Origin of the sequence: Streptomyces rubellomurinus (genome assembly GCF_000961885.1) — a bacterium.
Lineage (GTDB): Bacteria > Actinomycetota > Actinomycetes > Streptomycetales > Streptomycetaceae > Kitasatospora > Kitasatospora rubellomurina.
Window position 1 is genome coordinate 1 of the sequence record NZ_JZKH01000020.1, and the last position, 56,199, is coordinate 56,199.

A 56,199-nucleotide genomic window follows, 5' to 3' on the forward strand; every position below is an offset into this window, starting at 1 on the left:
GCAACGCCACCGTGCCGCGCATCTCGCTGATCCTGCGCAAGGCCTACGGCGGCGCCTACATCGTGATGGACTCCCGCTCCATCGGCGCCGACCTGTCCTTCGCCTGGCCGACCAACGAGATCGCCGTGATGGGCGCCGAGGGCGCCGCCAACGTGGTGTTCCGCCGCGAGATCGCCGCCTCGGACACCCCCGAGACGACCCGTGCGCAGCTGGTCAAGGAGTACACGGCCGAGCTGATGCACCCGTACTACGCGGCCGAGCGCGGCCTCGTGGACGACGTCATCGACCCGGCCGACACCCGCCGGGTGCTGATCGACGCGGTCGCCATGCTGAGCGCCAAGCACGCGCTGCTGCCGGCCCGCAAGCACGGCAACCCGCCGCTGTGACCGGCGGCCGGGGCCGCGCGGCGCCGCCCCCGCTGAAGGTCCTGCGGGGCGCCCCCTCGCCGGAGGAACTCGCCGCGCTGACCGGCGTGCTGGCCGCCCTCGCCGCCCGCGGGGGCGGCCGGGCCGCCGTGCCGGACGCCGGCCGCACGGCGGCGTGGCAGCGGGTGCGCGCCGAGGAGATCAGACCGGGTTCGTGGATGGCGCCGAGCTGATAGCCGACCCGGGCTCACCGGGCAAGAGGACAGCGGCCGCTTGTCATGGCAGCTTCCTGAAACGTGACTTGTGACGCCCGTCAGGAATCTGTTACGAACGACGGCGATGGCGAGATCGCCGCTCGATTGTGATAAAGCTGCGCCCGGAGGGAGGCTGCTGGTGCTGCAGGTGGTGTTCCGGATCCTGGGCGCTCTGGACGTCCGGGCGAACGGAACCCCCGTGCCCGTGGCGGGGGCTCGTCAGCGCACCATCCTCTCGATGCTGCTGCTCTTCGCGAACCGGGTGGTCTCGGTCGACGCGCTGGCCGACGCGGTGTGGCACGGCAACCCGCCGAACACCTTCGTCAACCAGATCGCGATCTGCGTCTCCGGCTTGCGCAAGACCTTCAAGGCGGCGGTCGGCCGGGACGACCTGATCGTCACCATGCACCCCGGCTACATGCTGTTCGTCGGCGAACACCGCATCGACGCCGTCGAGTTCGAGGAGTGCACGGCCCGGGCCCGGGAGGCCGCCCGGGTCGGCGACGCCGCCGGGGCGGTCGCCCTCCTGGAGACGGCCCTCGGGATGTGGCGCGGCCCCGCCCTGGAGGGCGTCGCCGGCGAACGGGTCGAGGCCGGGGCCGCCCGGCTCGCCGAACTGCGCCTGGACGCCTACGAGGAGCTGACCGCGCTGCGCCTGGAGCTGGGCCAGCACCGGGAACTGGTCGGCGAGCTGTCGGCCTTCATCCGGGAGAACGGGCTGCGCGAGCAGGCCCGCGCCCACCTGATGCTCGCCCAGTACCGCTGCGGGCGGCGGGCCGAGGCGCTGGAGACCTTCCGGGAGGGCCGCCGACTGCTGATCGAGGAGCTCGGCATCGAACCCGGCCCGGCGCTGCGGGAGCTGCACGAGGCGGTGCTGGCCGACTCGCCCCGCCTCGGCCCGCCCGGCGAGCCGGCGGCGGCCCCGCCCCCGCCCCCGCCGCGCGTTCCCGCCCAGCTGCCCTCCGACGTCGCCGCGTTCACCGGCCACGAGGACGAACTCTCCTTCCTGGACCGGCTGCTGGACGGGCGCGACGGCCACGACGCCGTCCCGGTCGGTCTGCTCACCGGCCTCGGCGGGGTCGGCAAGACGGCGCTGGCCGTGCACTGCGCCCACCGGGTCGCCGCCCGCTTCCCGGACGGCCAGCTCTTCGCCGACCTGCGCGGCTACCACCAGAGCGACCAGCCCGCCGCACCGGGCGTGGTGCTGGAGCGCTTCCTGCTCGCCCTCGGGGTGCCCGCCGAGCGGATCCCCGCCGACCTGGCCGACCGCGGCGCGCTGTTCCGCAGCGTGCTGGGCGGGCGCCGGGTGCTGGTGGTGCTCGACAACGCCCGCTCCTTCGCCCAGGTCCGCCAGCTGCTGCCGGGCAGCGGCCGCTGCGGCGTCCTGATCACCAGCCGCGCGCCGATGGGCGGCCTGGCCGGCGACTACGACTTCGTCCACCTCCCGCTCGACACGCTGCGGCCCGACGAGGCCGTCACCCTGCTCGACCGGGTGGTCGGCGACGGCCGGATCGCGGCCGAGCCGGGCGAGGCCGCCCGGCTCGCCGAGCTGTGCGACCGGCTGCCGCTCGCCCTGCGGATCGCGGCCGCCCGACTCGCCGCCAGGCCGCACTGGCCGGTGCGCACCCTGGTGGCCCGGCTGGAGGACCGGCAGCGCCGGCTCGACGAACTCGGCCCGGACGAGTGCGGGGTGCGGGCCGCCCTCCGGCTCAGCTACCGCGACCTGCCCGAGCGGGCCGCCCGGATGTACCGGCTGCTCGGCCTGCTGAACGTGCCCGACTTCGCCGCCTGGGCCGGCGCCGCGCTGCTCGACACCGGGGTGTTAGAGGCCGAGGACCTGATCGAGGAGCTGGTCGACGCCCAGCTCCTCGACGTGCTTCCGGGCTCCGTCGCCGGCCGGGTCCGCTACCGCTTCAAGGGCCTGCTGCGGCTGTTCGCCCACGAGTGCGCCGAGGAGCGGGTGGGCGAGGCCGAGCGCCGCGCGAGCCTGCGCCGCGCCTTCGGCGGCTGGCTGTCCCTGGCCGGGGAGGCGCACCGACGCCTCCACGGCGGCGACCAGGCCGTGGTCGAAGGCCCCGACCACCGGCACCACCTGCCCGAGCAGCTGGTCGCCGACCTGCTGGCCGACCCGGTGGGCTGGTTCGAGGCCGAGCGCGCCGCGATCGTCGGCGCCGTCGAGCAGGCCGCCCGCTCCGGCGAGGCCGCCCTCGCCTGGGACCTGGCGATGACCGGCGCCGCCCTCGACCGCGAGCGCGAACACCCGCTGGAGCGCCGTCTGTACGGCGAACGCCTCCCAGCCGCCGCGTTGCGCACCGGCGACGAGCTCGCGGAGACCGCGGCGCCGCACGCGCTCGGCACGCTGGAGATCGTCCAGTGGCGCTACCACGAGGAGGAGACCGAGCGCCTGGACGTCGCCCTGCGGCTGTTCGAGCACTGCGGCCGGGCCCTGGTGCGGCACAACCAGGCGATGCACCCGCGGTCGTACGACGTGCCGAGCGCCCGCGGCGGCCGCCGGCTGGCCCTGGACGGCGCCGGCCCGGCGGGCGACCGCCTGGCGGCCACCCGCTCGGTGCCGGGCCGGTTCCTGGTCGCCCGGGCCGGGCTGGCGATGGCCTGTGTGACGGCGCTGAGCGGCGACCGGTTGGCCGCCGCCGGCTGCCTGACCGAGGCGGAACGGCTGTTCGAGGAGGTCGGCGCGTCCTTCTGGAGCGCCAAGGCGAGACGGCTGGACGAACTCCTGCGCGGCGCCGAGACGGTGAGCGCCGAAGCGCTGTGGCGGTTGCTCGAACTATGAGGCCGGCCGTCCGCCGACCCGTCACCGCGACCCGCCGGGGCCGCGGTGACGGCGAGGGAACCGTGCGGGCCGATCTGGGCCTCTTTCATTTCAGTTTCGCCGAGGGCGAGTTGGATCCAGCGCAGCGAAATCAGGCCGACATCGCAGGGAAAACCCTGATCGGTAACGTCGGCGTCATCTGGGCGACAAGGTCCGGGTGCGGCCCCGCTCGTCGAGGCCGCCACACCCGGGGTGGGGGTGTCACATGGAGTTCCGGATCCTCGGTCCGGTGGACGTCGTGGACGACGGCCGGGCGATACCGCTCGACGGCGCGAAGCAGCGGACCGTGCTCGCGGCCCTGCTGCTCGCCGGCGGCCGGCTGATGCCGGACGACCGGCTCAGCGCGCTGCTGTGGGGCTGGGAGCCGCCCGCGACCCGCAACGCCCAGCTGTACACCTACGTGTCCCGGCTGCGCGGCCGGCTCGGCCCGCAGGTCGCCCTGGTCCGCAAGGCCCCGGGCTACCGGCTGGACCTCGGCCCGGCCACCCTCGACCTGCACGCGTTCGAGCGCACCGCCGAGGAGGGCCACGCGGAGCTGGCCGCCGGTCGCCACGACCGCGCCGCCGTGCTGCTGCGCACCGCGCTCTCGCACTGGCGCGGCACCCCGCTCGCCGGCACCACCGAGCACCTGGCCGACCGCGAGGCGCCCCGGCTGGAGGAGCTGCGGCTGGCCGCCCTGGAACACCGGGTCGAGGCCGACCTCGAACTCGGCCGGCACGACGAGCTGGTGCCCGAACTCCTGCGGCTGGTGGCCGAGTTCCCGGTGCGCGAGCGGCTGCGGGGCCAGCTGATGACGGCCCTGCACCGCTGCGGGCGGCAGGCCGACGCCCTCGGCGTGTACGACCACGGGCGGCTGCTGCTGGCCGAGGACCTGGGCGTGGACCCGGGCGCCGGCCTGCAGGCGATCCACCGGGCGATCCTGCGCGACGAACTGCCCGGCCCGGCGGCCGCGCAGCCGCCGGCGGTCGTCACCCCGGCCCCGCCGGACCCGGCCGCGCCGGCCTCCGTCTGGACGGCGCTGCGCCCCGCGATGCTGCCCGCCGACACCCCGGACTTCACCGGCCGGGCCGACGAACTCGCCGTGCTGGCGGCTCGGTTGCGAGTGCCCGCCGAGCGGGTCGAGGGCCTGCCGCGCCCGGCGGCCCCGGTCACCGTGGTGACCGGCCCGGCCGGGACGGGCAAGTCGGCGCTCGTCGTCCGGGCGGCCCGGCTGGCCCGGGCGGAGTTCCCGGACGGCCAGCTGTACGCCGACCTGCGCGGCCGCGACGAACGGCCCAAGAGCCCGGCGGACGTGCTGGGTTGGCTGCTGCGGGCGCTCGGCGCGGACGGCCGGGAGATCCCGGACGGCCTGGACGAGCGGGCGCAGCTGTTCCGCAGCCGGCTGGCCGGCCGCCGGATGCTGCTGGTCCTGGACGACGCGGCCGACGACGGGCAGGTCCGTCCGCTGCTGCCGGGCGCGGAGCGATGTCGCACGGTGGTCACCTCGCGCGATCCGCTGGCCGGTTTGGAGGGCAGCCGGGCACTGACGCTCGGTTCGCTGGACTTCCCCGACGCCTACCAGCTGCTGTCGGCCGTCACCGGCCCGGACCGGGTGTCCACCGACCCGGCGTCGGCGGCCCGGATCGTCGAGCTGTGCGACCGGCTGCCGCTGGCGCTGCGGATCTGCGCGGCCCGGCTGGCCGCCCACCCGCACTGGACGCCCGCCACGCTCGCGGACCGGCTGACCCCGGTCGAGCGGCGGCTGGACGAACTGCGGCTCGGCGCGCTGGACGTGCGGCAGAGCCTGGTCCCGAGCCACCGCGGGCTGGCCCCGGCCGCCCGGTCCGCGCTGCGCCGGCTCGCGCTGGCGGAGGCCGCGTCGTTCACCGCGCGGGAGGCGGCGCTGCTGCTGGAGGCCGGGGAGGAGGCGGCCGAGGAGGTGTTGGAGGCGCTGGCCGAGGCGCGCCTGCTGACCGTGGCGGAGGAGCCGAGGCCGCGGTTCCGGTTCGCCCCGCTGGTCCGGCTGTTCGCCCGGGAGGCCGCCGAAGCCGTGGAGGCCGCCGAGGCCGGTGGAACCGCGGGAGCCGATGGGGCGGAGGGGGCCGACGGGCCGGCGGCCGTCCGGGCCGCGGGCGCGGTGGGCGCGGTCGCCACCGCGGCGGAGGCGCGGGTCAGGGCCTACGCGCTCTGAGGAGCGCCCGGCCGCGGCCGGGCGCCGTGGTGGTGCGCACCCCCTCGGGGCCCGGTCCGTGACCCGGCCGCCGAGGGGGCCCTCCGATCAGCCGCAGCCGCCGGCGTGGCCGCCGTCCAGGCTGCGCAGCGCGCTGAGCTCACCCGGATCGTTCTGCTCCAGCCACTCTCGGAACTCCAGCTCCAGGCTGTCCATGGCTTCCACGGTGCCGTCCTGCTCCGTCGGCCGCAGGCAGCTCGGGGCGGTGTTCTGGTTCATCTCGACCTCCCGGCTCGGATTGCGCAACGGTGTTCCCCGTCCGCCTCGCGAGCGTCCGTCCGAGCGCTATGAAATTCATATATTTCGACGTCAGGGCGGCGCCACCGATATAGGCACGGCTATAGCCCCGCTATAGGTCCGTCCCGCACGATGAGTGGGGCATCGGCGTCGGCGGACAAGGGGAGCACAGATGCATGCCCGTATTTCGAGCGTGGTCGTCCTCGGCGGCGGCCCGGCCGGCTGGATGACCGCGGCCTACCTCCGCAAGGCCCTGCAGGGCACCGTGTCGGTGACCGTCCTGGAGGAACCGGAGACGGCCGGCGACGCCGGCATCGAGGCCGCCCTGCCGACCCTCCAGCGCTCGTTCTTCCACACCCTCGGCATCGCCGAGGACGAGTGGATGCGGGAGTCCGAGGCGACCTTCGGCACGGCCGTGCGGTTCGTCAACTGGCGCACCCCCGGCCCGGGCGACCCGGCCCCGCGCGCCCTGCCGGAGGGCGGCACCGACGCCTTCTACCACTCGTACGGCCTGCTGCCCGAGCACGACGAGATCCCGCTGTCGCACTACTGGTACCACCGCCGCCACCACGGCGGGGCCACCGAGCCCTTCGACTACGCCTGCTTCCGCGAACCGCCGCTGCTGGACGCCCGGCGCTCCCCCCGCTGGATGGACGGGCGGCCCGCGACCCGCTACGGCTGGCACCTCGACCGGGCGAGCTTCACCGACTTCCTGCGCCGCCACGCCACCCTGCGGCTGGGCGCGCAGCGGGTGCCGGGCACCCTGGCCCGGGTCGAGCTGGACGCCAACGGCTTCCTGGAGACGCTGTACACCACGGCCGGCGAGGCCCTGAGCGGAGACCTCTTCGTCGACTGTTCCGGCCCCCGCTCCCGGCTGCTGCGCCAGGTGATGGCCGAGCCGTACCTCGACCTCGGCGACCAGCTGCTCTGCGACCGCGCGGTGACGGTGCGCCTGCCGCACGACGACTACGCCCACGGCATCGAGCCGTACAGCACGGCGGTCGCGATGCCGGCCGGCTGGGCCGGGAAGGTCCCGCTGCTCGGCCGGTTCGAGTCCAGCTACGTCTACGCCAGCGCCTTCGTGGACGCCGGGTCGGCCACCGAGCAGCTCTGCCGCCTCTGGGGGGTCGACCCGGCCCAGGCCGAGGTCGGCGAGACGGCCTTCCGGGCCGGCCGCACCCGCCGCGCCTGGGTGCGCAACTGCGTGGGCATCGGCGCCAGCGCCGGCCTGCTGGAGCCGCTGGAGCCGACCGCGCTGCACTTCATCGCCGGCGCGCTGCGCCAACTGGTGCGCCACTTCCCGGCGGACGCCTTCCACCCGGCCGTGCTGGACGGCTTCAACCGGGAGGTGGCCACCGAGTTCGACGAGTCCCGGGACTTCGTCCAGGCCCACTTCGCCTGCTCCCGGCGCACCGACACCCCGTTCTGGCGCGCCCACCGCGACGTCGTCCTCCCGGACAGCCTGCGGGCCAAGACCGTCGCCTACCGGGCCGGCCTGCCGTTCGGCGCCCCGCAGGCCGAGGGGCGGCCGCACCACGGCGGCGCCCCCGAGCCGGGCCGGCTCTGGTCGGCCGCCAGCTACTGCGCCGTGCTCGCCGGGCTCGGCCTGGAGCCGGACGCGCCGCTGCCGGTGCTGGCCCACCGGCCGGAGTCGGTGCGCGGCGCCGAACCGCTCTTCGAGCGGATCAAGCGCCAGCAGCAGAACCTGGTCGAGACCCTGCCGGACGCCCACGACTACCTGCGCCACCTGCACGGCCGTTCGGTGGCCGACCACCCGCAGTCCGCGCTGCGCCCGGGCGCGTGAGGCGGCGCGGGCCCTACTCCTCGCGCAGGTCGAGCACGGTGATCCGGGCGGCGTCCGCGGGCCGCCCGGTCAGCCGCGCCGCCAGGATCCGCGGCAGGTCGGCCTCCCCCGAGTACCCGGGCAGCACCGCGACCCGGGCCCGCCGCACCCCGGCCTCGCCCCGTACCGCGTACACCACCAGGTAGCCGGTCCACTCCGGCGGTGGCTCCTGCTCCGTCACGGACATCGACCTCCACGGTCCATTGTCGGACGGCCGCCCGCCCGCCGGCCGATCAGGCCGGCGACCCGGTGGCCGATCCGGGCGAACCCGGGCACAGTGGGACTCTCGGGGCGTTGTCGGTGACCGGCGCTTTCCCAGGAGCGGCCCCATGCAGACCACCTGGAAGGGGACGATCAGCTTCGGGCTGGTCAGCATCCCCGTCCACCTCTACTCCGCGACCCAGGAGCACGACGTCCCGCTGCATCAGGTGCACGCCAAGGACGGCGGGCGGGTGCGGATGAAGCGGTACTGCGAGCGGGAGGAGACGGAGATCCCGTACGCGGAGATCGCCAAGGGCTACGAGTCGCCGGACGGCCGCACCGTCACCCTCACCGACGAGGACCTGGCCGACCTGCCGCTGCCCAGCAAGAAGGTCATCGACGTGCTGGCCTTCGTGGAGGAGCGCGAGATCGACCCGCTGATGTTCTCCAAGGCCTACTACGTGGGCGTGGCCGACAAGGCCGCCGCCAAGCCGTACGCCCTGCTGCGCGACGCCCTGGTCGAGTCCGGGCGGATCGCCGTCACCAAGATCGCGCTGCGCACCCGGGAGTCCCCGGCCGTGCTGCGGGTGCACGAGGGCACGCTGGTGCTGCAGACCTGCATCTGGCCGGACGAGGTGCGCCCGGCGGCCGGCATCGCCCCGGAGGAGGACGTCGAGGTCCGGCCGCAGGAGCTGAAGATGGCGCGCTCGCTGATGGACACGCTGTCCGAGGACTTCGACCTCTCCCAGCTGCACGACGACTACCAGGAGGCGCTGCAGCAGGTCGTCAGCGCCCGGCTGGAGGGCGTCGAGCTGCCGCACGAGGAGGAGGCCGGCGAGGCGCCCGACAACGTGATCGACCTGATGGAGGCGCTGCGCAGCAGCCTCCGGCAGGCCAAGGGCGGGCGGACCGGCGCGGCCGCCGAGCCGGAGCCCGAGCCCGCCCCCGCGAAGAAGGCCACGGCCGCGAAGAAGACCGCGAGCGCGAAGAAGACGACGGCCGCGAAGAAGACCGCGGCCGCGAAGCGGACGACGACCGCGAAGAAGGCCACGACCAGGAAGTCCACGGCCCCGCGCAAGGCCTCCTGACCCGCGCGGAAACGCCGTTCCCCCGACCCCCGGAGGCGATCCCGATGGACCTGCTGACCTACAAGGAACTCGACACCGGCCCCGAGGCGCCCGCGCACCGGAGCCCCGCGCAGCGCGCCTGGCACTGGCTGCTCAGCCTCAGTCCCACCGTCGTGACCCTCATGCTCGCGCTCTCGATCGGCCTGGCCATGGTCGCCGTCCAGGTGGACTGGGATCCGATGATCGGCCTGATGGCCTTCTTCTGGTTCCTGACGTTCCTCGCCCTGGTCGGCGTGGTCGCCCGCTGGGCGACGACGCCCGGCCGGGGCAGGCACCGGATGGCGGCGTCCTGACCCCGGCCCGGCCGGCCGCGCACGGGCGTCCGGGAGGGCTCAGCCGATCCACACCGTGGTGACGTTGCAGAACTCCCGGATGCCGTGCCCGGACAGCTCCCGGCCGAACCCGGAGCGCTTGACCCCGCCGAACGGCAGCGCCGGGTGCGAGGCGGTCATCCCGTTGAAGAACACCCCGCCGGCCTGGACGTCGCGCACGAAGCGCTCCTGCTCGGCCCCGTCCGTGGTCCAGACGTTGGAACTGAGCCCGAACGGCGTGTCGTTGGCGAGCGCCACGGCCTCGTCCAGGTCGGCGACCCGGTAGACGGTGGCGACCGGCCCGAAGGTCTCCTCCTGGTGGATCCGCATCGCCGGGGTGATGCCGGTGAGCACGGTCGGCTCGAAGAACCAGCCGTCGTCCCAGCCGGTCGGCCGGCCGCCGCCGCACTCCACCCGGGCGCCGTGCGTGCGGGCGTCCTCGACCAGTTCCTCCAGGTCGTCCCGGCCCTGCCGGCTGGCCAGCGGGCCGATGTCGGTCGCCTCGTCCATCGGGTCGCCGATCCGCAGCGCCCGCATCGCCTCGGTGAACGCGCCGACGAACGCGTCGTAGACGTCGGTGTGCACGATGAACCGCTTGGCGGCGATGCAGGACTGGCCGTTGTTCTGCGTCCGGGCCGTGACGGCCGTGCGCACCGCCGCGGCCACGTCGGCGCTCGGCAGCACCACGAACGGGTCGCTGCCGCCCAGTTCCAGCACCGCCTTCTTGACCTCGTCGGCCGCGGTGGCGGCGACCGCCCGGCCGGCCGGCTCGCTGCCGGTGAGGGTGACGGCGGCGACCCGGCGGTCCCGGATCACGCCCTCGACGGCGCCGGAGCCGATCAGCAGGGTCTGGAAGCAGCCCTCCGGGAAGCCGGCCCGGCGGAACAGGTCCTCGATCGCCAGCGCGGTGCGCGGCACGTTGGAGGCGTGCTTGAGCAGGCCGACGTTGCCCGCCATCAGGGCCGGCGCGGCGAACCGGATCACCTGCCAGAACGGGAAGTTCCACGGCATCACGGCCAGCACCGGCCCGATCGGACGGTAGCGGACGTAGGCCCGCGAGGCTCCGGTGTCGGCGACGTCGGCGGCGGCCGGGTGCTCGTCGGCGAGCAGGTCCTCGGCGTGGTCGGCGTACCAGCGCATCGCCTTGGCGCACTTGGCGGCCTCGGCGCGGGCGGCGGCGAGCGGCTTGCCCATCTCCTCGGTCATGGTGCGGGCGAGCGCCTCGCGGTCCTGGTCGAGCAGGTCGGCGGCGCGGTGCAGCAGTTCGGCGCGGGCGGCGAACGGGGTGGTGCGCCAGCCGTGGAAGGCGGCCTCGGCACGGGCCAGGCGCTGCTCGGTGCCGGCGGCGTCGAGCGGTTCGAAGGTCTGCAGGATCTCGCCGGTCGCGGGGTTGACGCTGGCGATGGGCATGCGGGGCTCCCGTGGGCTGAGGGCTGAGGGCTGAGGGCTGAGGGCTGAGGGCTGAGGGCTGAGGGGCGGCGGTGCTGCCCTCACACCCTCCCCGACGCCCCGCGTCCGGGCACGCCCATGCGGCCCGGCGTGTCCCGCCCGGCCGCCCGCGCCCGCCTGCTACTCGGGCAGCGACTCGGCCCGCGCCGCCGCCTCGCGCGCCCGCGCCCCGGCCCTGGTCCGCCCGGCCGTGACCAGCCGGCCCGGGAACCGGTGCAGGTACTCGGCCTCCAGCTGCCCGGTGCGCAGGGTGTGCCGCTTCAGCGCCTCCTCGGAGCCGTACAGGAAGGTCTCGTGCCGCGTGCGGTGCAGCTGCTCCAGCTCGTGCAGGAGGACGTCGTTGCCCAGCGCGTGCGGGGAGACGCCCTCGGGCCGGATGTGCGGGTCGTCGACGTGCCGCATCTCGGGTACCTCCTCGGCTCGGGCCCCCTCCACCTTGGTACACCCGGACGGGCCCGGGCGCTCGGACAAGAAGAGTTGTACAAGGGATTTCGTACAAGAGCTCTTGTGGATATCCTCGCGGCATGACCGGAACCCCGCACCAGGACCACGGCACCCGGGAGATCTCCGACTCCCGGGTCCTCGCCGCCCTCACCCACCCGCTGCGCCGCCGCCTGGTCGACCTCCTCAAGGTGGACGGCCCGGCCACCGTCGGGCAGCTCGCCGAGCGCACCGAGCAGGCGGTCGGCAACGTCAGTCACCACCTGAAGGTGCTCGCCGAGAGCGGGCTGATCGTCGAGGCGCCCGAGCTCGCCCGCGACCGCCGGGAGCGCTGGTGGCGGCTGGCCGACCGGCAACTCTCCTGGGCCCGGGCCGACTTCGACGGCGACCCGGTCGCCGAGGCGGTCGCCGACGCGGCCGGCTCGATCATGCTGGAGCGCCAGGTCGAGCTGGTCCGCGAGTGGGCCGCGCGGCGCAGCGGTTACCCGGCCGACTGGCAGGACGGCTGCGCCATGGCCTCGCAGAGCTGGCTGCGGCTCACCCCGGAGGAGGCCCGGCAGTTCGCCGCCGACCTGCACGGGGTGATCCAGCGCTGGGCCGACCGCCCGGTGCCCGAGGACGGCCGCGAGCGCGAGACCGTCCTGGCCTTCGCCCACAGCGTCCCGGCGCGGCCGTGAGCGCCACCCTCCGGGCGACTCCGGCCGGTTCGCGCTGGGGCCTGTTCGCCGCGCGCGACTTCCGGCTGCTGTGGGCGGGCGAGACCGTCAGCAAGCTCGGCAGCAGCATCACCTCGATCGCGCTGCCGCTGGTCGCGGTGCTGAGCCTGGACGCCGGGCCGCTCGCGGTCGGCGTGCTGACCGGCGCGGTCTGGCTGCCCTGGCTGTTCTTCGGCCTGCCCGCCGGGGTGTGGATCGGCCGGGTGCCCCGGCGGGCCGTGCTGATCGCCTGCAACCTGGTCTCGGCGGCGCTGTTCGCGAGCGTCCCGCTGGCCGCCCTGTGCGGGGTGCTCACCCTGGCCCAGCTGCTGGCCGTCGCCTTCCTGACCGGCACGGCGGCGGTCTTCTTCGACGCCGCCTTCCACGCCTACCTGCCCGAACTCGTCCCGGCCGAGGACCTGGTCGAGGGCAACGCCAAGCTGGAGGGCAGCGCCTCGGCGGCCCAGGTCGCCGGGCGCGGCCTGGCCGGCCTGACCGTCCAACTGCTCGGCGCGACGGCCGGGTTGCTCCTCGACGCGGTCAGCTTCCTGATCGCGGCCGGCACCCTGCTGCGGATCAGGACGCAGCCGGCCGCGCCGCCCGCCGCGCCCGGGCCGGGCAGCCTGCGCCGCGAGGTCCGCGAGGGCCTGGCCTTCCTGCTGCGCGACCCCTACCTGCGCTCCTTCACGCTCTACGGCGCGGCCGCGAACTTCGCCCTCACCGGCTACCAGTCGATCGTGGTGCCCTTCCTGGTCCGGGACGCCGGGATCGCCCCCGGCTGGGTCGGCGGCCTCGCCGCGGCCGGCTCGGTCGGCGGCGTCCTCGGCGCGCTCGCGGCCCGGCCGCTCTGCCGGCGCCTGGGCACCGCGCGCGGGGTGCGGACCGTGCTGCTCGCCGCCTCGCCGTTCGGCCTGCTGATGCCGCTGGCCGGTCCCGGCCCGCGGGCCGCGCCCTACGTGCTCGGCCTGTTCGTGGTGATCGCCGCCGTGGTGCTGGTCAACATCGTGCTCGGCAGCTTCCGGCAGACCTACACCCCGCCCGCGCTGCTCGGCCGGGTGACGGCCAGCGCGATGTTCGCGAGCTACACCACGATCCCGCTCGGCGCCCTGACCGGCGGCGCGCTGGGCGACACCCTCGGCCCGCGCGCCACGATGTGGGTGATGACCGGCCTGCTCACGCTCTGCGGGGCGCTGCCGCTGCTCTCCCCGCTGCGCACCCTGCGCGAGCTGCCCGGCCGCGCCGCCGGGACGCCCCGGACCCTAGGATGAATCCCCCCGCACCATCAGATTCCGCCCCCGACAGCTCGGACAGATCGCAGATGCCGCTTCCCAAGGCCGAACTCCACCTGCACATCGAAGGCACTCTGGAGCCCGAACTCGCCTTCGCCCTCGCCGCCCGCAACGGCGTCGAGCTGCCCCACGCCGACACCGAGGCGCTGCGCGCTGCGTACTCCTTCAGCGACCTGCAGTCCTTCCTGGACCTGTACTACGCGCTGATGGCCGTGCTGCGCACCGAGCAGGACTTCGCCGACCTCGCCGACGCCTACCTCGCCCGGGCCGCCGAGCAGGGCGTGCGGCACGCGGAGATCTTCTTCGACCCGCAGGCGCACACCGCCCGCGGCGTGCCGCTCGGCACCGTCGTGGACGGGCTGGGCGCCGCGCTGGCGCGCAGCGAGGAGCGCTACGGCATCAGCACCCGGCTGATCATGTGCTTCCTGCGGGACGAGTCCGCCGAGTCCGCGCTGGAGACCTTCGAGGCCGCCCGCCCGTACTTCGACCGGATCACCGGCATCGGCCTGGACTCGGCCGAGGTCGGCAACCCGCCCGCGAAGTTCCGCGAGGTCTACCGCCGCGCCGCCGAGGCCGGCCTGCGCCGGGTCGCCCACGCGGGCGAGGAGGGCCCGGCCTCGTACATCACCGAGGCGCTGGACGTGCTCGGCGTCGAGCGGATCGACCACGGCCTGCGCTGCCTGGAGGACGGCGAGCTCGTCGCCCGCCTCGTCCGCGAGCAGATCCCGCTGACCCTGTGCCCGCTGTCCAACGTGCGCCTGCGCTGCGTCGACACCCTCGCCGACCACCCGCTGCGCGAGATGCTGGACGCCGGGCTGCTGGTGACCGTCAACTCCGACGACCCGTCGTACTTCGGCGGCTACGTCGAGGACAACTTCCGCGCCGTCCGGGCGGCCCTGGCCCTCGACCAGGAGACGCTGCGCCGACTGGCCGCGAACTCCTTCCGCGCCTCCTTCCTCGACGACCGGCGCCGGGCCGAACTCCTCGCCGAGGTCGCGGAGTTCAGGTTCGAGCCGAGCGAGGACTGACGGGAGCCGGCGGGCCGTCACCCGTCCAGCGGTGACGGCCCGCTGCGCGCGTAGTGCAGCAGGGTGACGCCGTTGGTGAAGCGGTGGGTGCCGGTCAGGGTGAGCGGGACGGGCTGCTCGGTGGGGCGGAACAGCAGGGTGCCGCGGCCGAGGATCACCGGTGCGACGTAGAGCCGGATCTCGTCGATCAGGTCCTGGGCGAGGAAGGACGCGGCCAGCTCGCCGCCACTGAGGGCGAGGTCCCCGCCCGGGCCGCGGGTGAGGGCGGCGACCGTCCGGGGGGTGACCTCGCGGACGACGGTGGTGTTCCAGTCGGCGTGGTGGAGCGTGCGGGAGAAGACGGTCTTCGGCATCGCACGCCAGATGTCCGCGAACTCCAGCATCGGGGCGGTGGCGGCCGGGTCGCGGTCGGCCGTGGGCCAGTAGGCGGCCATCAGCTCGTGGGTCCGTCGGCCGGAGACGAAACCACCCATTCGGGCGAGTTCCCGGTTGAAGTGCAGGTGCAACTCGTCGTCGACGTGCTGCCAGCCGAGGTCGTGGTCCGGGCCCTCGAAGTAGCCGTCCAGGGAGACGTTGGAGAAGAGGACGATCCTGCGTCGCATGACGACCTCACGGGGAGGAGGGTCCGCCGCCCGCCCTCGGGGCGGGACGGGCGGCGGACGGGAATCAGATCAGGGTGCTCCAGTAGTACCAGAACCGGTTGAGCACCAGCAGCGCGATCACCGCGTACCAGAGCGCCGGGACGGCCCCGTGGTAGCGGGCCGCCTCCCGGACCACCGGCCGCAGCCGGCGGCCGACCGGGATCACGCCGGAGCGCAGGTTGTGCAGCGTGGTGTACCAGAACAGCGGGATCATCGCCGCCCACACCACCAGGCAGTACGGGCAGAGCGCGCCGATCCGGTAGAGCGCCTGGTACATCAGCCAGCTCACGAAGCCGATCCCGAACACCGTCCCGGCCTGCAGGCCCAGCCAGAACCAGCGCCGGTACGCCGCGCCGGCCAGCAGCCCGGCGCCGACCGCGATCACCACGCCGAAACCGACCAGGCCCAGCAGCGAGTTGGGGAAGCCGAAGGCCTCGGCCTGGTCGCTGCGCATGACCGAGCCGCAGCTGATGATCGGGTTGATGTTGCAACTGGGGACGTACGACGGGTCCTTGAGCAGCCGCAGCTTGTCCAGGGTGAGGACGGCCGAGGCGAACAGGCCGAGCGCGCCGCCGATCAGCAGCAGCCAGGCGAACGGGCGGCTCGCGCCGTACGTCCGGGCGGCGGGCGCGGGGGCGGCCGTCATCCGCCGACCTGCTGCTTGACCATCGCGGTGAACTGCTCGGGCGACACGGCGTTGCCGCCGGTGAGGACGTCCAGCTTCTTCCCGTCCAGCTCGACGGTCGGGGTGCCGGTGACGTCGCTCTTGTTGAACTCCTCGTTCACCGTGGCCGCCCACGGCTTGTAGGTGCCCTCCTGGACGGCCTTCACGAAGGCGTCCGTCTTCAGGCCGGGCACCTTGCCCGCCAGGTCCAGGAGGTGGTTGACGTCGCCGAAGGCGTCGCTGCGTTCGTCCGGCTGGTTGGCGTAGAGCACGTCGTGGAAGGCCTTGAACTTGTCCACGCCCTCGTTCAGCGCGGCCCCGGCCGCCGCCAGCGCGGTGCGCGAGCCCTTGCCGCCGAGGTTGTTGTCCAGGAACGTCGCCAGGTGGTACTCGATCTTGTACGTGCCGTCGTCGGCGAGCTGCTGGATCGCCTTGCCGGTGGTGGTCTCCAGCTTCTCGCAGAACGGGCAGCGGAAGTCCTCGTACACCGTGAGGGTGTGCGGGGCGTCGGCCTTTCCGTAGGTGATCACGGTGCCGTCGGTGCCGGTGGCGTTGGCGGGGACCACCAGCGGGCCCGTGGCGGCGGCGCCGGACCCGGAGCCGGCGGAGCCGCCGACCGCGACGGCCACCCCGGCCGCGAGGGCCAGCACGGCGGCCGAGGCGACGCCGACCACCACCCGGCGGCGGACGCGCTCGGATCGGTCGGCCTGCTCCCGGGCGAGGCGCATGCGCTCGGTGGCGGAGGTCTGCTTGGCGGTCTTGCGGGTGTTGCTCATGGGGTGTCGTCCTGTGCTCTCGAAAGGTGCGGTCGCGCGGCGGGGCGCGCGGATGAGAGGAACGACCGCCGACGGCGTGCCGTCAGGCGGCCGGGACGAACACCGGCGGACCGCGCCGCACGGCCGGACGGACGACGACGTCCTCGGCGGGGACCAGCACCCGGCTGGCGCGCGGGAACGGCACCCGGGCCACCGGACGGTCCGGGACGGGCGCGGCGAGCAGCCGCAGCCAGCGGGCGGCGGCCGGCAGGTGCCGGTGCAGGAACGCGCCCAGCGTCCGGACGGCCCGGGCGAGCCCGGCCAGCGCCGCGTCCGCGCGGCGCAGCGCGTAGGCGCCGGCCAGGGCGAGCCCGGTGTGCAGCAGCAGGAGCAGCAGGACGCCGGCCTGCGCGGGGAGGCCGTGGCCCGCCGGGAGGTGGTCCAGCAGGAACCCGCCGAGCGAGCCGCCGCCGCACAGCAGCGGCTGGAGGCCGTGGCCGGCCCCCGGCGGCAGCGAGGGACAGCTGGCCTGCGCGTAGTCGAACAGCGCGCCCGCGCCCAGCTCCAGCGGCAGGAACACCGCCGCGACGGCCGGGTAGCCGCGCTCCCGGCCGGCCAGGGCGAACGCCGCCGCGAAGACGGCGAGCGCGGCCGGGCCCATCGTGCCGAGCGGCAGCGTCCGCCCCGTGACCAGCACCTGGCCGAGCCCGGCGAGCAGCACGAGCAGCGCGGCGAAGACCGCCGCGCGCAGCGTCCTGGTGACCGGGCCGATGTCCATGGCAGTCGAGTCTGCCACAGGTTGAAACCGAAACTGTCGGCCGAGCGGCCCGCTGTGAAGAGCCTCACCACCGGCGCTGAGCTGGGCTTATCCGCTGCTTACGGGTGCGGCCGCGGCGGCGCTGCGGCAGACTGGGCGCATGCCGGAGCTGCCCGAGGTCGAGGCGCTGAGCGCCTTCCTGTCCGAACGGCTGACCGGGCGCGTGATCGCCCGGGTGCAGCCGGTGGCGATCAGCGCGCTGAAGACGTACGACCCGCCGGTGACCGCCCTGGAGGGGCGCACCGTCGGCCCGGTGACCAGGCGCGGCAAGTTCCTGGACATCGAGGCCGGCGGGCTGCATCTGGTGGTGCACCTGGCCCGGGCCGGCTGGCTGCGCTGGAAGGACGCCCTGCCCGCCGAGCCGCCGCGCCCGAGCCCGCGCAACCCGCTGGCGCTGCGGCTGCGCCTGGCGGGGGAGGAGGGCGCCGGCTTCGACCTCACCGAGGCGGGGACGAAGAAGGGCCTCGCGGTCTACGTGGTGCACGACCCGGCCGAGGTGCCCGGGGTGGCCCGGCTGGGCCCGGACCCGCTGGACCCGGCCCTCACCCTGGAGGCCTTCACCGCCCTGCTCTCGGGCGAGCGGCGCCGGATCAAGGGCGTGCTGCGGGACCAGAGTGTGCTGGCGGGGGTGGGCAACGCCTACTCCGACGAGGTGCTGCACGCGGCCCGGATGTCGCCGTACAAGACGGCCGGGAGCCTGACGGCGGAGGAGACGGCACGGCTGTACGCGGCGATCGGCAGCACGCTGCGCGAGGCGGTGGAGCGCTCGCGCGGGCTGGCGGCGGGGGAGCTGAAGGCGGAGAAGAAGATCGGCCTGCGGGTGCACGGCCGCACCGGGCAGCCCTGCCCGGTCTGCGGGGACACCGTGCGGGAGGTGTCCTTCGCGGACTCCTCGCTGCAGTACTGCCCGACCTGCCAGACCGGCGGCAAGCCGCTCGCGGACCGGCGGATGTCGCGGCTGCTGAAGTGATCCCCGGCGGCCCGGGCCGCGCCGCCGGGGAGCGGCTTCACCGTTTGATCGCGACGCCGCCCCAGTAGTAGGCGGCCCTCGGGTCGGCCGGCGGCTCGCCGTCCGGGCGCCATGCCAGAACCGGGGTCAGGCCCGGCTCGACCAGCTCCCAGCCGTCGAAGAAGCGCAGCACCTCGTCGTGGCCGCGCGGCACCAGCGTCATCCCGCCGGCCCGGGCGGCCGCGGCGACCCTGCCGACCGCCTCCGGGTCGAAGTCCTGGGTGGGCGTGGTGAGCGCCAGGCAGCTGCCGGCCGGCAGGGCGTCGCGCAGCGCGGCGACCCGCCCCCACGGGTCGTCCTCGTCGGCGATCAGCATCAGCACGGCGATCATCAGCAGGCCGACCGGCCGGGTGAGGTCCAGGGTGGAGGTGAGCGCCGGGTCGGCGAACAGCTTCTCGGGTTCGCGCAGGTCGGCGTGGATGTAGGTGGTGCGGCTGCCCGGGGTGGAGACCATCAGGGCGCGGGCGTGGGCGAGCACGATCGGGTCGTTGTCGACGTAGACCACCCGGGTGCCGGGGCTGACCGACTCGGCGATCTCGTGGGTGTTCGGCGAGGTGGGGATGCCGGTGCCGAGGTCGAGGAACTGGCGGATGCCGTGCTCGCGGGCGAGGTGGCGCACGGCCCGGCCCTGGAAGGCGCGGTTGGCCTTGGCCATCTCCCGGACGCTCGGCACGGCCTCCTCGATGGCCTCGGCCATCGCGCGGTCCGGCGGGAAGTTGGTCTTGCCGCCGAGCCAGTGGTCGTAGACGCGGGCCGAGTGCGGGGTGCTGGTGTCGACGCCGTAGCGCTCCCACTCGCTCGGTTCGACGGTGTCCTCGTCCTGCGGGGCCCGGTGGGGGAGTTCCTGACCTGTCGTCATGGCCGCGTCCTCTGATGGCTCATCATCACGCTGGGGAGCACAGCGTAGCGGGGCCGTGTGGGGGCGGTGGTTTCCGGTCGGCGAAGCCTCGGCGGGGATCCGGTGGTTGGTCCGTCGGAGTGGTGATCGGGTCTGTCGGGGTCACCGCCGGTCAGGGGCGGTGACGACCGGGGGAAGCATCAAGAATGCTGTCTGATCGTCAGATTACTTCGCGAAGATTGCTGCTGGTCGCGGCCGGGATGTCGCTGCTCGGCGCGGCCACCGGCTGCCGGAACCCCTTCGGCGGTGGCGACGGCGCCGCCGCCTCGCCCAGCCCGGAGGCCGCGGCGGCGGGTGCGGTCGGGGCCGCGCCGGTCGGCTCGCCCTCGCAGTGGGCCGGGCCGTCCGGCTCGCCCCCGGGCTCGCCGGGCGCGACCCCCTCCCCGGCGCCGCCGTCCGCGTCCGCGGCACCGTCCCCCTCGGCCGCGCCCTCCGTGGAGCCCGTCCACAAGGCGCTCAGCGCGGCGGAGAGCAAGCCGGTGTACGAGCTGGACGCGGAGCGCCGGGTGGTGGCGCTGACCCTGGACGACGGCCCGGATCCCCGGCACACCCCGACCGTGCTGGCGCTGCTGCAGCAGTACGGCATCCGGGCGACCTTCTTCCTGATCGGCGAGAACGCCGTCGAACACCCGGCCCTGGTGCGGGAGATCGCCGACCACGGCCACCACATCGCCAACCACACCTGGACCCACCCGGACCTGCGGCAGCTGTCCGAGGGCAAGGTGCGGGACGAGCTGGAGCGCACCTCCGACCTGCTGCACCGCACCACCGGGCGGCTGCCCACCTGGTTCCGGGCGCCCGGCGGCGACTGGTCCCCGGTGTCGCTCAAGGTGGCCGCCGACCTCGGGCTGCGGAACATGGGCTGGTCGGTGGACCCGCGCGACTGGGCCCGGCCGGGCACCTCGGTGATCACCGACCGGATCCTCAAGGACGTCCGCCCCGGCGCGATCGTGCTCAACCACGACGGCGGCGGGGACCGCTCGCAGACGGTGGCGGCGCTGAAGGCGTACCTGCCGGTGCTGGTCGACTCGGGGTACTACTTCACGGCGCCGCCGAACTGAGGGCGCCGAACCGGGAGGGGCGCCGGGGTGGAGGGTAGCGGCTTTGAAGTTCAAACCACCCGAAAGAGTGGATTGGGAGAACCGTTTCTGCGGATTTTGGGCCTCTAGGGTGATCTCGCACCAATTCCCCAGGTACCACCGGGTACCACCTGAAAGGCCCTCACCCATGCGTCTCCGCAACGCCGTTCTCGCTGCCACCAGCGCCGTCGCCCTCGTCCTCGCCGTCCCCGTCCAGGCCAACGCGGCCACCGGGGACTTCCTCTACAAGGTCGGCCCGGGCGTCCCGGCCGGGATCGCCGACCCGGAGAGCCGCCACTGCATCAACCTCTTCGGGGCCACCGAGGATGACCCGGCCTTCGCGCCGGAGAACTTCACCAACTCCACGGCCACGGTCTTCCTCGACTTCGACTGCGGCGGCGACGTCTTCTACGTGATGAACCCCGGCAAGCGGCTCGGCGACCGGCTGAAGCTGCGCTCGGTGGTCTTCTCCTGAGCCCCCGCCCGGGCCCCGCACCGCCGTCGGCTGGGGCGGTGCGGGGCCGTGGCGTAGCGTGACAGCGAGGGGGGTGCCGTCCCGAGCGGAGGAGGAGTGATGTCCGTACGGGAGCTGGACACGGAGAAGCAGGAGGCCTTCGCCGGCCACGTGGTGGAGGTGCTCAACGACGCGTGCGTGGGGCTGATGGCCAGCATCGGCCACCAGACCGGGCTCTTCGACCGGATGGCCGGGCTCGCCCCCTCGACCGCCGGGGAGATCGCCCGCGCCGCCGGGTTGAACGAGCGCTACGTGCGCGAGTGGCTGGGCTGCATGGTGGTCGCCGGGTTCGTCGAGTACGACCCGGAGCGGGGCACCTACACGCTGCCGCCCGAGCACGCGGCGTCACTGACCCGGGCGGCCGGGCCGGAGAACATGGCGGCGATGATGCCGTTCCTCGCCATGATGGGCGAGGTCGAGCAGGAGCTGCTCGGCCACTTCCGCACCGGCGGCGGGATGCCGTACTCGGCCTACCCGCGCTTCCAGCGGCTGCAGGCCGAGGAGACCGCCCGGGTGTACGACCTGGCGCTGGTGGACGCGATCGTGCCGCTGGTGCCCGGCCTGACCGAGCGGTTGCGGGCCGGGGCCGACGCGCTGGACGTCGGCACCGGGCAGGGGCACGCCGTCACCGTCCTCGCGAAGGCGTTCCCGGAGAGCCGGTTCACCGGCATCGACATCTCCGCCGAGGGCATCGCCGCCGCCCGCGAGTCCGCGGCCGGACTCGGCCTGCGCAACGCCCGGTTCGAGGTCGCCGACTCCGCCGAGCTGACCGGGACGTACGACCTGGTCACCGCCTTCGACGTGATCCACGACCTGGCCCGCCCGACCCGCACGCTGGCCGCGATCGCCGGCGCGCTGCGGCCGGACGGCGTCTTCCTGATGGGCGACGTCGCCGCCAGCAGCAGGCTGGAGGAGAACGTCGATCACCCGCTGGCGCCCGCGCTCTACACCTTCTCGACCTTCTACTGCATGACGGTCTCGCTCGGCGAGGGCGGGGAGGGCCTGGGGACGGTCTGGGGCGAGCAGACGGCCCGCCGGATGCTGGCCGAGGCCGGGTTCGGCTCGGTCGACGTGGAGCAGGTCGAGGGGGACGTGCGGAACCTGTACGACGTGGCGCGGCCGGACGGCGCCGCCGGGCGCTGAGGCTTCCGGGGGCTGAGCTCGGGGTGGCCCGGGCCGGGCGGGCGGCGTACGTTCGAACTGTCCGGCCCGGTCGCCGGCGCCCCGCCGTGCCCGTCATCGGGCGCCGCCGCCCGGGCAGAGCCGAAGGAGGGCCTGGGATGACCGGCAACGGCTACGCGCACCCCGAGGCGCTGGTGAGCACCGAGTGGCTGGCCCGCCACCTGGACGACGGGACGATCCGGGTCGTCGAGGTGGACGAGGACACCACGGCCTACGACCGGGACCACATCCCCGGCGCGGTCGGCTGGGACTGGAACACCGACCTGCACAGCCGGGTCGGCCGCGACTACGCGGACCGCGACGGCGTCCAGCACCTGCTGCGGGCGGCCGGGGTGGAGGAGGACACCACCGTCGTGCTGTACGGGGGGAACAACAACTGGTTCGCCGCGTACGGCTACTGGCTGCTGCGGCTGCGCGGCTTCGGGCCGGTGCGGCTGCTGGACGGCGGGCGCAAGAAGTGGGAGCTGGAGGGGCGGGAGCTCACCCAGGAGGTGATGGACTACCAGCACACCTCCTACCGGCTGACCGGGCCGGAGCGCCCGGAGCTGCGGGCGATGCGCGACGAGGTGCTGGCCAAGGCGGAGGTGTTCGCCAAGCCCGGCGCCGACTCGGTGCTGGTGGACGTCCGCTCGCCGGCCGAGTTCCGGGGCGAGCTGATCGCCCCGCCGCACCTGCCCCAGGAGCAGGCCCAGGTGCCCGGGCACATCCCCGGCGCGATCAACGTCCCCTGGTCGCAGGCGGCCCGGGACGACGGCTCGTTCCGCCCGGCCGAGGAACTGCGGGCGCTGTACGGGGGCAAGGGCGTCGAGCCGGAGCGCGAGGTGATCGCGTACTGCCGGATCGGCGAGCGCTCGGCGCACACCTGGTTCGCGCTGACCGAGCTGCTCGGCTACCCGCACGTCAAGAACTACGACGGCTCGTGGACGGAGTACGGCTCGCTGGTGCGGGCGCCGGTGGCGCTGGGGGCCTGAGCCGGGGGCGGGCCCGAGCCGGCGGCCTGAGCGGTCGGAGTGACGTGAACCGGTGGGTGGGGCCGGTGACGGTCGTGCGGCGTCGCGATTTCGGCCTGTTTCTTATCATGAACATCTCACAATAAGGGAGTGGTTCGGGGTTCACCGGGACATGGATCGATCCAACATCGCTCCATCCCCTCGTTCCGGTGATCCTGGAGGACCACGTTGCGCAAGAGACTGATCGTCTCCGCCGCCGCCGGCGCCCTGAGCCTGCTGCTGGCCGTCCCCGCCTCGGCCGCCGACTTCCAACCCGGCGCCGCCGGGGCCGGCGACCCGTACTACCCGACCTACGGCAACGGCGGCTACCGCGTCTCCCACTACGACATCCGGCTGAAGTACCAGCCCGCCACCGACGAGCTGGAGGGCACCACCACCATCCTCGCCACGGCGACCCAGGACCTCTCCCGCTTCAACCTCGACTTCGGGCTCAACGTCTCCGAGGTCCGGGTCAACGGACGGCCCGCCACCTTCGCCACCAGCGGCGAGCAGGAGCTGGAGATCACCCCCGCCCGGCCGCTGCCCAAGGGCGCCCAGGCCACCGTCGTGGTCCGCTACAAGGGCGTGCCGTCGACCGTGAAGAAGTACGGCTTCACCGCCTGGCTGCGCACCCCGGACGGCGCGGTGGCGGCCGGCGAGCCCGAGTCGGCCTGGTGGTGGTTCCCGAGCAACGACCACCCGAGCGACAAGGCCACCTTCGACGTCTCGGTGCTGGTGCCGGACGGCAACCAGGTGATCAGCAACGGCGTGCTGACCGGCACCAGCTCCCAGGCCGGCTGGACCCGCTACACCTGGCGCGAGAACAAGCCGCAGGCCACCTACCTGGCCACGCTCGCGGTCGGCAAGTTCGACATCACCACCGACACCACGCCGAGCGGGCTGCCGGTCTACAACGCGTACAGCAAGGACCTCGGCGACAACGCCGACGCGGCCAAGGCCAGCGTCGAGCGCACCGGCGAGCTGGTCGACTGGCTGAGCGGCATCTTCGGCGCCTACCCGTTCAGCTCGGTCGGCGGCTACGTCCCCAACGTCCCCACCGGCTTCGCCCTGGAGACCCAGACCCGGGTCTTCTACAGCCCCCGGCAGTTCGCCAGGGGCGCCAACACCTCGGTGGTCGTGCACGAGCTCGCCCACCAGTGGTACGGCGACAGCGTCTCGCTCTCCCGCTGGAGCGACATCTGGCTGAACGAGGGCTTCGCCCGGTACGCGCAGTTCCTCTGGTCCGAGCACGAGGACGAGGGCACGGCGCAGCAGCTCGCCGACTACGTCTACGCCTCGCACCCGGCCGACGACCCGTTCTGGACCGTCAAGCCGGGCGACCCGGGCGCGGACAAGCAGTTCGACGGCGCCGTGTACGACCGCGGCGCGGTGGCCATCCAGGCGCTGCGCAACAAGGTCGGGGACGACAAGTTCTTCCAGATCCTCAAGGGCTGGCCGACCGAGCGCAAGTACGGCAACGCGACCATCCCGGAGTTCCAGGCGTACGCGGAGAAGGTGTCCGGGCAGAAGCTCGGCGACCTGTTCACCACCTGGCTGTTCACCGCGTCCAAGCCGGCCGTCGGGCCGGTGGCCGCGGGTGCGCCGGCGGCCTCGCTGGCGCCCGGGGCGAAGGCGCTCGTGGAGCCGAAGTCGTGGAAGAAGATCCAGGAGAGCAACTCGGTGCACGAGGCGCACTGACCCCCGAGGCGCGCTGATCCCCGAGTCGCACTGACCTCGGAGTCGCACTGGCCCGAGGGATCGACGGCCCGGCCGCCCGCGCGTGCTCCCCGAGCGCGCGGGCGGCCGGGCCGTCCGTCGTTCAGGCGTTCCGGCGGCGGTCCTCGGCGAGGATCAACTCCTCGACGCCGTACAGGAACCGGGCCATCTCCGGGCGCGGGAGCACGGCCGGGTCGGCCGTCATCGCGAGGCTCAGCGCCGCGGCGGAGTGCCGCACGTCCAGGGCGTAGCTGAGGCCGGGGCGCGGCTCGAACTCGACCGGCCAGGTGAGGGTGGTCGGCCCGCCCGCCGGCTCGCCCTCCGGGTCCGGGCCGTCTGCCGGGAGCACGGTGCGGATGTCGTTGAAGACGCAGGACCGGTCGGCGAGCGGGACGCCTTCGGCCGTCAGCCGTTCGATCTCGGCGGCGAGCGCGAGCCCGTCGTAGTAGGCGTGCCGGTAGGCGCCGAGCGCGGCGGCGTGGGTGCGGCGCACCAGATCGCCGAACTCGGCGGTGGCGTCCGGGAGGTGGAGCAGCGCCTGGCCCGCGACGGCGCTCACCGCGTCGGCCAGGTCGGGCAGGAAGCGGTTGTTGACCACGACGCTCAGCACCGCGTCGGGCGTGCCGGCCGCGCGGGCCGTCAGCGCGGCCGTCGCCGCCAGCAGCACCGAGGAGGAGCTGGCCCGGTGCGCGGCGGCGACCCGTTCGACGGCGCCGGGCAGGGCGGGGGAGCGCAGCACGGCGTTCGGGAACGGCTCGGCGGCGCCCGTCGCGTGCTCGGCCCCGGGGAAGAGCCGGGCGGGGCCGGAGCGGAGCTTGCGCAGGAACTGCGCACGGGCGGCGGCGTCCCGCTTCCGGCCCCGCTCCGAGGCCTGGAACCCGGCCTCCTCCAGCGGCTGCCGGGCCGGGCTGCGGCCCGCGGCGAGCTCGGCGGCCGGGGTGCCCAGGCAGAGCGCGGTGAGGTCGGCGACCAGGCGGTTCAGCCCCGCGCCGTCGACCGCCGTGTGGGAGAGCACCAGGGTGATGTGCCGGGCCAGCCCGCCGCTCTCCACCACGCCGACCCGGATCGGCCACTCGGTGGCGGTGTCGAAGGTGCGGGCCGCGAGCTCCCGGTGCAGCCGCTCGCCGGCCCCGGCCGGGTCGGCGCCCGCCGGGCAGTGCTCCACCTCCAGGGTCAACGCCCCGGCCGGGTCGACGACTTGGCGCAGCGGAAGGTCAGCTTCGGCGGTGGCCGGAAGTCGGGTGGGCAGCAGCCGGGTGTGCAGCGAGTCGTGCAGGTGGAGGAGCCGGCCGAGGGCGTCGAGCAGGACGGGCAGCGGCAGCCCGGGGTCGAGCGGCGCGGCGGTGGCGAGGTTGTAGCGCGGCGCGTCGGCCGGGTCGAGGCGGCGGACGGTGTCCCAGAAGGCCCGTTGGCCCCAGGTGGCCGGGCCGGATCCGGCGCGGCCGGACGAGAAGGGGATCTCCAGCAGTTGGCGGTTCGTCACCGGTGGCTCTCCAATGCGGCGGTGGCGGTGGGGTGTTGATGCGTCGTGCCGGTGCGTGGGGAGCGCGGGTGCTGCGGGAGTTGCGGCGCGTGGTGCTGCGGAGAGTGTGGCGCACCGGCGGCGCGGGAGTCGAGGGGTGAAAGCGGGGGCGAAATCGGGGGTTCCGTAAGTCTCTCGACATGAAGTATCTTGACGTCGAGATTGACGTTCGAGGAACAAGCCGGAAGAGCAAGCAGGGGGAACGGCCATGCGGGACAACGGGCTGATCGCACAGCTGAGGAGGCCGCCGGGCGGGCGGGACGCGCGCATGATGCTGTTCGCGCAGGGTGTCGACCGGACCGGCACCGGCGTCTGGGCGGCGGCCTCGGTGCTCTACTTCACCTTCGTCTGCGGGCTCGACGAGAAGCAGCTCGGCCTGCTGCTCGGCGTGGCGGCGGTGGCCGGGATCGCCGGATCGCCGCTGGCCGGGCGGGCCGCCGAGCGCTTCCCGGTGCGCGGCCTGCTCATCGCCAGCCACCTGCTGCGCCTGGGCACGATGGGCCTGATGCTGGTCGTCCACGACTTCGTCGCCCTGCTGCTCGTGGTCGCCGTCACCTGCCTCGCCGAGCGCTCCGCCAAGACCCTGGAGATGCTGTTCGCCACCCGCGTCGCGGGCGAGCAGCGCGGCACCTACCAGGCGCTGTTCCGCAGCATCGCCAACGCCGGCTACGGGCTCGGCGCCGGGATCGCGGCGATCGGCCTCGCGTTCGGCACCACCACCGCCTACCAGGTGCTGATCCTCGGCAACGCGCTCTCGTACGTGCTCGCCGCCGAACTCGTGCGGCGCACCCGGGAGCCGGCCGGGCGCGGCCTGGTCGTGGCGGCCCCGGCCGGTGCCGAGGAGGAGCCGGTCAGGGCGGGCCGCAGCCCCTGGCGCGACCGCGGCTACCTGCTGTTCGTGCTGATGGACATGCCGCTGAGCCTGGACGACTCGGTCCTCAACGTCGGCCTGCCGGTCTGGCTGGTCCACCACACCCAGGCGCCGCACGCCGTCGTCCCGGTCTTCCTGGTGCTCAACACGGTGCTCGTCGTCGCGCTCCAACTGCGCGTCTCCGCCTGGGCGGACGGCCCGCGCGGGGCCGTCCGGGCGGTCCGCTGGTACGGCTTCACCGTCCTCGCGAGCTGCCTGCTGATCGCGCTCGCCACCGGCGCCGGGCCCTGGACGGCCTCGCTCACGCTGCTGGCCGCGGGGACGTTGGTCACCCTGGCCGAGCTGATGCGCTCGGTGACCTCCTGGGAGCTGGCCGTCAGCCTCGCCCCGGCGGGGGCCGGCGCCTCCTACCTGGGCGTGGCCGGGATGTCCCAGTCGGTGCAGAAGGCGGCCGGGCCGCTGCTGCTGACGGGCGTGGTGATGGCCGCCGGCCCGGTCGGCTGGCTGGCCCTCGGCGGCGCGGCGAGCGGCCTCGGGCTGCTCCAGCGCCGGGCCAGCCTCCGCCGGCTCGCCGCCCTGGACGCGGCGGCCGGACGGGCCGCCGCCCAGCCGGCCGGCGTGCCGGTCGCCGGGTAGGGGGAGCGGGGTAGGGGGTGCGCCGCCGGTGCGCGGGCTCAGGCGCGGTCGGCCGGGCCCGGCACCAGCGGCGCCATGACGTGTTGGCCCGGGTTGAAGCCGTTGTCGTCCTCGTTGTCGTCGTCCGAGTTCACCGACGCGGTGACCGAGCCCGTCGTCCAGGAGACCAGGCCGAGCAGCAGGAAGACGACGAGTAGGCCGCGCCCGGCGCCGCTCAGGACCAGCGGACGGGTCGCCGACGCCGGGCCCTGCGGCTCGCTGCCCGGCTCCTCGCCGAACAGGCGCTTCGGGTAGGCCGAGGACAGCATCACCAGGTAGGCGGTGAAGCGCAGCCGGTAGCGCAGGATCGCCGCCGTCGCCTCGAACAGCGGCCGCGGCATCCGGCCGAGCACCAGCACCACCAGCCAGCTGACGAACGCCACCATCCACCACCCCGCGTTCAGCAGGCCCTGCACGATCGCGGCCGGGATCACTAGGACGATGCGGAACAGGACGGCCAGCCGGTTCAGCTCCCCGGGCCGCAGCTCGACCCGCACCGGGTACTCGGGGGCCTCGAAGCGGAACGGCGGGTAGCGGTCCACGGTGAGCATCAGGTACGCCGTCACCCTGGTCTCGTACGGCACGTACCCGCCCAGGTAGTCCGCCACCAGGCCGGGCAGCCGGCCGAGCAGCAGGGCGCCGAACCAGCCGACGACGGTGACGAAGAACGCCACCACCGACAGCACCCACACCACCACGGCCTGGGGGATCACCAGCAGCATGCGCAGCAGCACCGTCCAGCGGTTCTGCGGGCCGGGCTCCGGCATGTCCAGCACCGGGAGCCACTCACGGCTGACGGGGGCGGGGGGAGCCTGCCACATCCGGGCCTCCACGGTCTGGGGACGACTCGACGACTCGACGACTCGACGGCGCGACGACTGGACGACGACGCCCGGCGGCCGGTGGTCGGGCGCGGCCGGGTGCCCTCCGAAGATCGCAGCACCGGGCCGGGCCCGCGCGCCGTGCTGCGCCGGACGGGTCACCCGTCCGATGGCCCGTCACCCCTGCGATCCGGCGTCGCCCGGGTTCCCCGGCCGGCCGTGAGAATGATCACGCCAACCCGGGGCTGTCCGGTCGCCGTGCCATCGCATCTATCCGTTCGAGGGGGATTGTCTGCCCACGAGCGGAACGGAGACCGGACTGTGCGTGCCGACCAAGGCGGCGGGGCCGAGGACGAGAAGGAGCGCCGGCGCCGGCGCCCGCTGCGGTGGATCGACTACCCGCGCAGAGGCCGGCGCGGGGTTCGCCGCTGGCTCCCGTCCTGGCGCCAGCTGCTCCTGGCGGTCGGGCTCGGGGCGACGGCGCTGACGGGGTGGCTGGCCTGGTTCTACGCGACCACCGAGGTCCCGGACGACCTGAACGCCTTCGCCACCCAGCAGAACAACGTGTACTTCTGGGCGGACGGCACCGAGATGGCGCGGGTCGGCCAGGTCAACCGGCAGGAGGTGCCGCTCGGCCAGGTGCCGGAGCCGGTGCAGTGGGCGGTGCTCGCCGCCGAGAACGAGACCTTCTACTCGGACCCGGGCATATCGTTCTCCGGCATGGGCCGCGCCGTCTACCAGATGGCCGTGGGCGGCGACACCCAGGGCGGCTCGACCATCACCCAGCAGTACGTCAAGAACATCTACCTGAACCAGCGGCAGACCATGTCGCGCAAGCTCAGCGAGATGGTCATCGCGATGAAGCTCGACGAGCGGATGAGCAAGCAGGACATCCTGGCCGGCTACCTGAACACCAGCTGGTTCGGCCGCGGCAGCTACGGCATCGAGCGGGCCGCGGCGGCGTACTACGGCAAGGATGTCTCGGAGCTCAACCCGAGCGAAGGCGCCTTCCTGGCCGCCCTGTTGAAGGGCGCCGGGCAGTTCGACCCGGCGCTGGGCCCGGAGAACCGCGAGCGGGCCGAGGACCGGTGGTCCTGGATCCTCGACCGGATGGTGAAGACCGGCAGGCTCTCCGCCGCCGAGCGCGCCACGTACACGGTGTTCCCCGAGCCCGGGCCGCAGCCGAAGTCGGCGGGGCTGAGCGGCCAGGTCGGGTACCTGGTGGACATGGCCAGGAACTACGTGGAGAGCCACAGCGACATCACCGCGGCCCAGTTCGACCTCGGCGGCTACCAGGTCTTCACCACCTTCGAGAAGCCGAAGGTCACCGCCCTGGCCGCCGCGGTGCAGGACGCCACCAAGGGGGTCGACCCCGACCACCGGGAGGCCGACAAGCTGCTGCGGGTCGGCGCCGCCTCCGTCGCCCTCGACGGCAGGATCGTCGCGCTCTACGGCGGCCCCGACTACCTCAAGCAGGGCTTCGACAACGCCAACACCTCGACCGTGCCGCTCGGTTCGGCCTTCACCCCGCTGGTGTACGCCGCCGGGCTCGGCCAGGGCGTCCAGCGCCGGCGCGGCGGCGACCGGACGCCGGTCCAGCCCACCACCACCTACGACGGCGACAACGGCGTCAACGTGATGACCCCGGAGGGGCCGTACTGGGGGCGGGACGGGAAGATCGTGAAGACCGCCAACGAGGGCAAGCGGGACTGGGGCCGGATCTCCCTGCGCGGCGCAATCGAGCAGTCCGTCAACGGGCCGATGATGCAGCTCGCCATGGACGTCGGCCTGGACCAGGTGCGCAGGACCGCCGCGGACCTCGGCCTGGCCCCCGCCAGCATGGGCGAACTGGTGCCGGCCTTCGGCACCGGCAACTCCACGCCGAGCGCGATCCGGGCCGCCGACGCCTACACCGCCTTCGCCGCGGGCGGCCGCCGCACGGACCCGTACTCGGTGCTCAGGATCACCCGCAACGGCGCGCCGGTCGACCTGCGGCTGCCGACCGCCGTCCAGGCGCTGACCCCCGGGGTCGCCGCGGACGTGGACGCGGCGCTCAAGGGCGCGGTGCGCGCCGGGAGCGCAAGCTCGGTGGCCGAGGCCGGCCCGGACCTGGCCGCGAAGCCCGGCACCACGCCGGACCGCCGGGCGGGCTGGATGGTCGGCTACGACGGGCAGCAGTCCACGGCGGTCACGGTCTTCCGGGCGGACCTGAAGGACATGAAGCTGCTCCCGCTGGAGGGGGTGGGCGGCGCGGCCCCGGAGACCTCGGACTCCGCGCTGCCCGGCCGGATCTGGACGTCGTACATGAAGACGGCGGCCGGCGGGCGGCGGTAGGGCGCGCGGGTCGGCCGCGGGGCCCGGGCCCCACGGCCGACCGCCCGTCAGTCGACCAGGCGCGACCAGTCGGCCGGCTGCCCCGGGTCCAGCGCGCGCAGCTTGTCGAGGACCTTCGGGTCCTGGACGTCCAGCCAGTCGGCGACCTGCCGGAAGGAGACGCAGCGGACGCCGTCGCGGCGGCAGACGCTCTTCATCACGTCCTCGACGGCCTGCATGTAGATGCCGCCGTTCCAGTCCTCGAAGTGGTTCCCGATGAACAGCGGGGCCCGGCTGCCGTTGTAGACCCGCTCGAAGCCGGCCAGGTAGCTGTCCCGGGCCTCCTTCTCCCAGGCGGCGTACTTCTTCGGATCACCCTTGACGCTGCTCCCGGACTGGCCGGCCAGGAAGTTGAAGTCCATCGACAGGCCCTGGGTCTCCCGCCCGGGGAAGGGCAGCAGCTGCAGCGGGAAGTTCCACATGCCCTCCTTCCTGGCCGGCCACACCTGGAACTCGCCCGGTGAGCTGGCGTCGTACCGGAAGCCGGTCGCCTTCTCGGCCGGGAGCAGCGCCTTCTGGCCCTCCAGGCAGGGCGCGCGGCCGCCGACCAGCTCCTTGGTGTAGTCGAAGGGCAGCGGCGGGAGGTCCTTGAAGCCGGTGTTGGTCTTCCAGTTGGTGACGAAGGAGACCGCCTGGTCGAGCTCGCTCTTCCACTCCTCGGTGCTCCAGTTGCCGCCGCCCTTGGCGTTGCAGAAGTGCCCGTTGAAGTGGGTGCCGATCTCGTTCCCGTCCTGCCAGGCGAGGCGCAGCTGCTCCAGGGTGTCCTTGATGTGGGCGTCGGTGGCGTAGTCGATGGCGGCGTCGCCGACCTTGTGCTGCGGCGGGTGGTAGAGCGAGGCCTTGGACTTGGGCAGGGTGTAGAGGCCGCTCAGGAAGAACGTCATCTGGGCGTTGTTCTCCACGCCGAGCTTGCGGAAGCGCGAGAACAGGTGGTCGTCGCCCTCCAGGGCCCCGTCCCAGGAGAACACCACGAACTGCGGCGGCTTCTCGCCGGGTTTCAGCTTCTCGGGCTTGGCCTGCTTGGGCTGCGGGCCGGTGAAGGAGGTGGAGCCGTCGCCGAGCACCTTGACCTGGCCGTCCCAGGTCGGCGTGGGGGTGGGCGTGGGGAGCGGGGCCGCCGCGGTGGGCGGCGGGGTGGCGCCCGCCCCGGTGGCGGCGTCCGAGGGCGCGGGGTCGGCGGCCGCCGGTCTCTCCTGCGAGGCGGAGTCCCCCGTGGCCACGGTGCAGGTCGCGACGACACCTATGGTCAACAGAACGGCCACACCTCGCGCAGTCCGCACGTTCCCTCCGGTCCTTGATGATCCCTACAGTGTGATCATCAGACCATTTTCGACCGGTTTGTGTCGAGATGGGCCCGAGTGGGACGCGATGACCGAACGTCCGTGCCACACACAGTGTTTGATGCGGTGGGCCACGGATGAGGTTGCACGGGAAGTCGACCCGGCCGACTTCCCGTGCGGCGGGGGCGGGGGCGGGGGTTGCGGGGTCAGGCGCGGGTGGCGGTGAGGAGGTGGTAGTCGAGGAGGCCGTCGCGCCAGGCGGGGAGGAAGTTGCGGGACCAGTGGGCGGTCGGGACGGTGTCGGTGAGGTAGCGGTCGAAGCCGGGCCAGACGTCGGAGCCGATGGCGGTGGTGTCGACGGCGGTGAAGCCGGCGGCGGCGAGATCGGCGGTGAAGGCGTCGAGGGAGTGCGGGACGTCGAGGCCGTCGGCGAAGCTGGCGAGGAGGATCTTGAGGCGTTCGGCGACCTCGGGGCCGGCGGCGGCGAAGAAGGTGGTGACGACCAGGCGGCCGCCGGGGCGCAGCACCCGGGCGGCCTCCCGGGCGAAGCCGGACAGTTCGCGGAAGTGCTGGGCGGCCTCGACGGAGTAGACGCCGTCCAGGGAGGCGTCGGGGAAGGGGAGTTCGTCGGCCGAGCCGAGGGTGTAGGCGAGCCGGTCCGGGTAGGTGGCGAGGGCGCGGGCGTTGACGGCGCGGGCGCGCTCGATCTGGTCGGGGTGGATGTCGATCCCGGTGACGGAGGCGAAGCGGAACTCGCGCAGCGCGAGGGCGGCGCCCAGGCCCCGCCCGCAGCCGACCTCGGCCAGCCGGAGCTGTTCGCGCGGTTCGGGGAAGGCCCGTAGCGTCCGCCGGTACAGCTGTTCCTGGCTGTGCACCCGGTCCTCCTGGGTGGGTGCGGTGAGGTCGATCCCCCGCCAGTCGCCGAAGTTGATGAAGCCGCCGGCGAACGACGGTGCTGCCGACAGGTCGTCCGTGCCGTAGGTGCGGCGTACGGTCGGCGGGATGTGGTGGTGGTCCATGGGGCGTCGGGTCTCCGTGGTCGGTCGGCGCCCGGCCCTCGGGCGCGCCGGGGTACGTACCCAAACCTGTACCCGCTCGAACACGGAACGTGACGATCTGGTGGAGCGGGGAAAAGGTTTCGTGCCGGGGCGGCCCGGTCCGCTACCGTCCGGTTCCGTGAACACTCCCGACGACCGCCCCGTCCCGCCGCTGATCGGCGGCGAGCGCGAGATGCTGCGCGGCTTCCTGGACTTCCACCGCGCGACGCTCGCCATGAAGTGCGCGGGCCTGACCGACGAGCAGCTGCGCCGGCGCTCCAGCCCGCCGTCCACGCTCACCCTGCTCGGCCTCGTCCGGCACCTGGCCGAAGTGGAGCGCACCTGGTTCCGCCGGGTCATCAACGGCGAGGACCTGCCGCTGGTCTGGTCCGAGGACGGCGACTACCAGGCCGCCTTCGACCTCACCGACGCCAGCCCGTCCGCGGCCTTCGCCGCCTGGCAGGCCGAGGTCGAGCACGCGCGCCGGATCGAGCGCGAGGCGCCGTCCCTCGACGTCATCGGCCACCAGCCCCGCTGGAACGCCGACGTCTCCCTGCGCCTGGTCATGCTCCACCTCATCCACGACTACGCCCGCCACAACGGGCACGCCGACCTCCTGCGGGAGGGCATCGACGGCACGGTGGGCGCGTAGGCCCTCGCGCGGACGGCGCCGGTCACCAGCCGAGCAGGTGGGTGCGGTCGGCGAGCGCGGTGAGGACGGCGTCGGCGGTGGCGTCCGGGGTGAGGGCGGCGGCGTCGAGGCTGTGCCGGGCGAGCGGGGAGCCGGCGGCGGCGGGCCGCAGGACGACGTAGTGCAGGGCGGCGCCGGTGGTGCGGCTCTCGCGGCGGAAGGTGTCGAGGGTGGGCGGGACGTCCGGGGCCTCGACGACGACCTGGTAGCCGCCGGTCGCGTAGGCGAAGGCGGCCTGGGCGGCGGCCGCGAGGGCAGTGGCGCTGCGGCGGCGGGCCTCGGGCGGGTGGGGCGGGACCTGGCCGGTCCGGATGACCTTCAGGAAGTCGTCCGTCCGCAGGTGGACGCTCGGGTCCAGCCGCGCCGCCAGCAGCTCCGCGACCGGGCTGTGCCCGTCCCCGGACGGGTCGACGAGGACGAGGACGCCCCCGGCTCCCCGACCGCCCCCGAGTTCCGGCCCATCTACGGTCGTACGGTTCACAGCTGCTGATCCCTTCGCGGGCCGGGGACGGGGGGCGGGGAGCCGGGGCGAGGCGGTCGGAGCACGGGGGGACGGCCGGTCCGCCCGGATACGGACAACCGACCGCCTCGTCCCTACGACTGAGGCGTTCGGGGATCAACCTAGTCCAACCGGGTGCCCCGAGTCGTCCCCGGGACGCCGGTCAGCGGTCCTCGGCGCGCAGCACCACCGGGTTGGTGAGCGCCGCCATCGGGCCCCACGGCAGGTCCGGCCCCATCGCGTTGCCCCGGCCCGGCGTGCCGTCCGCCCTCGGGTGGCGCACCTCGGCACGGACGTACGCGGCCAGCGAGGCGGTGGTGCGCCACACCACCGTGCCGGAGCCGTCCGCGGCCAGCGGCTCCTGGTGCATCTGCCCCTCGTCGGTGAGCAGGCGGACGGTGCCGCCCGGCACCCCGGAGACGGTCAGCCGGACGTCCAGCGGGGCGTCGGCGGGGACGGTCAGCTCCTCGCCGATGCCGGCCCGGCGGCCGTGGCCGGTGACGGTGAGGTCCAGCCGGACGGCCGCGGACTCGGCGAGCCAGCTGCGCCCGGCGCGCAGCCCGTCGAGCAGCGCGTCCCGGGTCAGGTCCTCGGCGAGGACCACGTTGTGCGGGGAGCCGATCACCTGCGGGGCGCTGTGCGCGTCGCTGTTGCCCATCGCGGGCGTCCAGGACCGGCCGTGCCGCAGGGCGACGGCGAGCTGCGCGTCCCAGGTGTCGACGGCCGACTCGTCGTCGTACGTCCAGGGACCGTTCCACACCTCGACGGCGTCGGCCTGCTCGTAGCCGAACTTCCACTGGCAGGCGACGTACGGGCAGTACGGGTGCGCGGGCACCACCAGGCCGCCGGAGCGGTGGACCTGGCGGACGAAGCGCGGGTACTCCTCGTCGCGGGAGCGGTAGCGCCAGTCGACGAACTCGCCGGCCGGCAGGCCGAGGGCGAGCCAGTGGCCGTTGCGGGTGGTGACCTCCTCGCCGGTCAGGATCAGCAGGTCCGGGCCGGCCAGCGGGCCCCAGACGGCGTGCGAGGAACTGGTGTTGTGGTCGGTCGAGACGATGAAGTCCAGGCCGGCCTCGCGGGCCCCGGCGGCCACCTCCGCCGGGAGCCGCCGGCCGTCCGAGTGCACGGTGTGCAGGTGGCAGTCGCCGCGGTACCAGGCCCGGCCGCGGCCGCGGGCGCGCTCCGGCGGGTAGTGCGGGGTGAACTCCGGGCCGGGCTCGCCGAACCGGAGGGTGACCTGGACGCGATAGTCCAGGCCCTGCGGGGCCACCTGGTAGGGGCCGAGCACGATGTGCCAGGTCCCCGGGTTGATCGGGCCGGGCAGGTAGCCGGGGGTCGCGGCGTCGCGGGCCACGCTGAACTCGGTGCGGAAGCCGCCGGACCAGCCGCGGAAGCCGTCGCTGCCGAGGTCGGTGCCGCGCTCGTCGAAGATGCCGATGTCGCAGGAGTTGCCGGGGGTGCCGGCCGGGACGGGCGGCTTGTCGTAGCCGTAGGAGACGGCGATCTCCCGGACGCCGTCCGGGACTTCGACCGGGAGGTAGACGAAGTCGGGGGCGCCGGTGGGGAGATGGCCGGTGAGGGTGAAGGTCCGGTCGGCGGGGGCGTCGGCGGCCGCCGCGGTGGTGGCGGCGAGCGAGAGAGCGGTGGCGGCACCGGTGGCGAGGGTGCCGCGCAGGACGGTCCGGCGGTCGGGGCGTGGCGCGGGTGCGGGTGCGGGTGCGGGATCGGTGGGCATCGGGGCCTCCGGGGTGGCGGCGGGCGGGTCGCTCGCGGACCTACCCCGGGGGGTGAACCGGCGGTGAGGCGCGGCCCACCGGGGCGGGGCGAGCCGGTGAAGGGGGCCGGACGGGGGTGGGCCGGGGGGCCGGGGGAGTGGAGTTGCGGGGTGTGACGATTCATCGGTACATGGTTCGTGGGTACGGGAAGCCGGGCGTGGAGCGGAGGCGGGTGTGGGGCTGAGTCGGCGGGCACTGCTGGCGGCGGTGGCCGGGGGTGCGCTGGCCGGGTGCCGGGCCTCGGGCAGGGCGGGGCCGGCGGCGGCTCCGGGGAGCCCGTCCGCGACCGCTCCCGCTGCGCCGACGCCGGCGCTGACGCCGACACCGACGCCGGATGCGACGCCCACCGCAACGCCGTCCGCGCCGTCCGCGTCCTCCGCTCCGAAGGAGCCGAGCCGGGCGGAGGTGGTCCGGCGCTACGGCGGCGCCGCCCCGGCCGACTGGGGGCTGGAGGTCCCCGGGGTGATCACCGAACTGCCGGACGGGCAGCGGGCGACGGCGCTCACCTTCGACGCCTGCGGCGGCCCGGGCGGCAACGGCTACGACGCCGCCCTGATCGACTTCCTGCGCGCGCACGCCGTCCCGGCCACCCTGTTCCTGAACGCCCGCTGGATCGACGCCAACCCGGACGCCTTCGACCAGCTCGCCGCCGACCCGCTGTTCGAGATCGGCAACCACGGCACCGTCCACCGCCCGCTCTCGGTCACCGGCCGCTCCGCGTACGGCATCGCCGGCACCCGCGACGTGGGCGAGGTGTACGACGAGGTCGCGGGCAACGCGCAGAAGCTCGCCGGGCTGCTCGGACGCCCGCCCCGGCTCTTCCGCTCCGGCACCGCGCACTGCGACGACGTGGCCACCAAGGTGGTCGCCGACCTGGGCGAGCGGGTGGTCGGCTTCTCCGTCAACGGGGACGGCGGCGCCACGCTGAGCGCCGCCGAGGTGCGGCGGGAGGTGGCGGCGGCCCCGGCCGGCGCGATCGTGATCGGGCACCTGAACCACCCGGGCGGCGGCACCGCCCCCGGGGTGGCGGCGGCGGTGCCGGGGATGCTGGCGGCGGGGCGGCGGTTCGTCCGGCTGTCGGACGTGCTCTGAGCTCCCGCCGCGAGCGGCGGGGTCGGCCGGACCGGGCCTATGCGAGGCGCAGGCCGCCCGGGTGCTCCTCCTCGATGATCCGGACCAGCCAGTCGAAGACGGTCGGCCCCTTCCCGGCCCGGGCGGCGGCCAGGTCGGCGGCGACCTGCTCGCGGTTGGCCGGGTGGCAGCGGGTCTGCCGCAGCTCCAGCTGGCGGACGGTCTCCGGGTAGCCGAGCCTGCGCCGGGAGGTCTCGTGGTCGCGCCACTCGATGACCCAGTCGCCGTCGTCGGGCGTGCCGTAGCCGCCGCGCAGACAGTCGGCGAAGGAGTCGAGGTTGCGGCCGAAGTAGCCGTCCACGCCGATCGTCCGCCCGACCGCGTCCCAGAACTCCTCCAGGCTGCCGATCCCGCTGCCGTCGATCACATAAGTCACCGTCACGGGACCGAGCATATGCCGCCGGCCCGTTCGTCGAACGCCTGAACGGCGGAGGGGTGGCGGGCGGCGTTACGGGGTGACGGCGATGGCAGTGGCGAGCAGGCCGTCGCGCACCGCCCAGCGGCCGTCGAAGCCGTCCAGCCGCCGCCCGCCGACCTCCGGGCCGGGGACCAGCAGGCGGGCCGTGAAGGTGCCGTCCGGGGCGAGGGTCAGCTCGGCCTCGCTGAACTCCAGGAACTTCAGGGTCAGCGGGAACCAGGCCTTGTAGACGGCCTCCTTGGCGCTGAACAGGATGCGGTCCCACGGGACGTCCGGCCGCGCGGCGCTCAGTTCGGCGAGCCGGCGCTGTTCGGCCGGCAGCGCGATCACCTCCTGGACGCCCTCGGGCAGCGGCAGCGCCGGCTCGGCGTCGATGCCGATCGAGGCCAGCTCGCCGGCCCGGGCGACGGCGGCGGCGCGGAAGCCGTCGCAGTGGGTGAGGCTGCCGACCACGCCGTCCGGCCAGCTCGGGGTGCCGCGCAGACCGGGGACGAGCGGCTGGTACGGGACGCCGATCCGGGTGAGGGCGGCGCGGGCGCAGTGCCGGACGGTGGTGAACTCGCGGCGGCGCTTGTCCACGGCCCGGGCGACCACGGCCTCCTCGGCGGGTTCCAGCCGGGCCTCCGGCGGGTCGTCGTAGGCCACCTCGGTCGCGACGACGTCCGGCAGCAGGTCCCCGATCATGCGTTCCCCCCTCGGGCTCGCGCGCGGGTGGGTCGCCGCGCGGGACGAGCCTAACCCCAGACGGACCGCCGCTGCCGCTACTGCCCGAGAAGCCGGGCGAAGTCCAGGCCGAGGCTGCCCAGGACGGGGAGCGCGCCGAGGTCGGTGACGCCGCCGACCGGGATGCTGTAGCCCTGGTTGACCTCGCGGGGCCGGGCGTCGGCGGCCGCGGCGGGTGCGGCGGAAGCGGCGGCGGCCGGGAGCAGGACGGTGCCGAGGAGCAGGGCGGCGAGTGCGGTGCGCATCTGGCGGGGCCTCCGGGGGCGGGCGGTGGTGCCGGGTGTGCCGGTGGTGACGTGCCCTCAACTCCCTTGGCGGCCATTCGGTCACGCATCTTCGCCTCTTCGGCGGCATTGGTAAAGATCTCTCCCTTGTGTTCATGCCAACACGGCAGAGGTCTGGACCGTGCCCGCATCGATTGCCTACGTTCGGTTGGTCCGATAGCGCATCGAGCCGGCCCGGGGTCGGTGGCACCCCCGTGCGCTATCGGCGTCTCTCTCTGTCATGAGCACGTCATTCGACTGATCGACCGGAGGGGAACCATGCGTGCCGTCAGCAAGAACCTCAGGATCCTCGTGGGCGCACCGCTCGCCGCCGCCGCCCTGCTCGCCCTGACCGCAGGCAGCGCGAGCGCGGCCATCCCGATCAACAAGCCGATGACCGGCAAGGCGACGTACTACACCGACGCGGGCTACGGCGCCTGCGGCACCCAGATCAACGCCTCCAGTCAGCTGCTGGTCGCCGTTCCGCGCAGCTGGTGGACCTCCGCCAACCCCAACAACGACCCGCTCTGCCAGGGCATTTCGGTCAAGGTGACGTACCAGGGCAAGACCGTCACCGTTCCGGTCAAGGACCAGTGCCCCTCCTGCGACGCCACGCACATCGACCTCAGCAAGCCCGCCTTCGCCCGGCTCGCCCCGCTCGACAAGGGCGTCATCAGCGGGCTCACCTGGCAGTTCGTCAGGACCGGCGTGAACGGGAAGACCGTCGAGCTCTCCGCCCCGGTCACCGCCGACACCCTCGGCTGACCCGGGGCCGACGAGCCTGGCGCCCGCCCGCCCCCGCAGCGCCGCGGGGGCGGGCGGGCGTCCGGCCGTTCGGCGGCGCTCCGTGGTGCGCGGAAGGTGCCGAGGCGGCAGCGTGGTGGGCGTGTACGGAAGAGCCCTGGCGGCCGTGGGGGCCGCGTTGCTGCTGTGCGCGCCCGGCGGGCAGGCCACCGGGAAGTCGCCCGGATGGGCCATCGCGGCCGTCGACCAGGGCTCCCGGCGGGTGCTGGTGCTGCAGAGCGCCGAGGAGCTGATGCCCTACCAGGGGCCGGACCGGCTGCCCGTGTGGTGGAGCTGGAGCGCCGACCGGGAGCCCGAGCTGGCCGACCTGCGGCCGGCCCGGAGCTGGACCGACCCGGACGAGGCCAAGAGCCGGGTCCGGCAGGGCCGCCGGCACCTGATCGCCACCGCCTCCGGCGGCCTCGCCGTCGTCGTCGACACCGCCACCCGCCGGGTCCGCTGGGCGGCGGACCTCGGCGCCGCCGCCAACCCGCACAGCATCGAGCTGCTGCCGGACGGCAACGTCGCGGTCGCGGCGAGCACCGGCGGCTGGGTCCGGCTGTACGCGGCCTCGCAGGGCCCGCGCGCCGCCCGGTACGCCGACCACCCGCTGCCGGGCGCGCACGGCGTGCAGTGGGACGAGCGGACCGGGCTGCTCTGGGCGCTCGGCGAGGACGCGCTGGTCGCACTGCGGGTCGGCGGCACCCCGGCCGAGCCCGCCCTGACCCCGGTCCGCCGGGTGCCGCTGCCGGACCGGGGCGGGCACGACCTGGCGCCGGTGCTTGCCGAACCCGGCCGGTTCTGGGTGAGCACCCTGCGGCACCTGTACCGGTACGACCCGGCCGCCGACACCTTCGCCCCCGTCCGGCTGGCCGATCCGGCCGCCGAGCGGGACGTCAAGAGCATCGGCGACGAGCCCTTCACCGGCCGGCTGCTGACCGTCGCGCCCGATCACCAGGGGTCGTGCGACTGGTGCACCTCGGTGATCACCCTGCACCGGCCCGAGGGCGTACGGGTGCTGCGCGGCGCGCGGCTGTACAAGGCGAGGTGGTGGAGTGCTCTTTAGCATACCGGTGACGCTCGGTAGTCGTTTTTCCGGCCCGGGTCGGCGATACCACCCGATTCGGCGAAGGCATTCGGCTGATGGGGCATATTGTGTACCCCGGCAAACTACTCCAATGGAAGTCAGTTTCCGGTCCACCTCCGGAAACCATCTGCCGACCCGCGTCGACTGGGATAGCGTCGAAGGCGTCGGGGGGTCGACACCGAGTCCGGTGCATTCGTACACCAGCCAGCAGGCCGTCATGGCAGTCACGGCCGGAATACCGTCATGGAGAAAAGCATGTCGAAGATGCGGGACAGGCAGAACGCACAAGCAGAACGGCGCACCGGGAATTCCGTGGCGGAAAGCCGGTCGGAGGTCATCGACGACCTGCAGCTCGCGGTGGACTCGCTCGCCGCGTTCCCGGCGCGCACCGCCGCCGGCGGCGCGGACGTCACCGAACGGCTCGCGGCCGTCGCCGACCTGTGCCGCTCGGTGGACGCCGTGCTCGACAGCCTGGTCGTGCAGGCCGCCGCCGAGGCCGCCGAGGAGGGCTGGACCGCCGCCCGGATGGCGGCCGAACACTCCGGCTACTACGCCCGGTTGCGGCGCGCCCTGCTCCCGGCCGGGGCCGGCGCCGGGCTGACGGAGCAGTGAGCGCGTCGAGCCCGGTCGGGCACGTGCTGTCCTGCTCCACCCGCTGGAGCGACGTCGACGAGAACGGGCACATCAACAACGCCCGGCTGGTCGGCTACATCCAGGAGGGGATTTACGACCTGTTCCGCCACCACGCGACCGCCGTCCGGGAATCCCTGTTCCCGTCCGGATTCATTATCGCGCGGCACGAGATCGATTATCTAGAGCAGTTGCACCACCAGCCCGAGCCGTTGTCCGTGCGGTTGACGGTCGAACGGCTCGGCCGGAGTTCCGCGCACGTCGAGGTGAATGTCCTCCGCGAACCGCGCACCTTTATGCGGGCGCGCACCGTCGTGGTCGCCCGGGACCGCGAATCCGGCCGGTCGCGCAAACTCAGCCCGGGCGAGCGGCGCTTTCTCGCGGGCTTTATGCCGGAGGACGCGCGGGCCGCCGAGGCCGCGGCCACCGCCCCGGCCGGCATGCCGGCCCAGCGGGGCCCGGCCCGCAGCGGTGGCAGAGTGTCATCGCCGCTGCGCCCGCGCCGGCGCTGCCGCACCTCGGCCGGCTGAGCCGCCCCAGGGCCCCTCGGGCCCGGGCCCGGCGGCGTCCCGTGCCGGCCACGGCACGGACCGGCGGCGTGATCGACAACGGCGTCGATCCGCCCGTCCGGTCCTCCTCCCGGCCCTCCCTCCCGGCTCCCCTTCCGTTTCCCTCCCCGGTCCCGCTTCCCGGGCCGCTCGCCCGGGCTCGGCGGCGGCGGGCCGCAGTACGCTGAGCAGGACGGGCCCCGGAGCGTCCCACGGGGGTCGGGCGCGCGGGGGTCCCGCCGGTCGCCCTCGACCGGAAGGAGGAGGACGCGATGACCATCAGCCGGGAGGACTTCCTCGCCCGCGTCGTCGAACGCGGCGAGTACCGGGGCGAGGCCGAGGCGGACCACGCGGCCCGGGTGGTGCTCGGGCTGCTCGGCGAGCACCTGGTGGGCGCCGAGCGCGCCGAGCTCGCCGACGCCCTGCCGGAGGCCTACGCCGGACCGCTGCGCGACGCCGGGCCCGCCTGCGAACCGCTGACCGCCGAACGCTTCGTCCAGGCCGTGGTCGGCTGGATCGACGGCGCGACGGCGGCCACCGCGCAGTGGGACATCGGGGCGGTGCTCAGCACCCTCGCGGACCTGGTGCCCGGGCAGCTGGTCGACCGGGTGGTCGAGCAGCTCCCGGACGGCTACGACCTGCTGTTCGGGCACCCGCTGCCGGCCTGAGGGACCCGCGCGGGGCCTGCCCGGGAGCCCCTCCTCAGCGGCAGAGCGCCGCCGCGCCGATCAGCCCCGCGTCGGTGCCCAGCTCGGCGCGGCGCACGTCCAGGCCGCGCACGTACGGCAGGGCCGCGTAGCGGTCCAGGTGGCGGGCGAGCGGCGCGAACAGCACGTCCCCGGCCTCGGCGACCCCGCCGCCGACGACCACCCGGCCGAGGTCGACCAGCGTGGCCGTGGCGGCGATCCCGGCGGCCAGCGCCTGCGCGGCGCGGTCGAAGGCGGCCAGCGCGACCGGGTCGCCACCCGCCGCCGCGGCCGCCACCGCCCGGGCCGAGCGGTCCGCGCCGTCCGGCCGCCAGCCCGCGGCGAGGGCCCGGCGGGCGATCGCGGTGCCGCTGGCGATGCCCTCCAGGCAGCCGCGCGAACCGCACGGGCACGGCTCGCCGTCCAACTCGACGGTGATGTGGCCGAGATGGCCCGCGTTCCCGCTGCGCCCGGGCCGCACCGCGCCGTCCAGCACCAGCCCGGCGCCGACGCCCGTCGACACCACCAGGCAGAGCGCGTCCGCGGCGCCCCGGGCCGCGCCCCGCCAGTGCTCGGCGGCGGCCATCGCCACGCCGTCCCCGGCCAGCCGGACGGGCAGCGCGCGGGCGGCCACCGCCGGGTGCGCGGCGGCCTCGGCGACCAGCGGGAAGTCGCGCCAGCCGGGGATGTTGACCGGGCTGACGGTGCCGCCGACGAGGTCGACCGGGCCGGCGCTGCCGATCCCGAGGGCCTTCACGGCGGGCCAGTCGGCCGTGGCCGCGAGGTGGTCCAGGACCTGGTGCACGACGGCGAGCACGTCCGTGCCCGCGGCCCGGGCGGGGGTGGGCAGTTGGCGGCGGTGCCGGAGCCGTCCGGCGCCGTCGACCAGCGCGCCGGCGATCTTGGTGCCGCCGATGTCGACGGCGGCGAACAGCGGGCCGGCGGGGGTGAGGGTCATCGCGGCGGGCTCCAGGGTCTCGAACGGCGGTCAGGGGGCTCAAGGGGCGGCGCCGCACAGCGTAGATCAGGCCGGTGATCGCGTCGGTGCCGTGCCGTACAGTCGGCGCATGAGCGATGAGCAGTTGCCGATCGTCCGGACGGCGCCGCAGGCCGCGCCCGAGGCCCGGGCCGGGGACCTGGACCGCGAGGCGGTGGCCGACCGGCTGCGGATCGCGGCCGGGGAGGGCCGGATCGACCTCGCCGAGCTGGAGGAGCGGCTGGAGCTCGCCTTCGCGGCCCGGACATACCGCCAACTCGACGTGCTGGTGGCCGACCTGGGGCCGCGCTCGGCGCCGGTGGGTGCGGACGACGAGCCCCTGGTGCTGCGGACCAGGATGCGGCACATCCTGCAGAAGGGCGTGTGGGAGGTGCCGCGCCGGATCGTCGCCGAGACCGGGATGGGCCTGATCGTGCTCGACTTCACCTCGGCCGTCTGCCCGCACCGCGAGGTCACCGTCGAGGTCGCCTGCGGCGCGGGCCAGGTCAAGCTGGTCGTCCCCCAGGGCTGGGGCGTCCGGATCGACCGGTCGAGCACCAACACCGGGCAGATCGTCAGCAAGGCCCGGACGGAGGCCGAGCCGGGCTCCCCGCTCGTCACCCTGATCGGGCACCCGCGCTCCGGCTACGTCCGGATCAAGCAGGCCCGCCGAGGATGAGGCCGGTCAGCGCAGGACGGCCGGGGTCGGGCCGTCCGGGCGGACGGTGATGCTGTAGGCGTTGCCCCGCGGCACCGACCGGAACTCCAAGCGGCCGAGCGGCAGCAGGAGTTCGAGCAGTGCGGTGGTCTCGCGCAGCGCGAACTGGGTGCCCAGGCAGGCGCGGGCGCCGAGGCCGAACGGGACGTACGCGCCGACGTAGGCGGGGCGGGCGGCGCCGGGGGCGAATCGGGCCGGGTCGAAGCGCAGCGGGTCGGGCCACAGCTCCGGGTCGCGCTGCATCAGGTACGGGCAGACCAGTACGTCGGTGTCGGCGGCGATCCGGTGGCCCTCGACCACGTCGTCCTCGACGGCGTACCGGGGCAGGATCCAGGCGGACGGGTAGAGGCGCAGGGTCTCCTCGACCAGCGCCCTGGGGTCGGCCGTGCGGGCCTCGGGGAAGCGGTCGAGCAGCAGGAACAGCCAGGTGAGGGTGCTGGCGGTGGTCTCGTGCCCGGCGACCAGCAGGGTGACCAGCTCGTCCCGGATCAGCGTGTCGGTGTACTCCGGGTACTGGTCGCCCGCGTCGAGCAGGGTGCGCAGCACGCCGGGTTCGGGGGCGTCGGCGGTGCGGGCGGTCTCGATCGCGGCCTGCGCGACGCGGTCGATCAGCGCGAGGTCGGCCGCGACCGCCCGGCGGGCGTCCGCCGCGTCGCCGGGCAGGGTCGGCATCGCGGCCACCACCCGTTCCACCGCCCGCAGTTCGGCGTCGGTGCGGTCGTCCAGCGGCAGCCCGGTGAGGGCGCGCCACACGGTGTCCAGGGCGAAGCCGCGCATCTCCTCGGCGACGTCGAAGGTCTCGCCGGTGCGCCGGTAGCCCGCCCAGCGCTCGGCGGTGCGGCGGGCGGCGGAGGCGATCCGCTGCTCGTAGCGGCGCATCCCGGTGCCGGTGAACTGGGACTGCAGGAGCCGCCGTTGGCGCTTCCAGGCGTCCCCGGTGGCGGACAGGACGCCGTCGCCGACCAGCATCCGGGCGCGGTGCGGGCGCTTGACGTACCGGTCCGGGTGGCGGCCGAGCACGTGCTGGACGGCGGCCGGGTCGGTGACCAGGACGGTCGGGTGCGGGCCGATCCGGAAGCCGGCCAGACCGCCGTGGGTGCGCCGGGCGAGGGTCAGCAGGTCGAGCAGGTCGGTGCCGGCGGCGCGCCACTGCTCGACCGCCTCGGGGGCCAACTCGGGTACGGCGCGGGTCTGCTGGATCACCTGGGGCTCCTCGGCTCGGTCGAGTCGACCGTCGGTCACGTCACGGAGCAGGGTAGACGGCTGCGCCGCGATCCGTCCCCTCAAACGGATCGCGGCGCAGCGGCTCGGGTGGTGTCAGGTGTCAGGTGTCGGGCGTCAGCCGGTGGGGCCGGTCAGATCGGCTGCCACAGGGCGGGGACGATCGGCGGCTCCCAGCCGACCTGGGCGGTGTGGCCCTGGACGCAGCGGTAGCTGACCCCGTTGTAGGTCACCACGTCGCCCGCCTGGTAGGTGGTGCCGGGCGTCCAGGTGCCGCCCGGGTTGGGCGTCCCGTTGCCCACGACCAGGGAGAAGCTGGTGCTGTGGGTGGTTGAGCCGGCGCCGGTGACGGTGATGCTGTAGGTGCCGGCGGCGGTGGTGGCGGAGGTGCTGATGGCCAGCGTGGACGAGCCGCCGGACTGCACCGAGGACGGGCTCAGCGAGACCGTGACGCCGGCGGGGGCGCCGGTGGCCGTCAGGTTGACGGTCTGGGCGGAGCCGGAGGTGGTGGCGGTGGAGACGGTGGCGCTGGTGGAGTCACCGGGCTTGACGGTGGCGGTGGCCGGGTTCACCGCGAGGGAGAAGTCGTTGGCGGGCGCGGTGCCGCCGACCGAGGTCTTCCAGATGGTGGCGGCCACGCCGTTGGCGCTGCGCTTGAGCGCGGTGGCGTCGATGTTGCCGCTGGTGTCGCAGGACTGGTGGTAGCAGGAGTCGTAGGACTGGCCGGCCTGGCCGCCCCACTTGGCCGCCTGGGCCGAGGTCTTGACGGCGTCCGCGCCGGCCGCGTAGCCGGAGGTCGGGATGCCGGCCTGCTGGAAGGAGTAGTCGTCCGAGCGGCCCTGGCCCTCGGTGTTCTCCTCCGGCTGGAGGTTCAGCGAGTCCCAGTACGCCTTCATCGGCGCGGCGGCGCCGGAGGAGATGTTGTTGATGAAGTAGCCGGCGTTGGGCGAGCCGACCATGTCGAAGTTGTAGTAGGCCTTGATCGCGGAGCGCTGGGCGGAGCCGAGCTGGCCGACGTAGAAGTTCGAGCCCTGCAGGCCCTGCTCCTCGCCGGTCCACCAGGCGAACCGGACGTGCCGGCTCATGGTCGGGTTCTGCTGGGCGAGCGCGAGGGCGTTCTCCAGCAGGGTGGCCGAGCCGGAGCCGTTGTCGTTGATGCCGGGGCCGGCCCCGACGCTGTCCAGGTGCGCGCCGAACATGGTGACCTGGTCGGACGGGCCGCCCGGCCAGTCGGCGATCAGGTTGTTGGAGCGGTAGGTGCAGGAGGTGCAGGTCTGCTCGGCGACGGTGTAGCCGGCCGCCTGCAGCTTGGCCTTGAGGTACGCGACCGACTGGGTGTGCCCGGCGCTACCGGCCCGGCGGTTGCCGCCGTTCTGGTCGGCGATGGTGTTCAGCTGGGCCAGGTCGGCCTGGACCTTCGCGACGTCGATGACGGGCGGGGTCCCGGGGTTGGGCGCGCCGCCGCCGACCGTCAGGGTGTACTGGGCGGTGTGGGTGGCCGCGCCGGCGGTGCCGGTGACGGTGATCACGTAGGTGCCCGCGGTGGCCGAGCCGGAGGCCGCGAGGGTCAGCGTGGCCGAGGAGCCGGTCTGCACCGAGGAGGGGGTGATCGTCGCGGTGACCCCGGTCGGGGCGCCCGAGGCGGTCAGGTTGACGGTCTGCGCGGTGCCCGAGGTCACCGCGGTGGAGACCGTCGTGGTGGTCGAGGCGCCGGGCTGGACGGAGCCGGCGGCCGGGCCCAGGTTGAGCGAGAAGTCGTTGGTGCCGGACGGCGTGCAGGTCGGGTCGCCGCTCTGCGCGGGGACGCTGACGGCGTCCCAGGCCGCCTTGGTGCGGTTGTAGAAGGTGCAGCTCGGGTCGAGGTTCTTGGCGGCGGTCAGGGTGGTGGTGCGGTACCGCTTGTACGTCATGCCGCTGGTCTTGAGCAGCATGCCGCCGTACCAGACCTGGCCGGCCTGCTTCATGCCGATGCCGGTGACCGAGGAGCCGTTGCAGGTCGGGCTGGTCGGCTTGCCGCCGGCGCCGGTGGAGCCGTTGGCCAGCAGGTAGAACCAGTGGTTCAGCGGGCCGGCCGCGGCGTGCACCTCGGTGCTGGGGATGGCGGAGGAGTAGCAGTCCGGGTCGTTGTTGACCAGCGAGGGCTGGTACAGGTTGCGGATCGGGCCCTGGCCGACCAGGTTGATCACCCGGCCGACCTGGTAGTCCGGGTAGTCGTACGCGGCGGGCTCGTTGTTGTACTCCTTGGTGAGCGCGCCGAAGATGTCGCCGGTGCCCTCGCCGAGGCCGTTCTCGTTGTTGGCGCCGCCGGGGGTGTACTGGTCGATGCCGTGGCCGAACTCGTGGCCGACGACGTCCTGGGAGCCGATCCACTCGCCGGCCTGGCTGTGGCCGATCGAGACGGAGCTGCCGTCCCAGTACGCGTTGACGTCGTTCAGGCCGACCTTGATGGGCCAGCTGCGGCCGTTGCCGTCGTGCCCGTTGCGACCGAGCCAGTCGCGGAGCATGTCCCATTCCTTCTGGGCCGCCCACATGGCGTCGGCGCAGCCGGTCTCCTTGGTGGAGGGGTCGCCGTTGCCCCAGGAGTCGGAGGACTTGCGGAACACCTGGCCGGAGCTGTAGTCGGAACAGCTCAGGCCGGGCCGGTTCGGGTCGGAAAGCGAGTACGAGCCGCCGGAGTTGGTGGTGCTGATGGTGAGCGGCGCCGGGCCGTTCCACTTGCTGTTGACGGTGCCGGCCTCGACGTCGTCGTAGCTGTCGACGACCTCGCCGGTGGCGGCGTCCACGAAGACGTGCAGGGTGCTCGGCGCTTTCGCGGTGCGGCCGTTGAGCACCGTCTCCCAGGAGAGCCGGCCGGTGCCGTCCTTGACCCGGACGACCAGGCGGCGCTGGGCCACCGAGTCGACCACGGACAGCTTGGTGCGGGCGGTCTTCTCCGCGTCGGCGGCGCTGACCTTCGGGGTGGTCGACCCGCCGACCGGCCCGGGGGCGGCCGACTGGGAGGCGTGGACCTTGCCCTGGCCGTCCGCGAGCACCACCGCGTCGCCGCCGACCACCGGGAGGCCGTGGTAACTGCGCTCGTAGGAGACGGAGTAGAGGCCGCCGAGCCACGGGGTGACGGATCGGCGCTCGTAGGTCTCGTCGGGGCCCTTGGCCAGCGAGTCCAGGCCGGCCGCGGTGGCCGCGTCGGCGGCGTTCACGGCGGCGGCGAGGGCGCTGGGCGGGGCCGGTGCGGGTGGGGGCGCGGCGGTGGCCGGCCCGGCGGTGGCGGCTATGGTGCCGACCAGAAGCGTCAGGGTGGTCGCCGTGGTGAGCAACCGTCCCGCGGAAACTCTGCGTTGCATCGAGGCTCCTCGAACGTGGGGGTCCTCGACCGCGGACGGCATGCCGGAGCCACCGCGGGCCGCTCAGGGGGACGGCCGTGCGGGCCGTCCGCGCTCGGGTGCCCGAACCCTCACATGGCGTCATGCCCGGGTCAATGGCTGGTGCGGGCGATGCATAGGGTTGGCAAATTCCGTCAAGCTGCGCTTTTGTCCGAGTGGTTGAGACCTGATCAAGAATTGGTCGAGACCATGTCATGTACGGATCGCGCGCCATCCAGTACCGTCCTGCTCGTGGAGCGGAACCGAACGGGCCCCGGGGCGCGGGCGCCCCGGCCGGGCGGCCGGGAGGCGGACGCCTGGCGGGAGTTCGGCGCCCTGCTGCGGCACTGGCGGCGCCGGGCCGGACTGACCCAGGCCCAGCTGGGCGCCGGCCTCGGCTACGACCACACCGCGGTGAGCAAGATCGAGCACGGCGCCCGCCGGATCACCCCGAGGATCGCCGACCGGGCCGACGAACTGCTGGGCGCGGGCGGCGAGTTGCGGGCCGCCTGCCTGCGGGCGGAACGGGCCGGGCTGCCCGCGCTGGACCCGCTCGCCCCCGGGCTGCTGCGGGCCCCGCTGCCGGACGGGCCGCTGCCGCCCGCCGGCTCCGGCGCCGCCCAGGACACCGGCCGGGCCGCGCCGCTCCACCCGCCGGGCCGACTGCCGGACTACGGACTGCTCTGCCCGCTGCACGACGCCGAGGGCTGCGACGTCCCCGATCCGGCCGAAGTCGCCGCCCTGCACGCCGAGTTCTGCGAGGCCGACCCGGACGCCGCGGCGCCGCTGGACGCCGACACGGCGCACGCCCTGGCCGCCGGTCTCGCCGCCCAGCTGCGGGCCGGCGAGACCGGCGGCCGGCCCGGGCTGGTGGTCGCCGTCGAACGCACCCTGCGCGCGGTGCTCGCCCGGCTCGCCGTCGCCCCCGCCGCGCAGCGCCGCCCGCTGGCCCGGCTGGCCGCCGAACACGCCCACGCGGCCGGCGCGCTGCGGATGCAGGACGGCCGCAACGCCACCGCGATGGCCTGCTTCGACCGCGCCCTCAGCTGGGCCGAACTCGCCGGGGACCAAGCCACCTCGGTCGGCACGCTCAGCGACCTCAGCACCCTGGCCCGGCTCGACGGCGACCCGGCCACCGCCCTCGGCTACGCCCGCGAGATCGCCCGGGCGGCGCCGGGCCGGCACTGGGCCGGCGCGATGGGGCGGATCGGCCGGGCCCGCGCGCACGCGCTGACCGGGGACGTCCGGGGCACCCTGCGGCACATCGACCGGGCCCGGCAGCACGTGGAGCACATCGGCACCCGGGACGAGGCGGACGCGCCCTGGCTGACCATCGCCTCGATGCGGATGCGGGTCGAGGCCGCAGCCGCCGCCGCCCTGCGCGACCTCGCCGCCGCGGTGGACGACCCGCGGCTGGCCCGGCGCGCCCTGGCCGCCGCCGAGACCGCGCTGGAGCTGCTCGGCCCGGCCCAACTCCCGGCAAGCCGCCTGCTGTTCACCGTCCGGGTGGCCGACTGCCACGCCTGCGCGCACGATCCGCAGGCGGCCCTCGACCTGCTCCGCCCCGCCCTGGAGGCCGGGCCGGTGACCGGCCTGCCCGCGCTGGTCGGGTACGAGCTGCGCGGCCTGCGCGAGCGGCTGGCCGCCGCCCGCTGAGCTCCGATTTTCCGACGGCCGGTCGGCTCAGTCGGCGAGCCCGGCGGCTCGCAGCCGGCGCTCCACCTCCGGCCACTCCGGGGCGACCGGCGCGGTGGCCCGCCGGCCGACCTCCCTGTCCTTGAAGCCGCTGGACGTCGAGATGCACACCAGCGGCCCGTCGTCCGGGAGTTCGGACGCGTCGAGGCTGCGCAGACCGGCCAGTCCGGCGGCGGCGGACAGCTCCGCCCACAGGCCGTTGCGGGCCAGCTCCGCACGGGCCTCGGCGAGCTGCCGGTCGGACAGGGTGAGCGCCCGGCCGCCGCTCTCGCGCAGCGCGACCACGCCCCGGTAGCCGCCCACCGGCGAGGCGATCGAGTACGCCGAGGTCGCCCCGACCTCCACCCGGGCGGCCGGCACCCCGCGGCCGATCGCGGTGGCCAGCGGCGCGCCCGCCGCCGACTCGCAGGAGTGGATCCGCGGCACCCGGTCCGCCAGGCCCAGGCGGTGCAGCTCGGTGAAGCCCTTCCACACGCCGTACAGCAGCTCGCCGTAGCCGGTCGGCACGAACACCGCGGCCGGCGTGCCCACGTCCTGGAAGATCTCGTACGCCACCGTCTTGTAGCCCTCGGGCCCGTACGGGTGCCCGGTGTGGGTGGCGGTCAGGTTGCTGACCGGGTGCAGCCCGTACCGCTCGACGGCCTGCCGCATCAGCGGCCAGCGCGCCTCCCACGGCACCGGGAGCACCACCGCGCCGTAGGCGGTGAGGAAGGAGTCGACGGCGGGCGGCAGGTCGGGCCCGGCGAAGACCACGCAGCGCAGCCCGGCGCGGGCCGCGTAGGCGGCCGCCGAGGCGCCGTGGTTGCCGGAGGAGGCCACCGCGATGCCGCGGGCGCCGACCGCCAGGGCGGCACTGGTGGTGCAGCGGTTGAGCCGGTCCTTGTGGCTCCAGGTCGGGTTGCGGGACTCGTCCTTGACGTGGACGCCCGGCGCGATCTCGACCAGCGGGGTGGCGCCCTCGCCGAGGCCGGGGGCGAGCAGCGGCGGCAGCAGCGGGGCCCAGCGCTCCAGGCCGGTGCGGGCGGCAGCCGGGGCGAACAGGGCGGCGGTGTCCACCTTGTCGTAGGCGTAGTCGAGTTCGAGCGGGTAGGCGACGTCCTCGGTGCCGGTGCGCGGGCAGCCGGTGGTCAGCGGGGGCAGCAGCGGGTAGTCGAGGGCGGGGTCGCCGAGCGAGCGCTGGGCGGTGGCGAGGGAGTCCGGCGTGAGCAGCATGTAAGGATCGTAGTGCTAGGGAGGGTGCTACCTGAAGGGCTTTCCGCGAATGATCGCCGGTGCCCCGCCCGGGTCGGACGGGGCACCGGCGCGGTCGCGTCAGCGCTGTCGGGTCACGGCTGCCGCGTCACCGGTGGGACGGGAACTGCACCACCTGCTGGTAGGTCGGGCGGTTCTGCCAGGTGCTCGCCGCGTCCGTGACGCCGCCCAGCGGGCGCTGGACGATCGAGTCGGCGCACCACTGGTCGCCCGCCCCGCACCCCGCGTCGCCCGGGTAGACCTGGGCGGAGGTCTGGGCGGCCGCCTTCGTGAGGGTGTCCAGCAGGACGCCCCGGCAGGCCGCCAGGTCGCCGCCGCCGCAGAACGGGCGGGCCAGCGGCCCCGCCACCGGATCGCCGAGCACGCCGCGCAGGTCCTTGTCGAGGTAGCTCCACCAGCCGTACTGGAAGGCCGAACCCCGGTGCGGCGACGACTCGTTGACGCTCACCGGGCCGCCGGAGACCGGGCCGCTCTGCCCGCCCGAGGGGGACTCGTTGATCTGCAGCGCGCCGGTCAGCGCGGTGAACAGCGGATCACCGAGCCCCGGCCGCATCACGCCCTCGGCCACCAGCGGCCACCAGGCGTCCATCACCCGGATCGCGTCCGCGTCCGCGTAGGCGTGGCTGCCGGGCGAGGTCTCCTTCCGCTGGGCGCCGTCCGCCAGCCAGCCCTCCAGCCGCTGCAGGGCGGTGAGCGCGCCCGGGTCGGTGACCGGGGCGCTGCGCAGCACCCGGATCAGGTCGGGCAGCACGTCCTCGGCCCGCAGGTCGGCCAGCGCCGCGCCCTCCATGGCCTGGGTCAGCGAGACCCGGCTCGCCTTCCCGCCGTTCCTGAGCAGCGCCTTGACCCGGTCCTCCAGCAGGTTCGCGCGGTGCACCGAGCCGTTGCCGAAGCCGGCCGAGGTGAAGCCGGCGGCCTGCTTGTTGTTCCACGAGACGTAGTAGTCCTGGTCGACGGACTGCGGGTGCTCCGCGGCCGGGGTGTACCGGGCGGTGTTCGTCGCCGGGTCGAAGTCGGCCCACTCGTAGGCGGGCCGGGCCAGGACCGGCAGCCCGCCGTCGACCCCGGCGGCGCGCACCGGGTTGGTGCCGGAGTTGTAGAAGGCGATGTGGGCGGAGTCGGCGTAGAACCAGTTGAAGGTGTAGTTGATGTCCTGCGCCGCCTGCTGGAAGCTCGCCGGATCGTGCACCGCGCCCGGGTCGTTCAACTCCTGGAAGCCGATGATGGAGTCGGCCTCGTGCCGGTAGGTCGAGCGCAGCGAGGTGAACGCGACGGGCGCGCCGCCGACCGTGCCGCGGGCCGTCACCAGGCCGTAGTTGGAGCGGCGCATCACCAGGGTGTAGGAGCCGGCCGGGGTGTTGTCGGCGGTGGTCGGCGCCCACGCGTCCTTGCGTTCCAGCCGGTCGAAGGGCAGACAACTACCGTGCCAGAGGTAGGAGTCGGCGGCGGTGGTGACCGGCGAGCCGTCCGTGGTGCACAGCGGGACGGCGTAGGTGTCGGTGATGTCCTGCCCGGCCGAGGTGGCGCTCCACGCGTAGTCCTGGCCGCGGCCGAGCTGCACGTAGAAGCTGAGCCCGGCGAAGGCGGCGCCGCGGGCGCTGATCCCGGGCCCCTGGATCTCCTCCAGCATCAGCAGCTGCGGGGCGAAGTAGCCGGTCTGCGGGCCGAACACGGCCACCGGGTGGCCGTCGTCGGTGTGCGCGCCCGACACCAGCAGGGCGTTGGACATGCCGTGCTTCGCGGTGAGCAGGTTCCCGGGCAGCACGCCGGGCGCGGCGGTGGCCGCCGTGCCGGCCGAGCCGGTGGCGTCGTACACCAGGCGCTCGGGGACGACCGAGCCCGGGTCGGGCACCGCCTCGCCCTGCGGGTGGTCCGGCACGGTCCCGTACGGGAACTGCTGGCCGTCGTGCAGGGTCCGCACGGCCTCCGGGTCGTCGGCCTCGCGCAGCGACTTCCACAGCGCGTCCCCGGCGTCCTTGCCGTAGGCGGCCTCGGCCGCCGACTTGACCTGGGCGGAGGCGAGTTCACCGCCGCCGCCGGCGCCGAACAGCGCGCCGACCACCGAGGCGAGGGCGACCAGGTCGGTCAGCTTGAACGGCTCGATCGACCCGGCGTTGGTGATCGCGTCGATGTGCCCGGTGAGGTCGTACTCGCCGGGGAACGTCCGGGCGTTGTAGGCCTGTTGGGCGTACTGGTTGACGCCGTCGAGGTAGGCGTTCGCGTCCGCGAGCGCCTGGGTGGCCCGGCCGCCGCGCGCCGCCAGGACGTCGATCTGCTGCTGCAGCTCGGCCTCGGTGTACGGCGCGGCCTGCCAGAAGCTCTGCTCCAGCTGCCGGTTGGCGCCCGCGCCGCCCGCGAAGCCGGACAGCTGGCCGCGGCCGACGTGCCGGAACAGGTCCATCACCCACAGCCGGTCCTGCGCGGCGGCGTAGCCCGCGCCGAACTCGGTGCCGTAGCGGGTGGTGCCGGTGATGTGCGGGATGCCGGCGGCCTTGTCGCGCACGATGGTGACGTCCGGGCGCGGGCTGGTGGTGCCGGCCACCTGGTCGGCGGGGACGCCGAAGGACGCGTCGTTGAAGAAGCCGCGCAGCCCGGCCTCGGTCAGCCCCGGGTAGCCGGAGGCGAGGGCGGCGTACGGGCCGAGCTGGTCGTCGGTGTGGGCGGGGCGGGAGCCGAACATCCGGTTCAGCAGGATCTCGGCGAGGGTGGCGTTGCCGTTCTCGCCGGGCGGCAGGATGTCGGCGCAGCGGGCGGCGCAGTAGTCGGGGGCGGCGGTCGTGGTGGTCGCGCTCGGCGCGGCGGCGGCGGTGGGGGCCGCGGTCGCGAACAGGGCCGCCGCGAGGGCGGCGGCCGGGAACCGGAGGGGGTGGGGGCGTAGGCGCATGGCGTGCTCCTCCGTCGAAGCCACGGGGGACCCGACGGTAGGGGCGCTACTGGCCGGTTGGCTAGTGGCGTGCATGCCATTGCCGCCCCGGGGACCCGGACTGACGGACCGTGGTGGTCGGTGGGGCGGGCGTTGTCGGTGGGGTCGGCTATGGTCGGCCGCGTCGATGGAGGATCACCTGCCGGACGGCGGGGGGAGGAGGGCGCGGCCATGGGGACCGACACGAAGACGACGACGGGTGCGGCGGGCACCGGCGGGCGGCCGCTGCCCGCCGGGCTCACCCACGAGCCCAGCCGGGAGTTCCTGGCCGAGCGCTACACGCTGGAGGGCAGCGTCCTCGCGTACCTGGACTTCGAGGCGCTGCGGGCCGAGGAGCTGCGCACCGTCGCGTCCTGGTACGAGGACGTCACGGTCGAGGGCGCCGACCGCCTGTTCGTGCTCGGCGAGACGTGCTACGACGCCGCGGACTGCTGGGCCCCCGCCGCGGTGGTGCTGGACGGCGCGGACGGGCAGGTGTACCTCGGCTGCCCGGACGGCTCCGGCGGGCTCGACCGGGAGCCGCTCGCCAGCAGCCTGCCGATGCTGTTCGAGCTGTGCGGCTTCGTCGAGGGCGTCTCCGGCCTGGCCGAGCAGACCCGGGACCCGGAGGCCGAGAACCACATCCGGCGCGGGCCGCTCACCCACCCGGTCATCGCCCGGCTCGTCGGCGAGCAGATGCGCGAGACCGACCCGGACCTGTTCCGGCGCACGGACGACCGGCCCGCGCACTGGGAGACGGCGCTGCTGGTGCGCACGCTCGCCTTCGGCGCCCGGCCGGGCGGCCCGGACGGCCTCGCGTACGTCATCGACCCGCTGCTGGTCGAGGACCTGGCCGAGCTGACCGGCGGCGAGGTGCGCCGCTTCACGGAGGACGAGCTGCCCGCTCGGCTCAGCCACCCGGCGACGCGTCGGCTGCTGCTCACCTGCGGGCTGCCCGTCGCCCCGCGCTGCATGCTCGACGTCGACCCGGAGGGCCCGCTCACCACCATGGCGGAGGACTACCCGGAGGGCTACCCGGCGGACGGCGACGGGGAGGAGGCCAGCGTGCGCCCCCACCAGGCGGGCTTCCTGAACCTCGCCGGCTGGACGTACGACCTCGTGGTGGCCCTCGACGGCGCCACCGGGCGGGTCGAACTGCCGGACTGGGCCGACGAGGAGGAGCCCGCCGCCTACCTGCACCGCGACCTCTCCGCGCTGCTCTACACGCTGTGGACGTACGAGCGGCTGCGCGCCGAGCGCAGGCGGTGGGACGAGGAGGAGGACACGGCGGGCTGGACGCTCTTCGACCCGACCGAACTCCTCGACGGCGTGGCCGAGGAGACGCTGCGCGAGCTCGACCCGGAGGCCTGGGACACCGACGCCCACTTCTGGCCGATGCTCGCCGACGACGGCCACATGGGCCGCCTGCTGGAGTGACCCCGGGGGGGGAGCGGGTGGGCCCCGCGATGTACATCTCTGGGCCCACGGCCCCGGCGGAGTGCATCCGGTGGGTGGATGATCCGGAGCCCCGGCGCGTGACAGCGTTCCGGGTGGGCCGCCGCACGAGCCCGACCCCGGCCGGGGGTCGGTCGGTGCGGCCCGGTTCCGTTCAGCAGACCCAGGGAGGGGCCGTGACGAGCACACCGTTCACCGACCGGCGGAGCACCATGACGCGACGTCGGATGCTGGGAGCCGGCGTCAGAGTCGGAGCCGGAGCC

General features: G+C 74.5%; 52 protein-coding genes (1 of these 52 only partly in view). 29 read left to right on the forward strand and 23 right to left on the reverse strand.

Features of this window, described 5'->3' with window-relative positions; translation table 11 throughout:
• From VM95_RS12360 to VM95_RS12375, 4 genes are all read left to right on the forward strand, one after another.
• The coding region (locus tag VM95_RS12360) for a carboxyl transferase domain-containing protein (protein WP_045695455.1) at positions 1–386 on the forward strand (386 nt) is incomplete at its 5' end.
• Positions 383–598, forward strand: coding sequence for an acyl-CoA carboxylase subunit epsilon (locus tag VM95_RS12365; RefSeq protein ID WP_045695458.1), 216 nt, complete (start codon positions 383–385; stop codon positions 596–598). The genes VM95_RS12360 and VM95_RS12365, both read left to right, overlap by 4 nt.
• Before the next feature lie 160 nt (positions 599–758).
• Entirely contained in the window at positions 759–3,413 is a 2,655-nt protein-coding gene (locus VM95_RS12370; RefSeq protein WP_052706154.1) for an AfsR/SARP family transcriptional regulator, read from the forward strand.
• Between the two features lie 244 nt (positions 3,414–3,657).
• Positions 3,658–5,622: an AfsR/SARP family transcriptional regulator gene (locus VM95_RS12375; protein ID WP_063773492.1), complete on the forward strand. Its 1,965-nt coding sequence runs from the start codon at positions 3,658–3,660 to the stop codon at positions 5,620–5,622.
• Between the two features lie 87 nt (positions 5,623–5,709).
• On the opposite strand, the gene VM95_RS42465 is transcribed toward VM95_RS12375, so the two are convergent.
• Entirely contained in the window at positions 5,710–5,880 is a 171-nt protein-coding gene (locus tag VM95_RS42465) for a hypothetical protein (RefSeq protein WP_157882076.1), read from the reverse strand.
• Positions 5,881–6,070: 190 nt separating this feature from the next.
• Between VM95_RS42465 and VM95_RS12380 the strand changes: the two genes are divergently transcribed.
• Positions 6,071–7,702, forward strand: coding sequence for a tryptophan halogenase family protein (locus tag VM95_RS12380; RefSeq protein ID WP_045695461.1), 1,632 nt, complete (start codon positions 6,071–6,073; stop codon positions 7,700–7,702).
• Between the two features lie 13 nt (positions 7,703–7,715).
• On the opposite strand, the gene VM95_RS12385 is transcribed toward VM95_RS12380, so the two are convergent.
• Positions 7,716–7,922, reverse strand: coding sequence for a hypothetical protein (locus VM95_RS12385; RefSeq protein WP_157882077.1), 207 nt, complete (start codon positions 7,920–7,922; stop codon positions 7,716–7,718).
• Positions 7,923–8,070: 148 nt separating this feature from the next.
• Between VM95_RS12385 and ku the strand changes: the two genes are divergently transcribed.
• Positions 8,071–9,030 (forward strand): non-homologous end joining protein Ku, encoded by a 960-nt coding sequence (ku, locus tag VM95_RS12390; protein ID WP_045695467.1) that lies wholly within the window; start codon positions 8,071–8,073, stop codon positions 9,028–9,030.
• Between the two features lie 44 nt (positions 9,031–9,074).
• Positions 9,075–9,362: a hypothetical protein gene (locus VM95_RS12395; RefSeq protein ID WP_045695470.1), complete on the forward strand. Its 288-nt coding sequence runs from the start codon at positions 9,075–9,077 to the stop codon at positions 9,360–9,362.
• Between the two features lie 39 nt (positions 9,363–9,401).
• Here the strand turns inward: VM95_RS12395 and VM95_RS12400 are convergent, their stop codons facing one another.
• Both VM95_RS12400 and VM95_RS12405 read right to left on the reverse strand, forming a co-directional pair.
• A complete protein-coding gene (locus VM95_RS12400) occupies positions 9,402–10,790 on the reverse strand; it encodes an NADP-dependent succinic semialdehyde dehydrogenase (RefSeq protein ID WP_045695472.1) in 1,389 nt (462 codons plus the stop codon).
• A 159-nt stretch (positions 10,791–10,949) separates the two neighbouring features.
• Positions 10,950–11,231 (reverse strand): DUF6158 family protein, encoded by a 282-nt coding sequence (locus tag VM95_RS12405; protein WP_045695474.1) that lies wholly within the window; start codon positions 11,229–11,231, stop codon positions 10,950–10,952.
• 122 nt (positions 11,232–11,353) lie between these two features.
• Between VM95_RS12405 and VM95_RS12410 the strand changes: the two genes are divergently transcribed.
• Genes VM95_RS12410 through VM95_RS12420 form a run of 3 tightly spaced genes read left to right on the forward strand, consistent with a single transcriptional unit; the run spans position 11,354 to position 14,282 of the window.
• Positions 11,354–11,947 (forward strand): ArsR/SmtB family transcription factor, encoded by a 594-nt coding sequence (locus tag VM95_RS12410; protein ID WP_045695477.1) that lies wholly within the window; start codon positions 11,354–11,356, stop codon positions 11,945–11,947.
• A complete protein-coding gene (locus VM95_RS12415; RefSeq protein WP_045695480.1) occupies positions 11,944–13,233 on the forward strand; it encodes an MFS transporter in 1,290 nt (429 codons plus the stop codon). The genes VM95_RS12410 and VM95_RS12415 overlap by 4 nt, the downstream gene beginning before the upstream one ends.
• 50 nt (positions 13,234–13,283) lie before the next feature.
• On the forward strand, positions 13,284–14,282 hold the full coding sequence (locus tag VM95_RS12420; protein ID WP_045695482.1) for an adenosine deaminase: 999 nt from the start codon (positions 13,284–13,286) through the stop codon (positions 14,280–14,282).
• A gap of 17 nt (positions 14,283–14,299) precedes the next feature.
• Here VM95_RS12420 and VM95_RS12425 read toward each other — a convergent pair whose 3' ends face one another.
• From VM95_RS12425 to VM95_RS12440, 4 genes are all read right to left on the reverse strand, one after another.
• Positions 14,300–14,884: a dihydrofolate reductase family protein gene (locus VM95_RS12425; RefSeq protein WP_045695485.1), complete on the reverse strand. Its 585-nt coding sequence runs from the start codon at positions 14,882–14,884 to the stop codon at positions 14,300–14,302.
• Between the two features lie 64 nt (positions 14,885–14,948).
• The gene (locus VM95_RS12430) at positions 14,949–15,569 is read right to left on the reverse strand and encodes a vitamin K epoxide reductase family protein (RefSeq protein WP_045695487.1); all 621 of its coding nucleotides are present in this window, start codon (positions 15,567–15,569) and stop codon (positions 14,949–14,951) included.
• The gene (locus VM95_RS12435; protein WP_045695490.1) at positions 15,566–16,363 is read right to left on the reverse strand and encodes a DsbA family protein; all 798 of its coding nucleotides are present in this window, start codon (positions 16,361–16,363) and stop codon (positions 15,566–15,568) included. The genes VM95_RS12430 and VM95_RS12435 overlap by 4 nt, the downstream gene beginning before the upstream one ends.
• Before the next feature lie 82 nt (positions 16,364–16,445).
• Positions 16,446–17,120 (reverse strand): hypothetical protein, encoded by a 675-nt coding sequence (locus tag VM95_RS12440; protein WP_045695493.1) that lies wholly within the window; start codon positions 17,118–17,120, stop codon positions 16,446–16,448.
• A gap of 139 nt (positions 17,121–17,259) precedes the next feature.
• Between VM95_RS12440 and VM95_RS12445 the strand changes: the two genes are divergently transcribed.
• Positions 17,260–18,129, forward strand: a complete 870-nt coding sequence (locus VM95_RS12445; RefSeq protein WP_045695495.1) for an Fpg/Nei family DNA glycosylase — start codon at positions 17,260–17,262, stop codon at positions 18,127–18,129.
• Between the two features lie 37 nt (positions 18,130–18,166).
• Here the strand turns inward: VM95_RS12445 and VM95_RS12450 are convergent, their stop codons facing one another.
• Positions 18,167–19,027 (reverse strand): SAM-dependent methyltransferase, encoded by an 861-nt coding sequence (locus tag VM95_RS12450; RefSeq protein WP_045695498.1) that lies wholly within the window; start codon positions 19,025–19,027, stop codon positions 18,167–18,169.
• Positions 19,028–19,212: 185 nt separating this feature from the next.
• On the opposite strand from VM95_RS12450, the gene VM95_RS12455 reads away from it, so the two are divergent.
• The 5 genes from VM95_RS12455 to VM95_RS12475 all read left to right on the forward strand — a co-directional run bounded on the left by VM95_RS12455 (position 19,213) and on the right by VM95_RS12475 (position 24,528).
• A complete protein-coding gene (locus VM95_RS12455; RefSeq protein WP_045695501.1) occupies positions 19,213–20,127 on the forward strand; it encodes a polysaccharide deacetylase family protein in 915 nt (304 codons plus the stop codon).
• Positions 20,128–20,293: 166 nt separating this feature from the next.
• Positions 20,294–20,620 carry a hypothetical protein gene (locus tag VM95_RS12460; protein ID WP_045695504.1) on the forward strand — a complete coding sequence of 109 codons (327 nt, stop codon included), beginning with the start codon at positions 20,294–20,296 and terminating at the stop codon, positions 20,618–20,620.
• A gap of 99 nt (positions 20,621–20,719) precedes the next feature.
• Positions 20,720–21,802, forward strand: coding sequence for a class I SAM-dependent methyltransferase (locus tag VM95_RS12465; RefSeq protein WP_045695506.1), 1,083 nt, complete (start codon positions 20,720–20,722; stop codon positions 21,800–21,802).
• A gap of 137 nt (positions 21,803–21,939) precedes the next feature.
• Entirely contained in the window at positions 21,940–22,812 is an 873-nt protein-coding gene (locus tag VM95_RS12470; protein ID WP_045695509.1) for a sulfurtransferase, read from the forward strand.
• 207 nt (positions 22,813–23,019) lie between these two features.
• A complete protein-coding gene (locus VM95_RS12475) occupies positions 23,020–24,528 on the forward strand; it encodes a M1 family metallopeptidase (RefSeq protein ID WP_045695512.1) in 1,509 nt (502 codons plus the stop codon).
• Between the two features lie 121 nt (positions 24,529–24,649).
• Here VM95_RS12475 and VM95_RS12480 read toward each other — a convergent pair whose 3' ends face one another.
• Entirely contained in the window at positions 24,650–26,029 is a 1,380-nt protein-coding gene (locus tag VM95_RS12480) for a condensation domain-containing protein (protein ID WP_045695513.1), read from the reverse strand.
• A 247-nt stretch (positions 26,030–26,276) separates the two neighbouring features.
• On the opposite strand from VM95_RS12480, the gene VM95_RS12485 reads away from it, so the two are divergent.
• A complete protein-coding gene (locus VM95_RS12485) occupies positions 26,277–27,575 on the forward strand; it encodes an MFS transporter (RefSeq protein WP_244178737.1) in 1,299 nt (432 codons plus the stop codon).
• A gap of 38 nt (positions 27,576–27,613) precedes the next feature.
• On the opposite strand, the gene VM95_RS12490 is transcribed toward VM95_RS12485, so the two are convergent.
• On the reverse strand, positions 27,614–28,435 hold the full coding sequence (locus tag VM95_RS12490) for a DUF4389 domain-containing protein (RefSeq protein ID WP_045695515.1): 822 nt from the start codon (positions 28,433–28,435) through the stop codon (positions 27,614–27,616).
• A gap of 321 nt (positions 28,436–28,756) precedes the next feature.
• On the opposite strand from VM95_RS12490, the gene VM95_RS12495 reads away from it, so the two are divergent.
• Positions 28,757–30,769: a transglycosylase domain-containing protein gene (locus VM95_RS12495; RefSeq protein ID WP_244178738.1), complete on the forward strand. Its 2,013-nt coding sequence runs from the start codon at positions 28,757–28,759 to the stop codon at positions 30,767–30,769.
• A gap of 47 nt (positions 30,770–30,816) precedes the next feature.
• Here VM95_RS12495 and VM95_RS12500 read toward each other — a convergent pair whose 3' ends face one another.
• Both VM95_RS12500 and VM95_RS12505 read right to left on the reverse strand, forming a co-directional pair.
• Entirely contained in the window at positions 30,817–32,058 is a 1,242-nt protein-coding gene (locus VM95_RS12500) for a polysaccharide deacetylase family protein (protein WP_425265298.1), read from the reverse strand.
• Between the two features lie 236 nt (positions 32,059–32,294).
• Complete coding sequence (locus VM95_RS12505) at positions 32,295–33,107, reverse strand: class I SAM-dependent methyltransferase (protein WP_045695520.1); 813 nt, start codon at positions 33,105–33,107, stop codon at positions 32,295–32,297.
• A 211-nt stretch (positions 33,108–33,318) separates the two neighbouring features.
• Between VM95_RS12505 and VM95_RS12510 the strand changes: the two genes are divergently transcribed.
• On the forward strand, positions 33,319–33,777 hold the full coding sequence (locus VM95_RS12510; protein ID WP_045695663.1) for a DinB family protein: 459 nt from the start codon (positions 33,319–33,321) through the stop codon (positions 33,775–33,777).
• 22 nt (positions 33,778–33,799) lie between these two features.
• On the opposite strand, the gene VM95_RS41440 is transcribed toward VM95_RS12510, so the two are convergent.
• Together VM95_RS41440 and VM95_RS12520 are read right to left on the reverse strand one after the other, a co-directional pair.
• On the reverse strand, positions 33,800–34,297 hold the full coding sequence (locus VM95_RS41440; RefSeq protein WP_045695523.1) for a hypothetical protein: 498 nt from the start codon (positions 34,295–34,297) through the stop codon (positions 33,800–33,802).
• A 181-nt stretch (positions 34,298–34,478) separates the two neighbouring features.
• Complete coding sequence (locus VM95_RS12520; protein ID WP_045695526.1) at positions 34,479–36,050, reverse strand: CehA/McbA family metallohydrolase; 1,572 nt, start codon at positions 36,048–36,050, stop codon at positions 34,479–34,481.
• Positions 36,051–36,495: 445 nt separating this feature from the next.
• Here VM95_RS12520 and VM95_RS12525 point away from each other — a divergent pair, with 445 nt between their 5' ends.
• Positions 36,496–37,182 (forward strand): polysaccharide deacetylase family protein, encoded by a 687-nt coding sequence (locus VM95_RS12525; protein ID WP_244178739.1) that lies wholly within the window; start codon positions 36,496–36,498, stop codon positions 37,180–37,182.
• Positions 37,183–37,219: 37 nt separating this feature from the next.
• On the opposite strand, the gene VM95_RS12530 is transcribed toward VM95_RS12525, so the two are convergent.
• The 3 genes from VM95_RS12530 to VM95_RS12540 form a co-directional block, all read right to left on the reverse strand.
• Entirely contained in the window at positions 37,220–37,603 is a 384-nt protein-coding gene (locus VM95_RS12530; protein WP_045695666.1) for a barstar family protein, read from the reverse strand.
• A 66-nt stretch (positions 37,604–37,669) separates the two neighbouring features.
• Complete coding sequence (locus VM95_RS12535) at positions 37,670–38,323, reverse strand: 4'-phosphopantetheinyl transferase family protein (RefSeq protein WP_045695532.1); 654 nt, start codon at positions 38,321–38,323, stop codon at positions 37,670–37,672.
• Positions 38,324–38,400: 77 nt separating this feature from the next.
• Positions 38,401–38,607: a hypothetical protein gene (locus VM95_RS12540; RefSeq protein ID WP_045695534.1), complete on the reverse strand. Its 207-nt coding sequence runs from the start codon at positions 38,605–38,607 to the stop codon at positions 38,401–38,403.
• Positions 38,608–38,904: 297 nt separating this feature from the next.
• Here VM95_RS12540 and VM95_RS12545 point away from each other — a divergent pair, with 297 nt between their 5' ends.
• From VM95_RS12545 to VM95_RS12565, 5 genes are all read left to right on the forward strand, one after another.
• Positions 38,905–39,390, forward strand: a complete 486-nt coding sequence (locus VM95_RS12545; protein ID WP_045695537.1) for a cysteine/serine endopeptidase inhibitor — start codon at positions 38,905–38,907, stop codon at positions 39,388–39,390.
• 121 nt (positions 39,391–39,511) lie between these two features.
• Positions 39,512–40,474 (forward strand): DUF6528 family protein, encoded by a 963-nt coding sequence (locus tag VM95_RS12550; protein WP_157882078.1) that lies wholly within the window; start codon positions 39,512–39,514, stop codon positions 40,472–40,474.
• Positions 40,475–40,807: 333 nt separating this feature from the next.
• Positions 40,808–41,107 (forward strand): hypothetical protein, encoded by a 300-nt coding sequence (locus tag VM95_RS43220; RefSeq protein WP_045695543.1) that lies wholly within the window; start codon positions 40,808–40,810, stop codon positions 41,105–41,107.
• Between the two features lie 23 nt (positions 41,108–41,130).
• Complete coding sequence (locus VM95_RS40225; RefSeq protein WP_167352913.1) at positions 41,131–41,655, forward strand: acyl-CoA thioesterase; 525 nt, start codon at positions 41,131–41,133, stop codon at positions 41,653–41,655.
• A gap of 290 nt (positions 41,656–41,945) precedes the next feature.
• The gene (locus VM95_RS12565) at positions 41,946–42,341 is read left to right on the forward strand and encodes a DUF2267 domain-containing protein (RefSeq protein ID WP_045695544.1); all 396 of its coding nucleotides are present in this window, start codon (positions 41,946–41,948) and stop codon (positions 42,339–42,341) included.
• A gap of 34 nt (positions 42,342–42,375) precedes the next feature.
• Here the strand turns inward: VM95_RS12565 and VM95_RS12570 are convergent, their stop codons facing one another.
• Positions 42,376–43,317, reverse strand: coding sequence for an ROK family protein (locus VM95_RS12570; protein WP_045695547.1), 942 nt, complete (start codon positions 43,315–43,317; stop codon positions 42,376–42,378).
• A 109-nt stretch (positions 43,318–43,426) separates the two neighbouring features.
• Between VM95_RS12570 and VM95_RS12575 the strand changes: the two genes are divergently transcribed.
• Entirely contained in the window at positions 43,427–44,014 is a 588-nt protein-coding gene (locus VM95_RS12575; RefSeq protein ID WP_045695551.1) for a DUF1707 SHOCT-like domain-containing protein, read from the forward strand.
• 6 nt (positions 44,015–44,020) lie between these two features.
• On the opposite strand, the gene VM95_RS12580 is transcribed toward VM95_RS12575, so the two are convergent.
• Positions 44,021–45,295 carry a cytochrome P450 gene (locus tag VM95_RS12580; protein WP_244178740.1) on the reverse strand — a complete coding sequence of 425 codons (1,275 nt, stop codon included), beginning with the start codon at positions 45,293–45,295 and terminating at the stop codon, positions 44,021–44,023.
• Positions 45,296–45,408: 113 nt separating this feature from the next.
• Positions 45,409–48,615 carry a M28 family peptidase gene (locus VM95_RS12585; protein WP_045695552.1) on the reverse strand — a complete coding sequence of 1,069 codons (3,207 nt, stop codon included), beginning with the start codon at positions 48,613–48,615 and terminating at the stop codon, positions 45,409–45,411.
• 270 nt (positions 48,616–48,885) lie between these two features.
• On the opposite strand from VM95_RS12585, the gene VM95_RS12590 reads away from it, so the two are divergent.
• A complete protein-coding gene (locus VM95_RS12590) occupies positions 48,886–50,289 on the forward strand; it encodes a helix-turn-helix domain-containing protein (RefSeq protein ID WP_244178741.1) in 1,404 nt (467 codons plus the stop codon).
• Positions 50,290–50,316: 27 nt separating this feature from the next.
• Here VM95_RS12590 and VM95_RS12595 read toward each other — a convergent pair whose 3' ends face one another.
• Both VM95_RS12595 and VM95_RS12600 read right to left on the reverse strand, forming a co-directional pair.
• Positions 50,317–51,540, reverse strand: a complete 1,224-nt coding sequence (locus VM95_RS12595; protein WP_045695555.1) for a threonine synthase — start codon at positions 51,538–51,540, stop codon at positions 50,317–50,319.
• A 127-nt stretch (positions 51,541–51,667) separates the two neighbouring features.
• A complete protein-coding gene (locus tag VM95_RS12600) occupies positions 51,668–54,463 on the reverse strand; it encodes a penicillin acylase family protein (RefSeq protein ID WP_045695558.1) in 2,796 nt (931 codons plus the stop codon).
• Positions 54,464–54,673: 210 nt separating this feature from the next.
• Between VM95_RS12600 and VM95_RS12605 the strand changes: the two genes are divergently transcribed.
• Positions 54,674–55,918: an SUKH-4 family immunity protein gene (locus tag VM95_RS12605; RefSeq protein ID WP_045695561.1), complete on the forward strand. Its 1,245-nt coding sequence runs from the start codon at positions 54,674–54,676 to the stop codon at positions 55,916–55,918.
• 194 nt (positions 55,919–56,112) lie between these two features.
• Positions 56,113–56,199, forward strand: partial view of an alpha/beta hydrolase family protein gene (locus VM95_RS12610; protein ID WP_045695564.1) — the 5' portion only. It continues 1,197 nt past the right edge of the window; the window shows 87 of its 1,284 coding nt (coding positions 1–87); its start codon is at positions 56,113–56,115; the stop codon falls past the right edge of the window.

What these genes read in the sequence shown, in the direction of transcription:
- VM95_RS42465 (WP_157882076.1), bottom strand. Translation starts at nt 5,880, where the DNA reads ATGAACCAGAACACCGCCCCGAGCTGCCTGCGGCCGACGGAGCAGGAC.
- VM95_RS12520 (WP_045695526.1), bottom strand. Translation starts at nt 36,050, where the DNA reads ATGCCCACCGATCCCGCACCCGCACCCGCACCCGCGCCACGCCCCGAC.
- VM95_RS12605 (WP_045695561.1), top strand. Translation starts at nt 54,674, where the DNA reads ATGGGGACCGACACGAAGACGACGACGGGTGCGGCGGGCACCGGCGGG.
- VM95_RS12395 (WP_045695470.1), top strand. Translation starts at nt 9,075, where the DNA reads ATGGACCTGCTGACCTACAAGGAACTCGACACCGGCCCCGAGGCGCCC.
- VM95_RS12435 (WP_045695490.1), bottom strand. Translation starts at nt 16,363, where the DNA reads ATGAGCAACACCCGCAAGACCGCCAAGCAGACCTCCGCCACCGAGCGC.
- VM95_RS12510 (WP_045695663.1), top strand. Translation starts at nt 33,319, where the DNA reads ATGCTGCGCGGCTTCCTGGACTTCCACCGCGCGACGCTCGCCATGAAG.
- VM95_RS12460 (WP_045695504.1), top strand. Translation starts at nt 20,294, where the DNA reads ATGCGTCTCCGCAACGCCGTTCTCGCTGCCACCAGCGCCGTCGCCCTC.
- VM95_RS12375 (WP_063773492.1), top strand. Translation starts at nt 3,658, where the DNA reads ATGGAGTTCCGGATCCTCGGTCCGGTGGACGTCGTGGACGACGGCCGG.
- VM95_RS12400 (WP_045695472.1), bottom strand. Translation starts at nt 10,790, where the DNA reads ATGCCCATCGCCAGCGTCAACCCCGCGACCGGCGAGATCCTGCAGACC.
- VM95_RS12380 (WP_045695461.1), top strand. Translation starts at nt 6,071, where the DNA reads ATGCATGCCCGTATTTCGAGCGTGGTCGTCCTCGGCGGCGGCCCGGCC.
- VM95_RS12405 (WP_045695474.1), bottom strand. Translation starts at nt 11,231, where the DNA reads ATGCGGCACGTCGACGACCCGCACATCCGGCCCGAGGGCGTCTCCCCG.
- VM95_RS12505 (WP_045695520.1), bottom strand. Translation starts at nt 33,107, where the DNA reads ATGGACCACCACCACATCCCGCCGACCGTACGCCGCACCTACGGCACG.
- VM95_RS12470 (WP_045695509.1), top strand. Translation starts at nt 21,940, where the DNA reads ATGACCGGCAACGGCTACGCGCACCCCGAGGCGCTGGTGAGCACCGAG.
- VM95_RS12600 (WP_045695558.1), bottom strand. Translation starts at nt 54,463, where the DNA reads ATGCGCCTACGCCCCCACCCCCTCCGGTTCCCGGCCGCCGCCCTCGCG.
- VM95_RS12565 (WP_045695544.1), top strand. Translation starts at nt 41,946, where the DNA reads ATGACCATCAGCCGGGAGGACTTCCTCGCCCGCGTCGTCGAACGCGGC.
- ku (WP_045695467.1), top strand. Translation starts at nt 8,071, where the DNA reads ATGCAGACCACCTGGAAGGGGACGATCAGCTTCGGGCTGGTCAGCATC.
- VM95_RS12425 (WP_045695485.1), bottom strand. Translation starts at nt 14,884, where the DNA reads ATGCGACGCAGGATCGTCCTCTTCTCCAACGTCTCCCTGGACGGCTAC.
- VM95_RS12455 (WP_045695501.1), top strand. Translation starts at nt 19,213, where the DNA reads ATGCTGTCTGATCGTCAGATTACTTCGCGAAGATTGCTGCTGGTCGCG.
- VM95_RS12540 (WP_045695534.1), bottom strand. Translation starts at nt 38,607, where the DNA reads ATGCGCACCGCACTCGCCGCCCTGCTCCTCGGCACCGTCCTGCTCCCG.
- VM95_RS12570 (WP_045695547.1), bottom strand. Translation starts at nt 43,317, where the DNA reads ATGACCCTCACCCCCGCCGGCCCGCTGTTCGCCGCCGTCGACATCGGC.
- VM95_RS12545 (WP_045695537.1), top strand. Translation starts at nt 38,905, where the DNA reads ATGCGTGCCGTCAGCAAGAACCTCAGGATCCTCGTGGGCGCACCGCTC.
- VM95_RS12485 (WP_244178737.1), top strand. Translation starts at nt 26,277, where the DNA reads ATGCGGGACAACGGGCTGATCGCACAGCTGAGGAGGCCGCCGGGCGGG.
- VM95_RS12450 (WP_045695498.1), bottom strand. Translation starts at nt 19,027, where the DNA reads ATGACGACAGGTCAGGAACTCCCCCACCGGGCCCCGCAGGACGAGGAC.
- VM95_RS12430 (WP_045695487.1), bottom strand. Translation starts at nt 15,569, where the DNA reads ATGACGGCCGCCCCCGCGCCCGCCGCCCGGACGTACGGCGCGAGCCGC.
- VM95_RS12440 (WP_045695493.1), bottom strand. Translation starts at nt 17,120, where the DNA reads ATGGACATCGGCCCGGTCACCAGGACGCTGCGCGCGGCGGTCTTCGCC.
- VM95_RS12420 (WP_045695482.1), top strand. Translation starts at nt 13,284, where the DNA reads ATGCCGCTTCCCAAGGCCGAACTCCACCTGCACATCGAAGGCACTCTG.
- VM95_RS12585 (WP_045695552.1), bottom strand. Translation starts at nt 48,615, where the DNA reads ATGCAACGCAGAGTTTCCGCGGGACGGTTGCTCACCACGGCGACCACC.
- VM95_RS12595 (WP_045695555.1), bottom strand. Translation starts at nt 51,540, where the DNA reads ATGCTGCTCACGCCGGACTCCCTCGCCACCGCCCAGCGCTCGCTCGGC.
- VM95_RS12410 (WP_045695477.1), top strand. Translation starts at nt 11,354, where the DNA reads ATGACCGGAACCCCGCACCAGGACCACGGCACCCGGGAGATCTCCGAC.
- VM95_RS12575 (WP_045695551.1), top strand. Translation starts at nt 43,427, where the DNA reads ATGAGCGATGAGCAGTTGCCGATCGTCCGGACGGCGCCGCAGGCCGCG.
- VM95_RS12465 (WP_045695506.1), top strand. Translation starts at nt 20,720, where the DNA reads ATGTCCGTACGGGAGCTGGACACGGAGAAGCAGGAGGCCTTCGCCGGC.
- VM95_RS12490 (WP_045695515.1), bottom strand. Translation starts at nt 28,435, where the DNA reads ATGTGGCAGGCTCCCCCCGCCCCCGTCAGCCGTGAGTGGCTCCCGGTG.
- VM95_RS12445 (WP_045695495.1), top strand. Translation starts at nt 17,260, where the DNA reads ATGCCGGAGCTGCCCGAGGTCGAGGCGCTGAGCGCCTTCCTGTCCGAA.
- VM95_RS12535 (WP_045695532.1), bottom strand. Translation starts at nt 38,323, where the DNA reads ATGATCGGGGACCTGCTGCCGGACGTCGTCGCGACCGAGGTGGCCTAC.